The organism is Paenibacillus amylolyticus, assembly GCF_050990605.1.
Taxonomy (GTDB): Bacteria; Bacillota; Bacilli; order Paenibacillales; family Paenibacillaceae; genus Paenibacillus; species Paenibacillus amylolyticus_H.
This window is the reverse complement of record NZ_CP158832.1, coordinates 1268774-1326444: the sequence shown is the minus strand read 5'-3', so window position 1 is coordinate 1326444 and position 57671 is coordinate 1268774. Positions and strand designations below refer to the sequence as shown.

Below are 57671 nucleotides of genomic sequence, written 5' to 3'. Positions count from 1 at the left end.
ACCTGAACGAAATACGGAAGACACCATGAAGGCAATTGCAAGTGTAATGAACAGATCAACGTACAAATATCCCCATAATGTCAGAGCATTCGTAGCCGGACTACTGCTTCCTCCTGGAGCATCATGCGAGAAAAGGATATAAGACGTTAGCATGGCCATCGCAATGATTAGCAATGTACTGACAATGCTGAAGCCAACTACGGTCAGGTATTTGGAAGCGAGAACTTTGCTTCGTGACCATGGACGGATCAGCAATAGCTTAATGGTTCCCCAGGTAAATTCGCCCGCGACCGATTCCGCTGCAATCACGACACAGAAGATCGTGTTCAGGAAAAACGTAATCTGGATGGTCGTTACAGCCGCTTCCCAGTACAAAACTTCATTGGACCCCATTCCTTCTCGCAGTAACACTGGCATTAATAGTGAGATCAGCGCCAGAATCGATAACATGATCCAGGTACGGGGACGACGGAAAATTTTCATATTCTCATTCAATATCAGATTACCGAAACTACCCAATACCTCCACCCCCAGTGACTTGCAAGAATTGTTCTTCCAGGGTATGAGTCACGTTACGAATACCATATACCTGAACCCCTTCGCTAACCAGCTTGGCATTGATATCCGGAATCTGTTCACGAGACACCCGTGCCACCAGGACATTGCCCTGTAAGGTAGCACCCTGAATCAGATTCGCGGCGCGTTGTGCATCATTTACTTCAAAAGCAACTTCTATTAATGCATCCGCACCCGTTTCCGCTCGAAGATTCCTTACATCAATCAACTTGCCGTTCTGAATAATAGCGACGGTATCACACATCAATTCCATCTCCGACAGCAAATGGCTGGAGACGAAGACTGTAATGCCTTCCGCTTGAGTGAGCTCACGCAAATAATCCCTTAGTTCCCGTATGCCCTGTGGGTCCAAACCATTGGTCGGCTCATCCAGTACAAGCAGCTTCGGCTTATGTAATATCGCTTGCGCGACACCCAGACGCTGGCGCATGCCCAGTGAATAGGTTTTGACCTTATCATGAATACGAGCCGTAAGCCCCACACGCTCAATCGTTTCCGCTATACGTTCTTTCGTAACACCCGGCGACATGCGAGCAAAGTGAACGAGATTCTGGTACCCGGTCAGAAACTTGTACATTTCCGGATTTTCCACAATAGCTCCTACCTCGGCTATCGCCTTCTCAAATTCATTCTTCACACTGTATCCTGAGATGAAAATGTCACCTTTACTGATGGACATCAGTCCAACCATCATCCGAATTGTTGTTGTTTTCCCCGCGCCATTAGGTCCTAAAAAACCAAAAACCTGCCCCGGAGAAATATCCAGAGTCAGGTCGCTGACCAATGATCGGGAGGATATGATTTTGCTGACGCCCTGAATCCGGACGACCGGCTCCTGCTGCATTCAATCCCCTCCTTCATGGACGAGCACATCATTCATGCCCGTTTCTCATATGAACATAGTGTATCATAATCTTTAGTATATTGTCCCGCAAACTGGAATTTCCCTTGACGTTTTGCTTCAACTACACACGCTTCACAGCATCCAAGCGGCATTTCACTCCGGTAGAATCCGGTGCGAAATACGTGATTGCCTCCATTGCCCTCTTCCTTCATTTCGACAGAGCTTCTAGTGACCGACACAATCATCCCACAACTGACACAGTAAAAGCGGCCCGTTTCGATCAATGATATTCCTTCCCCTCACAAGGAGCTTAGAAGTCCTTGTTATTTGTCGTTAGACGCTGAAAATTGATACATTTTGTATCTACCTCGTAATTTACTTGACACCGCGACTATTGTCAAGGCTTTAGAGCCATAAAAACAAGCAAAACACAAAAAAAGCTCCATAAATGCGACAAAAGTCTCGCATTTACAGAGCTTCATGTTAGGTAAATGATACAATTCGGTGCAACGTATGGGTTAATATCATCATGACGGAGTCCCGATCTCTTTTTACAACGTTGCCAACGATTCCTGATCAGTCACTATTGTCGACCTGCGAGGTATTCTCATGCTTCGAGTCTGGATAATACCACAATAAGGTCCAGTCATCACCATCCTGTACCAGATAACAGGTCTGCACAATATCGAACTGTCCAAACGTGCCTGAGTACGTTTGAGTAACCCGAATTTTGTAGGCTTCAGAGAATGGCTTAACACCATCGATCACGGTTACATCAAACTCGCGCTCCGGCTTTTCCATCTCCAGCTCAAAGGTCTCCACGCCAAAGTGCTGCATAAATATATGTGCTCTGTTCTGTACGTAAGCACTCTTGGGAAACCGATCTTTCATCAGGGGATGAAAGAGTTCCCACGAACTGCCGAAGTCACCCGTCTGCTCATATTTGTAAAACTCTTCGGCAACAGCAGCAGCTTCATCCGATGTATCTGTCTGAAACAAATACGGAATGGTTCTGGCAATCAACCACAGCAATAATACAATGATCGTGATGAACCCGATCTTTTTGAGCAAAGCATTCCGGTTCCTTCTTCGCAGCATGTCCAATCCTCCTTGTCCTACTCCATACTTATGATGGATGACAGACAAGTAGAAGTTGAACGATACATCTAATTTCCTGGGAAATCACTCACTGTGAAGGGAAGTCCGCTTTCCCTTCCTGAACCTTCGGATAATGGACTGAAGTCCTGCATATATGGCAATCCCACAGCATCCGCCGAGCAAGTCTACTCCAACATCACGTATAGAGCTTGTCCGGTCCGGGCTGAACTGCTGAATATACTCATCAAGGGAGGCGATAACGAACACCACAGCCAGAGCAGAAACGATACTGGTCACAAGGGATGTTCTCCTGTATCGCAGCCCGCCGTACACAAGCACGGCGAGCACAGCGTATACAAATAAGTGCGCACTCTTGCGAAAGATGAACTCTGCAAAATCATATGGCCTCTGCTTCAGCGAATACTCATACTCCCCGTAAGTGAATTGCACATCAGGAAGTGTAAAACCGATGTGCAATTTTTGAGACCATTTATGAAGCCAAGGCTGAATGTCTTGCTGTTGAGAGGATTGCGTGGACATGGACCAGATGACCAGAATCCAGATCACAATCAACAGCAGAACAATGAGAAATCCGTACGTTCTTCGTACATGCTTTTGTCTCGTGCGCCTGGAGCCCTCCTCCATCATTTTGATCTTCACCACTTTCATATCTCTCTCGTTATTCTATTGATCCAACGTACATACCTCTGCCATTCGTACCTACATATACCTGACCATAGATTTGACGGTCTGCCGCCATAATTTGCGGTTCATTGCCCAGCCCAATTCCAGTACCTAAAGGACCTATATTGTTCCAAGTGGCCCCCATATCATCTGAACGGAAGAATCCATTCACGTTATTTACGGTGCCATATACATAGACAGCTGGAACCACTTTACCTGGCTTAGCTTTTCCAAAGGCAAATAATTTGGAAGTCTGCACACCCTGGACCTTGGAAAATGTATTTCCCGAATTCGTCGATGCATATAATCCATCGGTTCCCAGACTCACCCATACATGATTCGCCACGCCAGGTGCAGCCTCGACTTTAATGAAGCTTGTATTGATATCCGTATTAATAGGAAGGCGAACCGCATTCGCTTTGGACCAGTTGGCTCCTGCATCCGTAGACCGATACATATAACCGGCAGCATACATATAAAATTTATATCCATTGATGCGATCCGCAGCCAGTGGATGATTATAGGCGAAGACCATATTCCCCCCGATAGCCTGAAAAGGAGCACCATTCATATTTTGCCATGTTGCGCCACGATTCGTGCTTCTGACCGGATTACCGGTCTGGGGGTAATAAACAATTACATTGGGATTGATGGCCGAGTAGGCGACCCTGCCCAGTTTGGAGCCAGCCGGAACATTCATTGGAGTTACGGTAACTCCGTTATTGGTAGAGACAAATAAACGTGTGGTCGTACCATACCAGTCGCTGCTTCCCAGAAATATCATGTAATTCGGATTTGCTTCATGATAGTCAATACTTACAATTTCTCGCATACCCGCGAGCGGAATTTTATTGAGAGGAACATCAGATACATTCTCATGTCTAAATCCGACCTGATCCGTTAAACCACTAAAGAATGAAACACCCTGAGGCGGTGTGGATGCAGTGAGTGCGACGACTTCTTCATGACCATCGGTAATGGCTTCCCAGGTACTCGCAGTACTTCCAGTCAATCCATTGGTACCATTGATGTTGTCTGTCTTGTATACGCCAAACCAGTCTGTAGCATATACGGTGCCCGGCTTATGTGGATCGAAGTTGATACTGGATGTTGCTGAGAAAAACATGTTGGGTGTCCACCATGACGGTTTGGATACCAGCGTTTTGCTCACTGTTGTCCAACTCTGTCCGCCATTAACGGAACGATACAGCGGCAGATTATCTCCGCCTGTTCGAACGGCTGCCAGGATGTGATTATCATTATTGGGATCAATCGTGATTCCATAATAAGATGAGTAACTGGAGCTGGGTGTTATATTCGTCCACTGCACACCATTGAACTTGTAGACGCCTTGATTATCCGTGGTCACATACAACGTGCCGTTCTTCGCCACAGTCATACGGGCAGGATATTCGGGGCTTCTCCCGGTAAGTTGCCAAGTGGTCTGCCCATTGCTTCTTGGTGCTTTGCTATACACACCAATGCCGCGAACCCCCGCATACACAACTTGACCTTGCTTCGTCACGGGATTCAATCCATAAGCTACACTCCGAATTCCCTCACCGGACAGCCCGCTAGGTACATCCCATACCTTGCTCCACGTGGCTGCACCATCACTGGAAGTATACAATCCATCATATCGTGTTCCCACGTGCAGGTAATTGGAGTTCGTGGGATTAACTGCGATGCTCTCTCCCATGGCGCGATGGATATTTCCATTCGATTCATTCCGAAGATTGAGTCCGGTTCGAATCCATGTCTCTCCTCGATCAGTGGATTTCAGAATATCGCTCGGCCCCACATTCCCGTACTTACCTGCCGCGATATACACGATATTGGGGTTTTGCTTATCCAGTGCAATCCCATCCACACCGTACAGATTGCTGTCCTCATCTCCGAAATGATCAAGTAGCGGGACCCAGTCTCCTGAGGCTGCATCCAACCGATAGGCTCCTCCTACGTCAGTTCGAGCGTAAACCAGATCAGGCTCAGTCGGATGAATGACCACCCCCGTAACGTACCCCCCACCACCAATAGGTATATTCTTCCATTGATAGTTTTGAGCTGATTGAACATAACTTGTACTTGCCGGTATCATGAGCATATACATGAGTAGCACAATCAGGGATAATTTCAATAGCCTGGAGATACGCATCTGGTTCACCGCCCTATCCGATCATTTTGAATGTTCTTCAATCATCTGATGTATCCTGTCTCGTTCCGACTGTTCCACGATATAGTAATACACTCCATCTATTTTCTTGCCCGTGCCTTTAATCTCAACGGATTCAATATGGTCCAGTACCGAACGATAATTGGAGAACATCTGCTTCATCTCATCAAAGGTAACGTCGGTTCTGACGTGAGCACTGACTTCGTCCAGCAGCGTCTCCAGTTGCAACACGTTGGATACCTGGACCGTATTATTCAGCACTTGTTTGATGATCTCCCGCTGACGGTCATTCCGCCCGAGATCTCCCTTCGGATCATCATAACGCATCCGCGAAAATCCCAAAGCAGCTTCACCATCCAGATGAATATTCCCTTGCTCGAACCGATAACCCTCATAGTCAAATGCAAACGGGTTATTCACATCCACTCCACCCACCATGTCGATGACCTGTGCAAAGCCCTCCATATTCACTTTCATGTAGTAGTGTATGGGAACGCCGAGCAATTGTTCCACGGTCTGCACAGACATGTTAACGCCGCCAAAAGCGTAAGCATGATTGATCTTATCCTCCGTACCGTGACCAACAATATTCGTTCTGGTATCTCGGGGGATGTTAAACATAAGTGCGGATTGTTTCGCCGGATTAACACTTAATACAATCATGGTGTCGGAGCGCCCCCGATCATTGGAACGTTCATCCACACCCAGGATCAAAGCATTAAAAGGTTCTTCCTTCTCCATGTCCACAGGGAAATCTCCTCCGCCCCGCTGGTCTACGATAGATACCTGCTTGATGGGTTCCCGGGGTTCATACATTTGATCCGCCGCTGATTTAACATGCGAATACAGATACACAGAATATCCAATCATGACAACTGCAACAAGGGAAATGGCACCTAATGTTATTTTGATCCCGCGTCTCATGGTATGGCCTCCGTTAGATGACTGCTGTTTTTCTACCATCGATATTGGTTAGACCTGGACGACCAACGGAGTAGTATTGGAAGGATGTATCTTTAATCTGATCTTCTCCGTAGATGTTTCTTCCATCAATCAGAATGGGTTGATTCATATGCGCTGCCAAATCAGTCAGGTTAACCTCCATGAACTCTTTCCATTCCGTCAGAACACAGAGTGCATCAGCACCTTCCGCGGCTTTCATGGCACGCTCTTCCCACGTAATGGATGGGGAATCCACCTCTTTGCGGAAGTTCTCGGTAGCGATGGGGTCATACGCCCGAATCACTGCCCCCTGCTCAAGCAAACGCTGAATGATCTCAATCGCCGGAGCATCACGAACGTCATCGGTATCCGGTTTGAAAGCGAGCCCCCAGATGGCAATCTCCTTCCCTTCGAGTGAGCCTAGTGCGTCTTCCAGTTTACGAATGACGTTGAAGCGTTGATCTTTATTCACTTCCACCACGGACTTCAGCAGTTTGAAGTCATAATCCACATTACCTGCAATTTGAATCAGAGCCTGTGTATCCTTAGGGAAACAGGAACCTCCGTAACCAATGCCTGCCTTGAGAAAGGAGGCACCGATTCGTCTGTCATAGCCCATGCCTTCGGCAACGCGGCTGACATCGGCTCCTACTTTTTCACAGATGTTAGAGATTTCGTTGATAAATGAGATCTTGGTTGCCAGGAAAGCGTTGGATGCATATTTAATCATTTCGGCCGAGCGAATATCCGTAACAATAATCTGATCGGTTAATGGCTGATGCAGCTCCTTCAACGTGGCGACTGCCCGCTCACTATGTGTCCCAATGACTATCCGGTCAGGATAGAGCGTATCCTGTACAGCGGTACCTTCTCGAAGGAACTCCGGTACCGATGCCATGTCGAATGGATGATTGGTCAAACTGCTGATCCATTCCTGAATACGATCGTTGGTTCCGACAGGAACAGTGCTTTTAGTCATTATTATTTTATAATTATCCATATAAGAACCTATTTCTCGTGCGACAAGCTCAATGAAGCTCAGATTCGCTTCGCCATTGGGCAGGGATGGTGTACCCACCGCGATAATGATGATATCCGAACGGCTGATAGCATCCTGAATGTTGGTGGTGAAGGACAGCCTTCCTGCTTTCATATTGGCATTCATGATATCCTTTAGACCCGGTTCATAGATCGGAACATGACCGTCCAATAACATATTCACTTTTTCCACATTGTTGTCGACACAGATCACGTTATTTCCCAGTTCCGAAAAACATACGCCCGATACCAAACCCACATACCCTGTGCCAATCACCGTAATATTCATCCCATAATCTCCTCCATGTCCTAATGTGTTGGTTACGCGTGCTTCACATATGTCTGAACAATGTCCTGCCATTCGGTAGACACTCTAACGATATCTTCTTCAATCAGCTGACTGCCGATCTGTACTTCAATGATCTCCAGTTCCGTAACGGCCCTGACGGAATGAAGCATACTCCGGTCAATGATCACTGTATCTCCTTGCCCGATCATTCGGCTCTGTCCATTCAGAATCAATTCCCCTGTTCCCGATACAACCGTCCACACCTCATTGCGAAGCAAATGGTATTGATAACTCAGGTTTTTCCCGGCACTGATGCAGATTCGTTTGGTGAGAACCTCGCCGCCAGCTTCGTTTCTTGTGTAATCCAAAACCCGATAGCAACCCCACCTACGCTCCTCATACATGGGGCGTTGATCCTCATTCTTCAAGATTTCCTTGATCCGTGGACTGGCTTCTTTGTCACTGACCAGAATCCCATCCGGACTCACGGCGACCACCACATCCGACAATCCCAATATGGCAACCGGAATGTTCAATTCATTCACCAGGTGGGTATTCAGGGAATCTCCCGTAATCCACCCTTTTCCTACAACCGAGCTTCCCATCTCTTCCGTGAGTGTGTTCCACGTGCCTAGATCTTTCCAGAAACCGTTATACGGAATAGCGATAATCTGATTGGCTCTCTCGACCACCTGGTAATCAAAACTGATTTTGTGCAGTCTTCCGTACTGTTTCAGTATCTCGTCATACTGTATCGGCAGTTCCATCTTAATGAGCAGATTAATTAAATATCCCAGCTTAAAAGCAAAAACCCCGCAATTCCATAATGCGGCCTGCTCAATCATGAGCGCTGCATCGGATTCGCAGGGTTTCTCCTGGAACTTCGCTACATTAACATATTCGTTGCTACTTTCACTGGGAGATGAAGATTGCGGAATGATATATCCGTACTTCTCTGACGGATACGTCGGCACCACTCCCATTAAGGCCAGATCGGCACCTGATTTATCGAGCATCTCTGGCAAGGTTGACAGAACCTCAAAGAACTCTTTTTCAACAAAAGGATCTACTGGCAACACTGCAATCGTCTCATTCAGACTCACACTCTCTACGGAATACAGATAGGAGGCTGCCAGCGCAATCGCAGGAAACGTATCTCTACGCTCGGGCTCCACAACCAGTCTCACATCGTCTCCCAGCTGAGAAGTCAGAATCTCCACCTGTGGCAAACTGGTTGCGATAAGAGCCTCTGATGCAAGTCCGGCATGATTCAGCTGTCTCCACACCCGCTGTACCATGGATTCCGGACTTCCTTCTGGCCCATGAAGAACTTTAAGAAATTGCTTGGATCTGGAATCGTTGGATAACGGCCAGAGACGCTTGCCAGAACCGCCGGATAACAGAATACTTCTCATAGGGCTGCACCATCCGACAACACAACCGTACTCGCTCCCTTGCCGTTCTCCGTTTGCTTGTTATATGTGCTGGTCTGATTGGATTCGAGTCTGCCTGCTGGATTGCTCTTGGTCCAGGCTGCATAATAATTCGAGTTCTTGCCATATGAATTATCCAGCAGGATGTTCGGTTGATCCAGGAGACAGGCCAGGATATGTCCATGCAGACGGGATGTCGTGATGGTTTGGTATTGATTGAATTCCTTAATGGCCGTATGTACCATCCGATCAGAGTATTTGTACCACAACCAGCGGGCGAAAGAGCTGCCTTTCCCTGACTTCAACCGGGATGTAATCATGCGAATGATCTTCCGGTCTACCCGGTTGTACAATGTCTCCCAGTCCTTAAACGTAGCCTTGGGTCCACTGACGGATTCGTAATGCACCTGATTCTGAGTTTTCTCAATGTCTTTACGGAAGAAATATAACATCTCTGCAGTAGGCTTGCTTTTGGACTTCAGAGGCCACAATTGATGTGCCATATCCGGGGATAGATACACATTGGTTTGTTGAAACTCTTTACTGGCTATCTCATAAGATAATGTGTCTCTGACAAAAAAGTGCACATCCTTATGACGGTTAAACACCTGGGCTGTCTTTTTCAATTCAATATCACTTTTATAAAACATCGTCTGAGGCAGAATCACAATCCGGTGATTGGGATGCTGGGCAATCATACGTTCTCTCAGTTTCTGATGGGCAGGGTACAGATCACCAAAGTTACCTCCCCCGTGCAACACAATCGTGATGCCTTCCGGAACCTTGAGAGACAGAGGGCAATCCAGAATGCTGTATCTGGCACGTACATGAATATCATTGTCCCGGAAGAAAGCCTCAGTACCTTTCATAATCAACAAGTCGCCACCATTGCTATGCACCGGGTAATCCAGATAATAGATCTCGGTACGCGGTGGAATGACCTTCAAAATCTGACGTAAATGTCCCTTCAACTCTTCCATTGGATGAATATTGTTAGTGCCCAGCATCTCCATCTCCTCCTTGGGTGACTCTTCTTCTTTTTTTGTTTAACCGTTCATAGAGGAACGGCAGATCTTCCTTGTCATAGAACATGGCGGCGAACTTCACCTTGAATACAATCTTCATCGCGGCCACAGTGACTACCATGCGCACAATGGACCCGATCAATAAGGCAATCGCAATTCCGTTGAGTCCCCATAGCGGGGTGAACACAAAGAACAAGGCCACCGTCACCGAGAGTGCAATAAGCTGTCTGATCATCACCAGCCCTGGCCGACCAAGCGCATTGAATGCAGATGCCAGAATCCATGAACCCCCACCAATAATGCATTCCACAGCCAAAATATAAAATGCGACACTCGCTTCCAGGAATTCAGAGCCAAACAGAAGACCCATCAGGTAGTTCCCCACAAACATGGTTGGTATCACAATGATCATCATGGCCATGAGCGAGATACGAAAGGCTCTGCCGACCGTTCGAATAATCTGCTCTTGGGGCAATCCGGTCACCTTCGGAAAAACCACATTGCTAATCGCTGTTTGAACCGCATTGTAGATTCTTGATAACGCAAATACGACGGAATACAATCCAAAATCACGCGGGGTGAGCAAAGCCAAAATAATAATTTTATCAAACTGGGTATACAGCGTTCCTAACAATTCAACGCCATACACCTTGCTGCCATAACCAAAAAGCTTCTTGGCTGAGCTCCGGTCCACCCGATCCTTGAACCACCTCAGTCTCAATTCATTGCGGTTGGCATAGATAGCCCACGCCACCACGGAGAAGCTGGTTACAAAATAGATCGCAGCCGCGAGCTGAATGCTCAGCATGCCCAGGCCCCATAACACAAAAAGCCCACCTACATTAAACAGGGGGATCATTAATCGAATGCCATTATAGACAGCAAATTTCTCCCGACTCTGCGAGAGGGCTGATATGAGATTGATGACAATAAGTACCGGAACGGTAGCAATCGTATACCATCTGGAGATCTGCACGACCTCCGGCGGAAAGCTGGAGAGCCAGAAGGGTAATCCAAACCAGGCCACAACACCAATGATGATGCACACTGGAACTTGAAAAAGAAAGCTTAATCGAACATACTGCGCACTCTTCTCGGTTGCGCTCTGTTTGATGTTGTAAATGATAGAAGTTGGTAGTCCGAAACCGACCAATCCGGTTAATAGCGCAGGCCAGAATAGAATGGCCGAAAACGCACCCTTTCCCTCTACGCCGAACATGCGTGACGTCAAAATGGAAGACAGCATCGTCAGTGTCATGACCAGCAGATTGGTTCCACTTGTCTGAAATATGGCACTCATGAAGCCATTTCCTCTGAATACTTTGCGAAGTGCAACTTGCGCCATAGCGATCCTCATCCCTTACTGTTTTGACGAAGCGACCCAACGATCATGCCGTTTCGGTAACATACTTTGGCAAGCTGACGAGTGAACCGATCTGCATTATAGATGTAGATCAGTGCCGTCGTGATCCCTTGTGCCAACTTAATGCCATGTTTGGCAGTACGCACAACACCACGGTCCTGATCACGAATGGCATCACTCACACCTTGCCAATAGATTCGGCGCAGAAACCAGTTCTTCGTTGTTCGCTCTTTGGCTACTTTATGTTGTACCGCACCATACGGCGTGTAATATACCTTGAACTTTGTCCGTATTCTTGCAATTAACTCACTCTCTTCACTAGAGAGAAGATTGTTCCCCACTCTTCCAAGGTCTTCACGGAAGGGAGCCAGTTGATCAAAGACGGATAAACGAAAAGCCACATTTGCACCAAATGGAATATAAGGACTTTTCATCTCAGTGACTTCATCTGCAAAATCCAGAATGGTGAACAGCGACCTGTTCTCTGGTGGAATCCACATTGGCTCAGGCACTTCCCAGATCGGGTCAATCTTGCCACCGACACAACCGATATTTTCATTCATCTCAAACACGCTAACGATCTGGCGAATCCAATCCCTGCAAGCAAAGGCATCATCGTCAAGGAACAGGATATACTCGCCGCGCGCCTCATGAATGGCCCGGTTACGGGCTACAGACAAGCCTTGCTTTTCTTCCAACACATACCGGATCGAATGGTTCTCATGCTGCAAGATGGTTTGGAGCACGATTTCTCGTGTGTTGTCTTTTGAATTGTTATCAATGAGTATGATCTCATAGTCGCTGCTTGCGTAATTCTGTTGTACGGCACTTCGTATAGCCTCTACCGCATCCTGTGCACGGTTATACGTACAGATCGCGACGGTTACTTTCATCATTTCATCCCCATATTTTTCAATTAGGTCCACCCGTTCATCTGCACTAACTGGAGTACAGGGTAAGTGTCCTTTGGGCAATCACTGGCCAATCCAGCCGCTCCAACGCTTTGACAAAACCACTGCCTTCCTGAAACTCCGATTGTTTTAATCGGATCATATTCATCGCTTTAAGCAATCCATCCGGATCAGAAGGTTCGTAGAGGACCGCACAATCTTCGGGCAGGTATTCCTCCAACAAGCCAATCCGTGGTGCCACCACAGGTTTACAGAAGGTCAATGCCAGAATTGCACTGCCTGAAGTAGCAATTTGCTTGTATGGAAGAATGATCGAATCGACTGCATCAAAATAATCCGAGTATTCATCATCTTCAATAAAATGAAAATGGGTATGAATATGTCCGCTCTCGAGAAATTCTTCACCGAGATCGTAGTCCTTCACTTTTTTACCGGCAATCAACAGATGGGCCTGATCCGAATCCAGCTCCTTGAATGCCTCCAGCAAATCATCCACGCCCTTGTACGGCGATACCTGACCGAAAAACGCATACACATAACTATCCTCCGGAATGCCAAACCGGGAGCGGATATTCACGCCTTTTCCCTGATAAACTCCCTTGTAGTGTCCATGCGGAATAACTTCGATCCGGCTGGAATCAATCCCAAACGTCGAGCAGATCTCAGAGATCAAGGGTTTGCCCATGACAATCAGCTTGGAGCAATTTCGAACCAGTATTTTTCTCATCCAATAATCGAAACGCGTTTTACCGCTGTTGTGAGGCCAGATGTTGTGCACCGTCCAGAACAATTTGGCCCCGCGCAAGCGTGCAAAACAAATCATCAATACATATAGAATGGATTTGATTACTGTGGACAACACGGATGAACCTCTGTAATAAAAGCTGGGCCAATGGAAATGCAGCACATCATTTTTTCTCAGTTTGATTAGATCTTTTTTGGTAAACTGTTTTACTTCCCATCCCTTGTTCTCAATGGAATCGGATAACAGCTCATTGAATTTATTGTTCTCAATCATCTTGGGCAGCATATACACCGTCGGATTTTCCATCCAGGCACCTCTTACTTTAGTTTCATTCGCACAGGTTCCTCTGTATACGTTCCAACTGCGCGCCTTGCATGAAATCTCATCAGAAACCCTTGCATCATAATTTTGGTATTACGCTTGAGCAGCACCCAATCTTTCCACCAGGGATACAGCGACAGTGCTTTTTTCAAATAAACGTTATTGCGAAGTGTATTTCTCGACCATTCCAGCATTCGATAGTGGTGTAACTGACGGCGTTTCTGTTCCTTGGACATATCATTGTAGTATTTCAAAATAATCTTGCGTTGGCCTTTGTACTTGGCCGTTGTAGAGGTTGAAATGCGCGGCCCATTATGGATGTTGATATCCACCAGCGGTTCTTTCACATTCACAGCGATGTAGCCTCGTTTCAAAATCCGAAGATAAAAGTCATAATCCTGGGCGGATGTCAAATTCTCATCGAATCGAACTTCACGGGCCAACGAGGTAAGTACCATGATTTTGGAGGTTTCCCCGATCCAGTTGAATGTAAGAAGATCCTCATACCGTACAACATCACGAGGCTCCACCGACAATTTCCGTTTGACCACCTGATGCTGCTCATTCGTATATGCGAGATATTTGCTGCAAAAGGTAAAGGATTCCTTGGTCCGCTCCAGCACTTCCGCCTGGGTTTTAATTTTGTCAGCCATCCATTCATCGTCATCATCCAGGAATGCAATATACTTGCCATTGGCATGGGATATCCCCACATTCCGTGCATGGTTGGCTCCTTTGGGATACGGAACCCGGATGTACCGAATGCGTGAATCTTCCCGGGTCCAAGCCTGACAGATTTCCGGCGTCTGATCTTCTGAACCATCATCTACTATGAAAATCTCCAGGTAGGGATGTGTTTGATCCTGTACACTTCTCAACGCATTTTTCAACAACTCGGCCCGATTATGGGTCGTAATGATGCAAGATACCAAGGGGTTCATTTCATCACCTTTTCCTGTTCACTAGGATACCTTCACTTGAAGTGCATCATATATTCCTGACAATCTGCCTACGAGAAGATTCATATCGAACTTATCCGATATAATCGCTCTGTTATGTGAACCCATTCTTGCTCTAACCTCTTCATCCGTGATGAGATATTCCAGCGCTGAGGTTAGCCCGTGCACATCTCCCGGCTCGATTAACAGCCCATTATGACCGGATGTAATCACTTCGGGGATGCCTCCGACGGTGGTCGATATAATGGGCAAGCCACAATTCATTGCTTCAAGTATGGCCATAGGTAATCCCTCATGATAAGAAGGCAGGACCAATAGATCCGCTTCCCGCATCAGCTTTTCCTTTTGCTCTCCGTTAATCCAGCCGAGTACGTTGACACTGTCCTCAATTCCATACTGCTGTACAAGTGCTTTGACTTCTTCAACTTCGCCATCCCCTGCCAGATTGAAGTTAGCTGTAACGCCCAGTGCCTTCAATTGCTGAATGGACTGAAGCAGATCGTAGACTCCTTTTCGCTCACCCAGTCTGCCCATGAAGAGAGCATTAACGGCCGCCTGTTGTTCTCTGGCAAACGGTTCTTTGACAAAGACCCCGTTATAAAGAACCTCGATGGATGTCTCTGGCACAATCGTAGCAAAGTATTCTTTCCACGTTTGAGACAAGACAATCAACTTATCTGCCTGATTCAGAATATAGTGACAATACTTGCGCTGCAGAGCGAATTGATTGTAGAAATCATCAAAGCTGGCCGCATGAATATGCAGAATGACTGACTTTCGAAACAACTTTCGTGCGGTTAGCAAAAATAGAGACTTCCGATAAAAGCTCCCGTTGTTCGCCATATGAATATGCACGATATCCGGCTTGAACGTGTACAGCTTCATCCAGAATTGAATGAATCCACGTATAAAAATAAGCAGCCGTGAGAACACGCTGCCCGTGATATACGTTTCGACCCGCTGCATGGCGTACATTTCCGAGATGGAGGAATCCTCAATGTTTTTGATGACACTCACTATTCCGCCCATATCCTTCAAGGATGATCCAACAACCAATACTTTTGGTTTCATGATAGACTCCTTTTTTTCATCGTTAATCTTCAGACTACTTACAGACTATTCACGTAATTTTTAATGGATGAGATCAGATCAGACTGTTTTCTCACATAGGGCTGGAATGCCAGCTCCTCTATGCCAGGAACCAACTTTTGCAATTCAGCCTGACTCTCCGCGACGGCCACATAGCCGTTTTCCTGAAAAACCTTGGAGATTTCAAGCTGATGGTCATCCACATGCTCGCCCCATTCTTTCCGGCGTGGAATGACAATAACCGGCTTGCCGCGTTCAAGAGAATTTGTGATGGAGCCAACACCCGCATGAGAAATAATGCATCTGCTGCGCTGCACATATTCATTCATCTCTTCCTGCGTGAGGAAGGGAATTGCAGTGAAGTTTCGCGGCTGATACGCCGTATAACCTGATTGGGCGACAACCTCTTCTACAATAATGCCCGCCTCAATCGCCTCGTCAATAAGCTCAAACATCCGATTAAAGGGAAAGCGCTGGGTTCCAACGATAGCAAATATCAAAATAAAGCCCCCCTATACTTCGCATTGGGATAGCTATCCTGCAACGTTTCCCATTGGATAAAGAACTCATCCGAGATTTTGTACATCAACCTTCCGGTTGCGCTGGAGGAATAGATTTTGGCATAACTTTCGATATAGATCAGCTTGGCACCGAAGATTTTACCGATAAGGCAAAAAGGGTAGGTAGCTCCCGCCCCTGTTGTAATGATTACCTTTGGACGCTCACGCAGATATAGAAAGAACGACTTGATAATATTAGCCACAAAGATTAGCAAGAACATCGCATTCTTCCGCTCTTGCTGCATCAAGAAGTATACTTTGCCCTGTGCCGAATCTACTTTTCTGCTTTTGTTCTTCTCGGTAATCAGGAAATAATCATGTTCTTCAACCGCAGGAATAATTTTGGTTAATTCATCAAAATGACCGCCTGTAGAACTGATCAAACAGACCTTCATGTTCTAATCTCCTTTGAAAAGGATACGTCCAGCCCCTGACTTGGAATACACTCCATTGCCCGTAGCATACAACGCGTTTAGGAGGATACAGAATGGAGCAATCAGATGAACCGTGGACAGGGTATTGTCAAAAAAGGAATAGGTCAGGAAACCGATAATCATACCGGCAAAATACAACCGGATCATGCCGCCCAATCGGAAGTAAACAGCCCGGAACACCAGCAGCAGCGATAGAAACAACAGGATGGCTCCGACCAACCCGCCATCGTAATAAAAACGAATGTATTCATTATGCGGAACAACGAATCCAGAAAAGATACTTCCATCATTAGCTACGAGCGTTGAGCCAAGCCCACGTCCAAATATCGGATACTCATTCGCTTTGCCTATAAAATAATTCCAGGCTACATCCCTTCCCGACAAGCCTTTGCTCTCTGACCTCATCTCATAATTGTCCCACTGCGCAATCACCATATAGCCTACGGCCACAATGAACAAAATGAGAGGAATAATGGCACTGACTCTGCCTTTGATGAAGGCTTTCAGTTGATCAAAAAGATAGACCAGAATAATTGGAATAAGCGCAATAAGTGGCCCCCTTGTTCCTGTCTGGACCAGAATGACGAGATGTGTCAAGGTAAGCATGTAATACAGAACAACCTGATGGCCTTGCTTGATCTGAATCAGACAGACGCAGATCGAGATAAAACACAACATGGCCAGATGCGCGGCGATGTTGGCTCCCTGTAACCGGGTTACGCCCGACATCTCCAGGTTAGTAATGGACAATATGCCGGCAAGTTGCAGAATATAACCACCAGCAAGACTGAACAGTGGCAACCATGCGAGTACACGTATAATTCGTTGACTGATCTCTCTTGAAAAATGGGGCATCAGCAATAAAAAAGGAACAATGACTCCCAGAAAGGCCTTGAATGGATCGAGCGGACTAACCTTACTGGGCAGATCCGATAGAAAATAACTCTCCACAAATAAAAAAACAATCGCCAGTGCAGGGTATATCAGATCTTTTCGAATACCAAAGCGTAAAAAAAGAGAGACGACAAAACCAAGAATCGCCAGCTTGTAGAAGGACAGCGAATCCAGTCCTGCCAGATGAATGCTAAATATCTTATCAATGGACAATGAAAAACTTACAATGAGAATCATAAAGATCCAGCTGGGCTGTTTAATATAAACGCCCAGCAGAATCACAGCTAAGAGTGCAACAACCGAGACTAGCGGAAGATAGATTGCTGCGAAGACAATTACCAGCGAAAAAAGAATGATATTAAACGACTTCATATTCAATGCAGCAAGTATACCGGTCTTTTGCATATCTGCTATGCCACCTCAAAGCCAGAATCGTGTTTCAAAACGCATCCTTCGAACCTACCAGCACCTTGAACGTTCTGAAGATAATTTTGATATCCACCATCATGCTGCGCTCACGGGCATACGTCAGATCCAGCTCAACCATTTCTTCAAAACCAACACTATTTCGACCGCTGACTTGCCATAATCCCGTACATCCGGGGATCATCTGCAGACGTTGTCTGTCATAGGAAGTGTAGTTCTTCACTTCTCTTGGCAGAGCCGGTCTGGGTCCAACGAGACTCATCTCTCCTCTGAACACGTTCCACAACTGTGGCAGCTCATCCAGACTGGTTTTCCGAATGAACTTTCCAATCCGGGTAATGCGGGGGTCGTTTTTCATTTTGAACATGTTCCCATTCACTTCATTTTGATCAATCAATTGTTCCAGCAGATCTTCTGCGTTTGTAACCATGGACCTGAATTTGTACATATAAAACTCTTTTCCATTCTGTCCGACCCGTACCTGACGAAAAAAAACAGACCCCTGCGGGGCCTCGATTTTGATCAGTAATCCGATGACGGCAAACAAGGGGCACAAAATGATCAAACCTATGAAAGAACCCAGCAAATCGAGCATTCTTTTCATAAATAGATACACTTTATCCGCATTTTGTCCTGACATCGTTGATGCATTGTACCCCAGACTTGGGTCCATAACAATCTCCGCTTCCTTCGATTGGGGAGATGGACTCATTCAAACTCCCCCCCGGCTGCATGTTCTACTGACTCTTTATCCAGAATCTGTTGCAGAGCTTGCAGCATTGGAATTCTAAGTTCCTGTTTTTGCAGAGCGAAGTCGATGGTTGTCAAAATGAATCCCAGTTTCTCGCCCACGTCATAACGTACTCCCTCGAAATCGTAAGCATACACTCCTTGTGTCTCATTTAAACGCTGAATCGCATCTGTTAATTGAATCTCTCCCCCTTGACCAATCTCCTGTTGCTCCAGATGTTCGAAAATCTCTGGACTCAGTACGTATCTCCCCATAATCGCCAGGTTGGAAGGTGCTGTGCCTTGGGCAGGTTTCTCTACGAACCTGAGAACCTCTGTCAAACGGCCATCCGATTGAAGCGGGTCCACAATGCCGTATCTGTCTGTTTGTTCAGCAAGTACGGTTTGTACGCCAACAATGGAATGTTGAACCTGATCATATTGATCAATCAATTGCTTGGTGCATGGAACTTCCGATACGACGATGTCATCTCCGAGCAACACGGCAAAAGGTTCGTCACCGATAAAGTTACGTGCACACCAGACAGCATGACCAAGTCCTTTGGCCTCTTTTTGTCTTATGTAGTGGATATCCACGTTAGAGGATTTGCGAACCTCTTCAAGCAGGCCCAGCTTCCCTTTTTCCAGCAAGTTATGTTCCAGTTCAAAAGCGTTGTCGAAATGATCTTCAATCGCTCGCTTCCCTTTACCAGTTACGATAATGATGTCTTCAATTCCAGAGGCAATGGCTTCCTCAACGATATACTGTATAGTTGGTTTGTCCACAATAGGGAGCATTTCTTTGGGCATCGCTTTAGTGGCTGGCAAAAAACGTGTACCTAGTCCAGCTGCAGGAATGATTGCTTTTCTCACTTTTTTCATAAATACCACCCTATCCTCTTTTTTTAGTTTGATAAAAGTTGAACCAGGGCATCTAACCCGTCCTCACGTCATACCTTTGACGATTAACGTCTAAGGTTCACTGAACCCACAGCATGACCGAGTGCCTACAGTGATAAAGGTGCAGTAGACATTACCTGTTTAATGAACATATAGAGTTGAACTTTGATTACTCTCCGTAACTCACCGGAACTGTAGCGTTTTTGATATTGTTCAGAATTGCGCCAAGAATTCGTGCATTTACATGCTCGAGGGCAGCCTTGGTCTTCTTCACCAGTTCCTTCTTGACCTTGCCCGAGTTCACGACCAGCAGCACGCCATCACACAGCGAACTCACAATGAGTGCATCCGTTACTGCGAGTACCGGTGGTGTATCAAACATGATGACATCATATTGATCCTCTAACTTCTCAATCAGGTTTTTCATCCGGTTGGAACCGATCATCTCGGAAGGGTTCGGCGGAATTGGGCCAGACGTGAACAGCTGGAGATTATCGATATAGCTCTCTCTAAGCACCTCTTCCACACTGTACTGATTGGACAGCACACTGCTGAGACCGACATGATTGGGTACGGAAAACACTTGGTGCAACGAAGGGTTACGCAGATCCGCATCGATTAGCAGCACTTTCTTGCCTTCCTGGGCATAGGTCACTGCCAGATTGCTAATGGTTGTGGTCTTTCCTTCGCCGGATTCAGCGGAAGCCACCATGATTTTTTTGATATGACTGTCGATTGAGGAGAACTGAATATTGGTCCGTAATTTACGGTATCCCTCCGAGATTTGAGATTTGGAGTTAAAATAGGTCACCAGACTGTTATTTTCATTGGTTAGCCGCGACATATTTGCCATCCCCCACTTTCTGTTGAGATACGTAATTTTTCGTATTTTTCAGATCATCTTTTTTCATTTTGGATATCACCGTAAGCACAGGCAGGCCCAGTTCTTTTTCAAGTTCGGTTTCGGATTTGAATGTGTCATCCAGATAATCCATCAGGAATACGAGTGCAATCGCAAGCACAAGACCTGCGAACAGACTGACAATGATGCTTAATGTGGTTTTCATATTGATTGGAGATGCGTTACTATCCACTTTGGCTTCACTGAGAATAGCCACATTATCAATTTTCATGATTAGGGGGATTTGAGATTGAAATACGCTGGAGATGGCATTAACTGTTTTTGCGGCTTTTTCGTAGGAAGTCCCTTGTACAGTTATGCTCATCACTTGGGACTCGCTTGCTGTAGAGACGGAGGTGCTATTCATGAGCTGGGCTGAGGTTAAGCCCAAGTCTGGATACGTGGTAGCGACTTTATCCATAATGGCAGAAGATTTAATAATTTCTCTGTAAGAGTTAATAAGTTTGATATTGGTTTGAATCATGCTGAAGTCCATCATCGCCTGGCCTTGAACGTTAGAGGTCTGGTTCACGATCAGTTTGGAACTTGCCTCATAGATGGGCTGGGTGAAGAATATGCTTTTGACCCCTGCACCCACACCGGCTATCAAAGCAATTGCAACAATCAACCACAGTTTCTTTTGTAAGAGTCGAAAATATCCTTTCAGTTCCACTTTCATTCCTCCTATACGTTGTGATCTATCCTATGTAACTACCAGATGGACAGTAGCCATTTGCGAGGTTTCCAGCGTTCTGTGACCAGACACGAATTCGATAGAATGTGCGACGCATTTTCTGTTAGCCTCTTCACGGCTTCAGCTCCAAATCGACGCTCGATGGCCCGCTCTCCTTCACTTATGGCAAATGTCCTTTTGCACGTATCATGTGCATCTGATGAAATGAAATGAAACCCGTTTTCTTTGCAAAAATGAAAACACCACTGCCGAACTTTCCGTCCGAAAAGCCCAGTGAAAGATTGAGCTGTGAGCTGACATAGTCCGCCTTGACGCAAGTAATCAGCCAACAACCTTGGCTTCTTCAAAATGACACGATTGCGTTCCGGATGAGCAATAATAGGGGTAATTCCCGCTATTCGTAATTCATGCAGTATCCTGGGGAACTGTGAGGGAATATGACCAAAGGGTAGTTCCAGCAACATGTAACGACTTCCGGCGAGTGTGCAGCACTTTCCTGCATATAAGTCTCCAATCAGGTTGTCATGCACCCTGATTTCCTGTCCGGGACGGATCTCCAGGCGAATGTTGCGTTTGCGAAGTTCTGCATGAAGCAGGTTCACGGCCTGATTGACCACCATCGGTTCATTGTTGTATTGCCCGTTCAGGTGATGCGGAGTAGCAATAATGGAGGTAACTCCTGAGGCTGCCGCCTTCTCAGCCATCGCAACGGACTGCTCCATTCGAACAGGACCATCATCCAGGCCGGATAATATGTGGCAGTGCATTTCAACCATATCCAAACTTCCTGAAATAGTATGAGCCCCCTCGCCCCTTTATTCATTGCGCAAATGCTTTTGGTGTTAAAGAACTAATGCATAACGCTATGAAATATAGTAAAATGGCGTTAAGTACATGTTTTGTTCAGAAAATGTTAAGAATCGACTTGGAATTATATGGTGAAATCAATGTAATGATAGGGTTTCTGCAGAGCCTTCTGCTCTGTAGCCTTTTCATACTGAAAACGGGAAATCGTGGGAAACTGAACTTCAGTAAGCATTGTGTTTAACTGTCCAGTTATATATAGTTTCTGTTCGTGCTGAATATGCAAGTTTGAATGATACATTGTGAGCTCTCCGAAGGGCTGCTTCCATTGCAACCTTGCTTGAAGTCTTACACATACATGATGATCCTCAACATCTAAACCTATGAGCATTTCTGATGATACTGGCAAGTTCAGGTCGCTCAGGAAGGTGATTGCTCGAGTGTCCATTCCAAGTAACAGAACAGGGCGTCTTTTGCGGTCTACCATTTTCCCATGAAACTCCTGAATGTACATATGGACATTTAATTTCATATCAGCCCATTCCTGAATTATTGAATACATGGTTTCATTCCTTTAGAATGGATTAGCATACATGGACTGCCTCCACTTCCTTCTCACAGGTATATGGTTCAGGCAACAGGGAGATACTTAAAATATCCCAAATGATACATTTTGTAACTCCATACGTCCAATTTACGATACAATACGTATCATGTCAAGCGGTATTTGGACATGGTTCTTTTGATTTACGACAATTTGAGATGTCCTTAGACAGACCTATTTACAAATGGAAATGGGTTAAAGGAAACACATGAGGAGTTACTCTTTTGCAGGAAAGCTGCCCTGATCAAACACTTGGCTCAGGATTGTTTCAATATATATTTGATGTCGTTCAGGGGGAAATAGCTTATGAGCTACGGAAATCGCATTGCTGAATTACGGGAACAGCGGGGACTTACTCAAGAAGAACTTGCGAGCTCCATTCATATTACAAGAGCTGCTCTCTCCCACTACGAGAAGAACCGTCGTAAACCGGATTTCGAAGTGTTAACGAGACTTGCTGACATCTTTGAGGTGTCTATTGATTATCTCATAGGACGTACGAAGCAAAGCGATGTCGTGATGGATGAAGACGTACGTGAATTCGTTGATACCTTGGAGTTGTCGGATAAGGAAGTGTTGGAACGCTTCGATCTGATGATTGATGGGAAGTCCTTAACAGAAGAAGAGGCACGTCGTTTTATTGCGTTTGTCCGAATGGAACGCAGCATGGACTAAACCCGAAAAGAGGACCCAGTTCCCGAGAGATGATATCTCTGGCTTCTGGGCTTTTTTTTGTGTCCTGATTCCCTCCACTCCATGCTTGTCTATTGTGTTAAGGACGCTTGTTGTTGACGGAGGATACGAAATGGTTCCAACGCTCCGGGTCGATTCCGCATTGCAGTAAAACTTTCATGATGTCCATCTGGGTTGCTTCGACTTGTTTCCCTGTCGGCCTACGATCGTCCCTGTTTGGATGCTTCATATTCATTCCGCTAACCTCTCTTATCTATATACTTTCCCTGCCCTCCAAAACTAGCCTTATTATACTTGAGAACGTTCCTCGATGTTGTCGTCTCATGACGATAACGTTTTTTGAAGCGGTTCTAATTTTGTCGAAAGCCAAATAGGAGCTATATGGTGCCAGATTGGCAACCCTATAGCTCCTATTATTCTTCATACAACCTATTCATGCACTTCCAGCTTTGAACAAGGAGTTATTAGCCTCCAGCTCTTGCAAGTTCACGCATATTCGCTTCAAACGCTGCAAGCAATGCTGCTTCTCCAGTCAAGCCTGTCGCCTGAACCCGTTCAATCTGCTCAGTCATACGCTTGAAGTCCTTCGGAATAACCCGAACGAACTGGTTCACCGCATCTTGCCAGTTATCCAGAATGCGCTGACCGACAGCACTTCCTGTATTGGTAACATGATGTTGAATCATGCCTCGCAGATCTGCACTTTCGGCTACATCTTCGATCCGCTCCAGAAGAACCATTTCCAGATTACAACGTTTCAGGAATGTGCCTTCCGGATCATACACATAAGCAATACCTCCGGACATCCCTGCTGCAAAGTTACGACCTGTATCGCCCAGTACAACGACACGTCCACCTGTCATATACTCACAACCATGGTCGCCTACACCTTCAACGACGACTTTGGCGCCCGAGTTACGTACAGCAAATCGCTCACCCGCAATACCACGGATATACGCTTCACCGCTTGTTGCTCCGTAGAGAGCCGTGTTACCGATAATGATGTTATCTTCCGCCTCAAACGTTGCTTTCGGAGAAGGCATCACGATGAGTTTACCTCCGGACAGTCCTTTACCTACGTAGTCATTGGAATCCCCTTCAACGGTCAAGGTCATACCTTTAGGTACAAAGGCCCCAAAGCTTTGCCCGGCAGAGCCGACAAACTTGAATTTAACCGTATCTTCAGGCAATCCTGCGAGTCCATATTTGCGTGTGATCTCACTACCCAAAATGGTACCTACTGCACGGTTAACGTTCGTAATTGGAAGCACCGCTTCAACCGGTTGACCGGATTCAATAGCAGACTGTGCCAGTGGCAACAATTGTTGCATATCCAGCGTTTCTTCCAATTGGTGATTCTGATGCTGTGTACGGTAACGTGCAGAGCCTTCCGGCATTTCAGGCACGTGCAGCAACACAGACAGATCCACACCTTTTTTCTTCCAGTGATCTACGGCTTCTATCGTTTCGAGGCAATCTGTACGTCCGACCATCTCCTGAATTGTACGGAAACCAAGATCAGCCATGATCTCACGCACATCTTCAGCAACAAATCGCATGAAGTTAACCACATGAGCAGGATCACCCATATAATTTTTACGCAATTCCGGATTCTGTGTCGCTACACCAACCGGACAGGTATCCATTTGACAGACACGCATCATGATACAGCCAAGTGCAACGAGCGGTGCTGTAGAGAAACCATACTCTTCAGCTCCAAGCAAGGCTGCAATCACCAAGTCACGGCCGTTAAGCATTTTGCCGTCTGTTTCGAGGACGACACGGTCACGCAGATTGTTCAGCATCAACGTTTGATGTGTCTCTGCAAGACCTAGTTCCCAAGGCATACCTGCGTGGCGAATCGAACCTTGTGGTGATGCACCTGTACCACCGTCATAACCGCTGACGAGGATAATATCGGCACGGCCTTTGGCTACACCAGCTGCGATGGTACCCACGCCCACTTCTGATACAAGCTTCACGTTAATCTCAGCACGCGGGTTGGCATTTTTCAAGTCATAGATCAACTCTGCCAGATCCTCAATCGAGTAGATATCGTGATGCGGTGGTGGCGAGATCAGACCTACACCCGGTGTTGAACCACGGACTTCAGCAACCCAAGGGTACACTTTACGTCCTGGCAGCTGCCCGCCTTCACCCGGTTTAGCTCCCTGTGCCATTTTGATCTGAATCTCGTCGGCATTAACCAAATAGTTCGATGTCACACCGAAACGTCCGGATGCTACCTGTTTAATCGCACTGCGACGGGAATCCCCGTTGCTATCTTTAATGAAGCGAGCCGGATCTTCTCCACCTTCACCGGTATTGGATTTACCTCCAACACGGTTCATAGCGATGGCAAGATCTTCATGCGCCTCCTTACTGATCGAACCGAAGGACATTGCACCTGTTTTGAAACGACGCATGATATCTTCTACGGATTCAACTTCTTCGAGTGGAATGGAAGCTCCCACCGGTTTCAGTTTCAGCATGGAGCGAATGGTCAACAGTTGATCATTCTCACCTTGCACAAGTTTGGAATATTTTTTATACAGCTTGTAATCCCCAGTACGTACTGCGTGTTGCAGGGTATGAATGGTTTGCGGATTGAACAGATGCTCTTCTCCGTCGTTACGCCATTGATAATCGCCACCGGAATCCAATACTTTATCGTTACCGTCTTTTTCCGTAAAGGCACGGTTATGATGTGTCAGCGCTTCGGCTGCCACTTCTTCCAACCCAATTCCGCCGATACGGGAAGGTGTCCAGGTAAAGTAACGGTCAACGAAATCTGATTTCAGACCTACCGCTTCAAAGATTTGAGCTCCGCGATACGATTGAATCGTAGAAATCCCCATTTTGGACAACACTTTAGTAACACCTTTGGTAGCTGCCTTAATGTAATTTTTCACTGCTTTCTCATGCGAGATACCCCGCAGCAACCCTTGTTGAATCATGTCATCCAGCGTTTCAAAAGCCAGATAAGGGTTCACGGCACTTACACCGTATCCGAGCAACAACGCGTAGTGGTGAATATCACGCGGTTCTGCCGATTCGAGCATAATGCTGACTTTTGTTCTGGTTCCCTGACGAATCAGATGGTGATGCAGACCTGCTACAGCAAGCAATGCAGGAATGGCAGCATTCTCTGCGTCCACACCGCGGTCTGACAGAATCAGAATGTTATGACCTTTGTCGATGACACGATCCGCAGCTTCGAAGAGCAAATCCATCGCTTTGCGAAGTCCTTCTGCTCCTTCGGCAGCGGTGAAGAAGATTGGAATCGTCATGGAGCGGAAGCCTGGGCGACGCACATGGCGAATCTTCGCAAAGTCTTCATTGGACAATACCGGTGTATCGAGACGGATCTGGCGACAGCTCTCCGGTTCAGGGTTCAGCAAGTTGCGTTCAGGACCAATGGTTGTTGCCGTAGACGTTACAATCTCTTCACGGATTGCATCGATTGGCGGATTGGTTACCTGGGCGAACATCTGTTTAAAATAATTGTACAGGCGCTGCGGACGATCCGACAGCACAGCCAGTGGTGCATCATAACCCATCGAACCCGTAGCTTCCATACCTGTTGTTGCCATGGGCTCCAGGATTTTACGCAGTTCTTCAAATGTATAACCATATGCCAGCTGAAGCTGGGTCACGTTATCATGTTTTGGATCAGGAAGTTCCGGGGCTTCCGGCAGCTCACTCAGATCCATCAAATGCTCATCAAGCCAATCCTGATACGGATTCTCGGCTGCAATGATTGCTTTAACTTCCTCATCGGAGATAATGCGGCCTTCTTGCGTGTCCACAAGCAACATCCGACCTGGACGCAGACGATCCTTGTAGAGGATCTCTTCCGGCGCGATATCAAGTACCCCAACTTCAGAGGACAGGATAATGCGGTCATCCTTGGTTACATAATAACGAGCTGGACGCAAACCGTTACGGTCAAGTGTTGCACCAATTTGCAAACCATCTGTGAAGGCCATTGCTGCTGGTCCATCCCAAGGCTCCATCATCGTGCTGTGATATTCATAAAATGCTTTTTTGGCAGGGTCCATTCCCTCATCCGTGCTCCAAGGTTCAGGAACCATCATCATGGCCACGTGTGGCAGGGAACGTCCACTCAGATACAAGAACTCCAGTGTGTTATCAAACATGGCTGTATCCGAACCGTCCGGATTGATGACCGGTTTTACTTTGGCGATGTCGTTACCGAACAACTCACTCTCGAACAAGGACTGTCTAGCATGCATCCAGTTCACGTTACCACGCATCGTGTTGATCTCACCGTTGTGGATCATGAAGCGATACGGGTGGGCACGTTCCCAGCTTGGGAAGGTGTTTGTGCTGAAACGGGAATGCACAAGTGCAATAGCCGATTCAACGAGATCTTGCTGCAGATCCAGATAGAACTCTCCAACTTGCTCCGTTGTCAGCATGCCTTTATATACAATTTTGCGACAAGACAAGCTAGGAAGGTAGAATGAACCGCCTTCTGCTTCATCTGCCGAATAACGAATAGCCAGCTCAGCGCGTCTGCGAATAACATACAGCTTACGCTCGAATCCAAGCTCATCCTTCACATCTGCGGATCTTCCAATGAACACCTGACGTACATAAGGTTTCGCTGCAAGTGCAGAACGGCCAAGCATTTCATCAAAAGTAGGAACATCCCGGAAACCCAGGAACGTCTGTCCTTCTTCTTCAATAATCTTCTTGAGGCTCTCTTCATGCGCACCACGGATGGCAGGGTCTTGGGAAAGGAACAACATCCCTACGCCATAGAAGCCCTGTTCAGGCAATGCAAAACCAAGACGTTCTGCTTCCTGTGCAAAATAGCGATGTGGAATCTGAATCAGGATACCTGCTCCGTCACCGGAATTCGGTTCACTTCCCTGTCCTCCACGGTGTTCCATGTTACTGAGCATCGTCAGTGCCTGACTAACGATATCGTGTGAAGGTACTCCTTTGATGTTGGCAACAAAACCCATTCCGCATGCGTCTTTTTCGAACTGCGGGTCATACAGACCCTGTTTTGGAGGTAATCCGATGTGTCTCATGGAACGCAACCTTTCTATAATGAAGTATTTCGGAAAGATCAAGAACATAGGCAACAGGCAACAATGAAACGGGAGGAGCTGGCCTTTCGCTTGCGATAGAGCCTGCTAGATAGAAGAGGTGACAGCATGAGACTGTCAAAATTAATGCCTGCTATTGGGCAGAAGCCATTAAATGAGATGAGCTGATCCGGACGATCCGGCAAACATCATGTATAAATCAACACGCAGCCGCTGGCACGGCTACTGAAATGGAGCGACGTTTTTTTGATATAGTTCTATTATTTTAACACCGACCTAACATCAGCGCAATTTAAACTTTTTAATACCTCTGATAAGAAATGTTTTGCAGTACAGCTTTACAGTAATGACGTTTAAATTCATCTCTTTTTCGAATAATTATACACTTTTTATGCCAGAGTACAACTGAATTAAATTGCTGACAGAAGAAAATCGTACCATGTGCAGCCTGCGTTTATCCATAATTCCACCAAATTTTCACTGCTTAAGCCAGCGAAACTTTACTTCTCTATGCATTTGTATACAAAATAGCCTGCAACCCCTTTTTGGGGTCACAGGCTATTTGCACTATTTGACTACTATATTGCATAATTTCACTACAAGAAAATAAAGTTTTTTTCAAAAATCTGTCCCTGCTGAGGATCAGGTTCGACTTATGCCGTCACAACTTGACCAGAATCAGCCTGTTCGACTTCTTTTTTCGGACGTCTGCCATTCCAGAGGAAGTAGGCCAGCGTCAACACGATGGATACACCGGCATAGATACTTAGAATTTCCGCCTGATGCCACATCACATCCAGATTGCCACTCGAGACAACGGCTTTGAAGCCCATAATGCTGTGTGTCATTGGTAACCAAGGACTAAACGCCTGAAGCCACGATGGAATCAGTTCTACCGGGAAAGTACCTGCACTAGCCGCAAGTTGGAAGACCAGCAGCAGAATGACAACATAACGTCCAGGCAGATCCAGCCAAGTCACAAGTGCCTGAACGATCAACATGAAGGTCAGCCCCGTGACAATGGTAAACAGATAGAACAGCCCTACGCTGTGCGTCTCCAGTCCAAGACCATATAACATGAAGCTTGCCACGATAACCGATTGGAAAATACTTACGGAGCCAAATACCAGTGTCCGGCTGACAAAACGATTCCAGCCTGTTGCACCAGGTACAGACGTTTCCCGCATTTTCAATACAATCGTGGAAATTAACGATCCCACAAACAGACCGATCGACAGGAAGAACGGTGTCAATCCTGTACCATAATTGCTTACGTTCTCTGCTGTGTTCTCCGAGGAGTTTACCGGTTCAGCGAACATGTTCACTACGTCATCCGTTTTCTTAACTTCGGATGTTTTCTGCGCGGCATCATTCAGCTTGGTTGCCAGTTCACTTGAGCCATCTTTTAGCTCGGTAAGACCGTCAGCCAGTTTGCCCGCGCCTTCACCCAGTTGCTTGGAGCCATCGGTTAGTGAATGAACGCCACCACTTAGTTTACCTACCCCCGTTTGCAAAGCTGTTGTCCCTGAGCCCAGTTGCTTGGCACCATCCGCAAGCAATGTACCGCCACTTGCAGCATCACCCAGTTTGCCGCTGAATTGCTTCAGACCATCGGAGAGCTGTGCTCCTCCTTGACTAAGCTGTCCGGCACCAGCCAATAATTGCTGCTGACCATCCACCAGCTGGTTCGCACCAGCCAGAAGTTGCTGCTGACCTCCATGAAGCTCGGCTGCACCCGCAGCCAGCTGCTGGTTACCCTGATGCAGCTGATCTGCACCCTGTGCCAGCTTCTGCTCGCTCTCATGCAACTGTGCACTACCATCGGCAACAGCTTCACTCGCCGCAAGCAGTTTCTGTACATCCGCATTTTCGGCCAGTTCCGGGTTCGATTCAGCAAGCTGCTTCAATCCGGCAGCTACGCCTTGTGCGCCATCAGCAACCTTACTGCTGCCATCTACGGCCGCTTGCAAGCCTGTTGCCAAAGTACCGCTGCCTTGAACGGCACTTTGCAGACCATCCGCCAGCTTCGCACTGCCCTGTTCTGACGATTTCAGGCCAGCCTGCAACTTACTTGTGCCATCCAGTGAAGACTGGAGTCCGGTTTCCAACTTGGCGCTGCCATCCTTCAACTGATCTGCTCCGCTCTGAAGCTGGCTCGAAGCGGCTGCCTGAAGCTGTTGCAGACCGGATACAAGATTTGATGTTCCACTTTCAAGCTTGGTTGCTCCTGTGTGCAGCGCGTTAACACCATCACTTAATGGAGAAAGTCCTTCCTGAAGTTCAAGCGTTCCTGATGCAAGCTTCGCCAGGTTATCCTTAAGCTTAACAGCACCATCATCCAGTTTGCCTGCGCCGGTATTCAGTTCACCTGCCCCATCACCTGCCTCAGCCAAGCCATCCGATACTTCGGAGAACTTGTCGAGCAATGTTTCTGCATAAGATTCCGTTACTTTGGCTGAGACTTTTGCTTTCAGGTCCTTAATAGCGGTCTTACCAATCTGTGCACCAACAAAGCTGTAATTGCCATTCGGTTCATAGATCAGCTCAGCCGGCTCCGGCTTGTCATTGAGCAATGTTGTTGCTTGGGATGAGAAGTTCTCTGGAATCGTAATTTGCATATAATATTTGTCATTACTCATGCCTTCTTTAGCTTGACTGGCACTGACAAAATCCCATTTGAAATCGGCATTTTTCTTCAGCTCATCCACCAGATCACTACCCACATGGAGGGTTTTCCCCTCCAGCTCAGCGCCTTTGTCCAGATTGACAACGGCAACCGGCATCTCATCCACATGACCATACGGGTCCCAATAGGCTGCCAGATAAATGCCACTATACAGGATCGGTATAAACATAATTGCAATAACAGGGATCAACACCTTCGGGTTTCTCACGGCCGATCCCACATCCTTGAAAAACACGGATAAAGATTTCATGTCATTTTCTCCCCTTAATCTCTCTGCTCTATGAGCAGGAATAACCATAATGAAATACAATGTTTCATTCCAGAAAACATACTGAAACACGAACTGACCACTTTCCTCAAATGGTCACTTTAGGGCAAAAAAACAACCTGTCTTCCGACAAGCCTCCCTGCTTGATACGCGTAAAAATCCTTGTATTATAGTAGATTAAATTCGGATTACGTTACAGCAGCAATTCCTTCCATTAAGAAAAGGCGAAAGTAAGTCTTGATTTCCTCTTTGCTCAGCGGTTGATGTTGTTTGCTCCAGTCTGAGGTGAGTGCAATATACAGGCGAATCATCATAAATGCGACGACTTGCGGATCACAATCTCGAATCTCTCCATTGTCTTTCGCTTTCTCAAGCTCCTTAGCCAGAAAATCGGAGATTACTTTCTCCACCTTGTCCAATCCTTCCTTGGCCTGCAGCGTTCCAAAGTCCTTCAGCTCCTGAGATAACTTAACGAGCAGATCGTGATCACGACGAAACTCTAACAATGCATCCAGTACCCGAAACAGATTATCGAAAAATGCACTTTCCTGATGTACTTCACGATGTGCGATGTTCTTCATTTCCTGAATCACTTCTACCAAAATCTGATCAAACAATTGTTCCTTATTGGTGAAAAACGTATAGATCGTTCCTTTGCCAACGTTCGCAATCTTGGCGACCTGATCCATCGTCGTTGCTTTGTATCCAAACATGGCAAACGACTGGGCTGCTGCATGAATAACCTGCTGTCTCCTGTCAATCGGAGCCATCGTATCCCTCCTTTAATTACATTCATTGTTTCATCGGTCTACATAAATGACCAAAAATACAATTCGGTCATTCGGTCAAAATATACAATACCACCTTAGAAATAAGATTGCAACCTTAACATTTTAAAAATTGGGTTAATATTTTTTAACCTAAATGCAGTGGAAACTCCTTCTGTCGTCGTCTATAGTGTAAGATGACTCAAACAATACGTATATAAATGAAGTTAGGTTGTCTCATTGTAAGATATATGGTGTAAATATTCATAGAAGAAACATGATTTTGCGCTTCAATGTATATTCATGTAGTAACGCATTCCATAGCTAAATAAACAATGAATATCTTCATTTTGAATTAAAACTTATGAATAAAGGTGAACTCATGCGAAAACCAAGAGTGCTCTTATTATCGGAAGGTTTCGGTACCGGTCACACTCAGGCCGCTCATGCGCTGGCACATGGCATCAAAAAAGTCAGTCCACATGTTCACAGTCGTGTCATTGAACTAGGCAAATTTTTGAACCCAACGGTAGCTCCACTAATTTTCTCTGCATATCGAAAGACACTATCGGTTCAACCCAAACTGGTCAGCCTGTTGTACCGCACACAGTACAACAAATCATTAAATGGTTTTACCAAGCTGGCGTTGCACCGGATTTTCTATACACAGACGGCACAGGTCGTATCCCAACTGAAACCGGATGCGGTGATCTGTACCCATCCTTTTCCGAATGCAGTGATCTCCCGGCTCAAACGCCAGGGTCTGAATATCCCGCTCTATACCGTCGTGACCGATTATGACGTGCACGGAACATGGATTAATCCGGAAGTGAACAAATATCTGGTCTCTACCCCTCAGGTCAAAGCATTGCTTGAGATCCGGGGTGTTGATCCCTCCCATATTCAGATCACGGGAATCCCTGTTCATCCAGACTTCTGGGAAGCGGGCGACAAAGTAAAGCTGCGGCAAGAGATGGGGCTTCAGAACATGCCTACCGCGCTGCTTATGGGTGGAGGCTGGGGACTTTCTTTTGATGAGGATCATATGAAAGCTCTCACGTCCTGGGCAGATCGTGTTCAATTGGTGTTTTGTCTTGGTAGCAACGAGAAAATGATTACAAAAATGAAGGAGATGCCTTGCTTCCAGCACCCTAATATTCGTATTCTGGGATATACCCGTGAAGTTAGCAAACTGATGGATGTATCCGATGTGCTAATCACGAAGCCTGGTGGCATGACATGTACCGAAGCGTTGGCTAAGCGGTTACCCATGCTGTTCATTCCTCCGCTGGCGGGTCAAGAGGAAGAGAACTGTGAATACTTTGTACAAGCCGGATACGGCCAGGTCATCCACTCTGCCGATGTGATTACCAAACGTTTCAGCGAGCTTTGTGAACAGGCATCCACTCAAGCTGAAAGCCCGCTGAACGTAGCACATATTACCGGCAGCCGTTCAACCTATGATCCAACGTGTTGCGCCCAAGCTGTTCATGATTTATTATTCCCGACGACAGCCGAAGTTACGAAAACACCCGTAGAGCGATTCTCAGCCGGAATTGCTGCCACGTCCTTGTCAGGTACCAGAATCCCATTCTAACGTCTCTATGGACCTATAGAACAGCTCTCATGAGGTGTTATAGAGGACAAGGCAAGTGCTCACGATATACAAAGAAGGTTCCCTTCCGAATTATTGGAAGGGAACCTTCTTTTATTTTCATTGATTTCGACCGTATGATTTGGCAGAAAAAAGGGTAATTTAAAGTATAACCATATTTTAAATAACGAAATAAAACTACGATTCAGGCTTTTTGAAGGGTCGTGTGATGCACACATAGTTAACTACCCTGCCTGTTTGCAGAATTTACAGGTCGATTACTTGTAAAAAGTATGATGACCGATCGTTTTTACTTTTTTCTGCGAGCGGGCAACTGTCAGATCGTCAGCAAGCGTCAATGATAAGAAATAATACGTATCATCGGCAACTTCCTTCTTCCCGTTCAACGCAGCATTCACTGCTTTGATGCTGTCCTCGTTGGGAACCACACGTTTCATACGTCCGTTCGCTACAGGACTAAACTGGGATTTCTGATAGATGACCTTGTAAATGGTATCGGGAAAATTGGCTGACCGCAGCCGGTTTAAGACAACATTGGCAACTGCCACTTTGCCTTCGTACGGTTCACCTTCTGCTTCTGCCATGACGATTTTTTGCAGCAGATGCAGTTCTTTATCGGACACACTGTATGACCAGGTTGCGAGTTTCGAGTCTTCCTGGTTCAGAAGTTTGGTCCGTGTAAAGTATAGTTTTTGGGGGGGAGTTGTTACAGCAGCGACTTCTTTGGCACGTTTCACTTTGGCCAATTTCAGTGCAGCTTCTTTTTTGGCTTTGGCCGCAGCTACCGCTCTAGCTTTGTTCTTGGCCTTGGCTTCTTGCAGTTCCTGCTCTTCCTGAGCAGTGGTAAGCCAGTTCTTCGCTGGCAAAGATTCAGTCCACGCTACGGTTTGGGCAGACAGATTAGAAGACAGACTTGTCCCATCTTCCATCATGCGCCTCTCTTCTTGCGTAGATGGTTGGTTATTTTGCACAGAAGCCGCAAGTTCAGTCATCTGTTTACTATCACTAGCTTCATTCCACTTCCCCGTCGCCTGAACGACATTTACCCCCACTATACATACAAGCAGCACTGATAACATCGGTGCTACCCAACGATTCTTGCTTATAATGTTCATTCGAAGATTCCTCCTGTCGAAACAATTCCCTTATCTAAGTAACCCAAAAAAAAAGAATTTGAATAACGATGGCTAATATTACATAGGGATAAACGTAATGTCAATGTGATTTTATGGCATAAAAATGATTATCAGGAAAAAATGAACGTATCCACGACCTCATACATTGGCGCTTGCCCCAGCCTTGTCACATAAAGTACAATGTCCTCCACCATCCATGAATTAGCACCTGTGGAATGTTCCGGAAGCACTCCAGATATCCCTTTATTTTCATTACCTGGAAGCTGTCCCAGATATTTTCTGGCAATGGTAATGTGGGGAGCATAAGGTCTTAATTCAGCTTCATACCCAAGGGGTGAAGTCGCCTGCACGACTTGTTTTTGCAATGAAAACAAGTGCTCTATCTCTCCGCTAACACCTTTCCAGAGCACCTTGGGTGCTTCTTCAAGTCCAAATGTGCCCCAGTCGGAAAGCTGAAGCTCAAATGGCTGAAATCCGTTAGCTGCTGAGCGCAATGCTTTTCGCAGGTGCCCGATGTCACTAACTAACGTATCCCCCAGAAATTGCAAGGTTATATGATAATCTCTATGATCTGTCCATTTACGAAAATCCAGCTTGTTCTGTACAAGCCTTGCGTCCATCTGAAGAGACTGCTGAACAGCAACAGGAAGACGAATGGCTACAAACAATCTTTCCCGTCGGGATGAATGATCCTGATGTGATTGGTTATTCATTGCATACACCTCTCTAAAGTTCGCTCTATTATTTCATAACTATACATATCGTTTCAAGTTGGGTAAGTATAGAGTGACACAAAGTTAACCATTTGCAAATAAGGCTAGATTCCTGCATTTCCCACCTTAATGCACATCCAACACCAAATCTGATACACTTTAATTATCAAACTCATCAAACTATTTATCTCAGGAGGACCACACATTATGGGTAAAATTGTATGTTTTCCATCCCTATCCGAGGAACAGCAACAACGCATTCAGAATGCTGCACCAGGATACACCCTGAAATTCGGAAAAGCCAAGGAATTGGACCCCGCTGAGTTGAAAGAAGCTGAGATCATTCTCGGCTGGTCCCCACTCGTCACAGAACATGCCTTGAAAGAGGACACCCTGTTGAAGTGGGTTCAGGTCTGGTCTGCTGGTGTGGACAATCTGCCCTTCGCAGATTTGCAACAAAAGAACGTTCAGGTCACCAGTGCAAATGGAGTTCACGCGATTCCAATCACCGAGATTATTCTTGGTATGATGTTGTCCCACAGTCGCTGGCTGAGACAAGCCATGTTGTATCAACAGCAGTCCGAATGGAAGGCTCCCGCCAAACCACTGCCAGAACTGCACGGGAAAACAGCGGTCATCGTAGGAGTAGGTGAGATCGGAACCGAAACAGCCCGCATTCTCAAAGCACTCGGCATGCGCACGATCGGAGTTCGCCGCTCAGGTAAGGAAGTCCCCAATGTGGATCAAATGTACGACATGACCGGTTTACATGAAGCCTTGAGCCAGGGCGATTATGTAATCAACATTTTACCGCTAACCGATGAAACCAAACATATATATGATCAAACTGCATTTGAGCAGTTCCGATCCGGTGCCTGCTTCATCAATGTGGGCCGTGGCCCCAGTGTGAAAACGGAAGCCTTGCTGAATGCACTCCAAAACGGCCAAGTTGCCTTCGCCGCACTGGACGTGTTCGAAGAAGAACCTCTTCCTGCAGACCACCCGCTATGGGGCATGGATAACGTGTTAATTACGCCTCATATCGCAGGAAGTACAGAGCAATACGCGGATCGAGCAGTCGATATTTTCGTCAAAAATCTGGAAGCTTATGTTGCTGGTAAGACACTGCCGCTTAACCTGGTGGATTATAGTCATAAATATTAACACAAACACCCGTTCCCATGCAATATTGTGCAAATCAGATCAACGATATCAATTGAACTAAACAATATTTACACTTACAACTCCGATGACAGAACAACCTTCCGATCACTGTTATTCCCAGATTTTTTTGACTCACTTTTAGAAAAGTGAAAATCTGTGAATAAAGGCGAAGAGTATGCTTACGATGCAGCTTTCTTGCAGAAAGCTTTTAGCTCCGCTTCTTCTGGTTATTTCTATCCTCTACGTTTCTCGTGTAAATCGTTAGTTCAAGTAAAATGTACACAGTAAAAAAACTCTACCTCTGGAAATTTCCTTAGAGGTAGAGTTTTGTTTTTTTTATACTTACACACACAACCAAATATGACGTATAAACGTGCCTTTTTGTACTGTTCGGTACTCTTTTACCGTCCATCCCGCTTCCAGCAAGTGCTCTTCTACCCACTCTGTGGAAACAATCACTGCCCGTTTTGCCAATCTGCGCAAACTCTCCAGCATGGCTCGTTGCTCAGCATCCGGAAGTACAGAGCAGAGATTATAGGGCATGTCCAGAATTGCTGCATCATACAAATCTTGCAGTTCATTCATATCCCCTAGTGTAATTCGATCCGAATCATATCCATAATGCGGCAGATTGATACGTGCACCTCGGACAGCCAGAGGATTGAGATCGTTACCTTTTGCATCCATTCCCATGGATAAAGCCTCAATGACAACGGTTCCCATACCGCAGCATGGATCAAGCAACCGATGGTTTTCCACTCTCGGAACAGCAATATTAACCAGCGCTCTCGCAAGCGTGATGCCAAATCCAGTGGAGTAATTTTGCGGCTTCTGCCGATGAATCTGCCATGATCGATCCGCTTCTGTCCACTGGCCCAAGATCCATTTTTCTCCTGTTCGGATTAGGCCGAAAGTCACCTTAGGTTGTTTCATCTGTGCCTTACCTTTAATGCACATGCCAACTTCTTTTTCCAGTTGGCGAGACTGAGCATAATCAGGGGCATAATCCCCTTCTTTCAGACAAACTACCTTAAATGTCTCTTCTGGCAACAGATGAATATCTCTGGCAAGCGGAAGCAGATCAGTCACGCTGCCCCCTTCGCCGATCACGTCAAGTCTGCCGTGGATAAAAGGACTGCGTCCAGGTGGAATACATCGTTCAGACCACACATACGACCCCTTATCCATACGGATCTCCGAACTCGGTTCAAGCAGCGTATTCAGCTCCAGCATGCATAATTCTTGCTCGTTCTCGTGGCAAGCAAAGGTATAGAGGTGTTTCCCAGAAGTAGCGTAAATACCGAGTGTTTCATCAGGCAAAATCCCCCTCTCCTTCCTTCATTAATCATGTTTCTTCTATATAAATAGTAAGCTCATTGAAGACATATCAAATACGACTCATACGTTTGCTTCAGGTAGTCATTGTATACAATGTTAGGCCCCTACACAACAATCCATTTCCTTGCACGTATCTATTTGGAAAGAAAAAAATAAGGTGTTCCCATTGTTGAGGAACGCCTTACTTTATTTAAAGATTCTCACCAATCTCCGCCTGCGTGATTCCAGCTTCTTCTATTATAAGAAGAAGGTTATATTTTTAATTTTTCAATGGATGCAAGCAAATCTTCCGATAATTCTTTCAGACTTTGAATGTTGCCGCTAATCGTTTCCATGGAACTGACCTGCTCTTCCGCCGATGCAGAAACTTCTTCCACACTCGCTGCCGATTGTTCCGAAACAGCGGAAATCTGCTGACTGAAATCATTCATTCGTCCGCTTGCTTCCTGCATGCCTGCGAGACCATCTGTCATCGTGCTGATGACACCAACCATGCCTTCCACCGATTCATTAATTGTGCGGAATAGTTGACCTGAAGCAAGAACATGTTCCTGACCCAGTTCGGTCTCCTGAACACCCGTACGTAATTCCGCAACCACACCTTGTGACTCCTGCTGAATATCCTCAGTTATCACCGTGATCTCTTCGACCGAAGCCTGCACAGCCTCAGATAACTTCCTCACTTCTGATGCCACTACAGCAAATCCGCGTCCACTCTCTCCCGCACGCGCTGCCTCAATGGAGGCATTCAATGCCAGCAGATTGGTTTGGCGTGCAATGTCATGAATGACCTGAACCAGTTTGGAAATATCTTCATTTTTACGATTCAATCGTTCCATCTTGTTCATGGAAGCAGAGACCGAACCGGAAATCTGTTGCATCTGCTGTACTGATTGTTCCATCGCCTTGCGGCCATTCAACCCTTGCTCCAGTACAAGGTCGGACATGACGCGCAGCTGGCTGCCTTGTTCCGTATGATTCTGAATGTGATCATTCAAAGCTTCGACCGCACGAGCTGATTCCACAGCTGTCTCTGTCTGGCTCTCTGCGGCCTTGGCTGACTCTTCCATGGTCACCGCAATTTGGCGACTACCAATCTTCACCTCTTCGGAGGATATTGCCAGTTCCCCACTTTGCAGATTAACAGCTTCCGCAATTCGTCTGACACTCAGCACCATGGAGGTCAGGTTACCTTTCATGTCATTCACCGCTTTGGCCAGAACACCAACTTCGTCCTCATGTTTGGTATGTATGTCCTGAACATTTAATTGGCCTTCTGCAATCAGTTTCACCGCACTAATGACACGTAACAGTGGTTTTACGACCTGTGAACGAATAATCGGAATGCTGATCGCTGTAATGACAATCATGATAAGAACACCAATAATGATGATTAATCTACCATCCTGCACCGATCTGATTGTTTGAGCCGCCGCAAGATTGGACTGTTCCTGATTGTATTCCACGAGATAATTGAGGTCAACTTGCATGTTGTCAAAGGAATCAGCACCTTTATCAGATACTTCCTTCGCCAGCTGTGTCTGACCCTCATCACTCAGCTTGATCGATTGCGTATTAATCTTGAGATACGTTTCCCATTTGTTCTTGAACGCAGTCCAGTGTTCGAGCTCATCCGCAGACTTCTCCTGCTGATCATAGATTGTAATCGCCTGCGATGTTTCACGAATATACTTGGTTCGCTCTTCTGACAAGAATGGCTTGTCTGTTTCATCCGCATCAAAGTGTCGATAACTTAGTGACAGGACATGCTCTGTGGTATAGTTTAACCGGTTAATTTGCTGGATTGATGGCATCCAATTGTTCGTGATTTCATTGGTGTTGGATTCAATTGAATTCATCCGGGTGACAATCGTGACACTCAAAACAATTAAACAGAGGATTAACAAGTAGAACGCGATGCTGATACGCAGACCGATACTCTTGATCTTGAATCTGCTGAACATATGATTTCCCCCTTGACCTCTTCGGTCATCCCGAATTCAGGTGCTTTTGTCATGGTTTTCCCCTTCTTTTGACCTCTTGTCAAAGAACTTATCTATATTATATCGATAGGAAAATAGACGTAAAGTATTATAACATTATTTTGTTATTAAGAAGCTTAATTTAGTAAAATCTTGTTGGATTTTGGCACATTCTAAAATAAAAAGCTGCAGCATACGGTCAAATCCCGATCTGCAGCTCTCCGCTTTATTCTAATTTTAACGGGTGTGCATCATAAAGTGCTTCGCCTACTTTAAGATTGCTCTGTCTCTAGCTCAGCCAGCAATCGATATGAATTCAGCCTGCGCTCATAATCCGGTCCTGGCGTAACCAGAAGCAACCGCTCCGTATCCAGCCTGCGACTCACCTGTTGCAATCGAGCCCATACCTGCTCAGCTGTACCTGCGTAGTGCCGCACCGATTCATTATGATCAATAACGGCTGCATCATTCGTGTTAGAGACAGCAATACCACTTGAATTCAGCTCGGTTGAACGTTCTTTCCCCTCCAGCTTGCGTCTCTCCGCCATGTCACGACTCCAGTCCAAAGCATCACTCTCTGACTCGGCACACAATACGCTGACTGCCACCATAACCTCAGGCTTCTTCATCGTTGCACTGGGAATAAATCCTTCTCGGTATCGCCTTACAGCCTCTGTACCATCGGCATCACTCATGAATTGACCAAAGACATATCCCATGCCAAACCGTGCCGCAAATTCTGCACTCTTCACGTTAGTTCCCAACATCCAGAGCGATAACGGAAGCTTGGGAATCGGACGAGCCGTGACGGGATGATCCTCGTACATGTAGCGGTCTTCGAGCAGTTCTGTAAGTGCTGCGAGCGATTCGGGCAGCTTGAACACATGCTGCAAGTAATTGCCACTGAGTGCCATCGTGGCATGAGGCCCACCACCAGGAGCACGTCCAAGCCCAAGCTCAATGCGCCCCGGATAGAGCGCAGCCAGCAGACGGAACGACTCTGCAACCTTGAGCGGACTGTAATGGGGCAACAAAACCGCACCAGAGCCAAGTTTTATCGTTGTTGTCCTTGCTCCGATGTGCGATAACAGTACTTCGGGAGAGGCCGATGCCAGTTCAGCCATATCATGATGCTCTGACGTCCAGTAACGGACGTATCCCCAAGCCTCGGCATGTTGCGCAAGTGTCACCGATTGTTGAAGTGCCTGTTCCGCTGTGGCATCGTTTAACCTGGGCACAAGGTCAAGTACGCCCAGACTGAACGTCTCACTCATTCGCTTAGCCACGCGTCTCATCTCCCTTTATATCGGTTAACTTTAATCCAGATCGTAGATGGAACCCACCTTCAGCCCGTAGAGTTCATTGTATATTTTCTCGGCAAATGCATCCGTCATTCCTGCAATATAATCAATCACCATGTGTTCCCAAGTCCAGATCGGCTGGGCTTTGGCCTGATCCTTCTCATACCGCTGCAGCCAGTCGGATGGAATAATAGATTTGGATGTTTCCGGATCGAGGAATGCATCCCATAATCGCTTAATCATCCACTCACTGCGCTTCTGTAGCCGTTGTACGCGTAGATCACGAATCATGGTCACCCAGGCAAAACTCTTGAGCACACTCACCGTACGCAGCATATCAAGGTCTTCAGCCCCATCACGGACAAAAGTTACCTTCTTCCAGTCTCCGTCGTCAATCACGCCCAGGCTGCCTACAAAAAAGCTCACCCAGTAGGCTTTCACTTCACGACGGGTACGTGAGTAATCATGCTCACAGAACGGCATCTTTTCATTCCAGATGCGCAGGAACGAATCGAGAACCTCTTCTACCTTTTGCCCAATCGCTTCTCGGGTCCATCCGTTCCAGAACAGATCCTCCAGCGTTGTAATCTTATCCACAATCAGTCGATTCACATGCGGATCTTGCAGGAAATGCTCATGTACTTCAATTTTGCCTGCTTTGATGCCATCCTCCAGGTCATGGGAGGAGTACGCAATATCGTCACAAAGGTCCATCAACTGTGCTTCCAGCGTCTTCTTGCCTGCCGGCACGTTCCAGCGATCACGGATCTCCCGAATATATTGCCACTCATGATGATACATGCCTTTCTTGCTCTCTGTCCCGGGGTACGGATACTTGTTGATTCCTAGTAATACCGCATCGGACAGGTTCAGTCCGTCAATATCTTCACGCTTCTCCAAGTGCATAATGAGACGGAAGTTGTGCGCATTGCCTTCAAAATGCTCGTATTTCCGTTTTAGCTCGGCACGGACTTCAGACTCCACCTTGGGAACTTTGGCACTGCGGCTTTTTTTCATGATTTTCTTAGCCTCGGTGTTAATGAGGTCATCCAGAATGCCATCCAATACTTCTTCACCTTTATGTCCAAACGGCGGGTGACCGAAGTCATGTGCGATTGCAGCGCACTCCACCACTTCTGAATCAATAATAAGGCCGGGGTTGTCCGCACGGTCCCAGTCCACCTCAGGAAAACGGCGGATTAGGCTTCGGGCAGCCTCTCGTGCAATCTGTGCCACCTCCAGGGAATGGGTCAACCGAGTACGATAATAATCACCCGTTCCTGCGCCAAACACCTGCGATTTGCCCTGTAACCGACGGAAGGTCGGTGAATGAATAAGTCTGGAATAGTCCCGTTCGTATGCTGCACGAGATCCATCCAATTTGGTTAATTCTGGATATTGTCTATGTTCTCTCAGATCGTTCCATTGCATGGGGATCACTCCTAGCCGACTGTCTCTATTTTGAGTGATTATACACAACATCTGTGGTTTCGAAAAGTAAAACCTGTCTGTGATTGTCATCTCTTCTTACATCAGCTTGTGATGAACAGTCATCTTCTCTTATTATACCCTGCCAGACTATCATCCGTGCATCTAAATGACGATGATTCATATTGAACTCATTATTCTCATATGCTCGCTCCCATAGCAGAACAACCATAAGTACTAACTGTGCCACCAGATGGCCGTTCTGGTTACGGATCGTTCTTCTGATCGCTGTTATTCCCAAATTTCTTTGATTTCCTTTAAAAAGGGAGAAATTTGGTAATAAAGGCGAACGCTTCGCTTCTTCAGAATCGATTCCGTCCCCTTCACTACTTTTTCTGTCCTTAAAATACATAATGCTATTCACCATTCAGCTCGCTAAAATCGAGTGGAAATCAAGTTCAATTTAGAATAATATCATCCATCGCTGCAATGATAGTCTGCCTCACCCGCGCCATCCCCGTTGGTGGGTAAAAAAACAAAAACCGACAGGACGGAAATGCCCTGTCGGATCAATATGGTGGGTGCAACGATGTTACACCATAACCTTGCAGATATCGTTGGTGAACTCTACTGGGTCCTGAATTGGCAATCCCTCGATCAGCAATGCTTGATGGTACAGCAGGCTAGTGTAGAGGTTCAGCTTTTCCTGATCTTGTGCGAAAGCGTCTTTCAACGATTTGAAAACATCGTGATTTACGTTGATTTCCAGCACTTTGTCGGCTTGTACGTTTTCGCTATTCGGCATAGCTTTCAGGATTTTCTCCATTTCAATCGTCAGCTCACCTTCGGTGGACAAACATACCGGGTGACTTCTGAGACGTTTGGAAGCTTTGACCGCTTTGACTTTACCCGCCAATTGAGCTTGCATCGCTTCAAACAGCTCTTTGTTGTCGTTGTCCTGAGCGTCCGTTTCTTCTTTGTCCGCGCTATCTTCGATACCCAGGTCACCACTGGAGATGGATTTGAATTCTTTCTCCTTGTAGTTCATGATCATCTTGATTGCGAACTCGTCGATGTCATCGGTAAAGTACAATACTTCGTACCCTTTCTCAAGAACACCCTCGATCTGTGGCAGCTTCTCAATACGGCTAATCGATTCACCGGATGCATAGTAGATGTACTTCTGATCTTCCGGCATTCTGGAGACGTATTCGTCCAGGCTCACGAGTTTGCTCTCTTTGGAAGACGTGAACAACAGCAGATCCTGCAATGTATCCTTATTCACACCATAGTCGCTGTATACACCATATTTCAACTGACGGCCAAACGCTTGGTAGAACTTCTCGTAGTTCTCACGCTCGTCCTTCAACAGGCTTTGCAGTTGGCTCTTGATTTTGTTCTTAATGTTCTTCGCGATCAGGCTAAGCTGACGGTCATGTTGCAACATCTCACGGGAAATGTTCAGGGACAGGTCTTCAGAATCCACCATACCTTTGACAAATCCGAAGTAATCTGGCAACAGATCCCCGCATTTATCCATGATCAGTACACCGTTGGAGTAGAGTTCAAGGCCTTTTTCATACTCTTTCGTATAGTAGTCAAACGGCGTATTCTCCGGAATAAACAGGATTGCATTGTATACCACTGCGCCATCTGCGCTGATGTGCAAGTGTTTGAGCGGTTTGTCAAAACCGTAGCGTTTTTCCATATAGAAGTTATTGTAATCTTCTTCGGTCAGTTCGCTTTTATTTTTACGCCAGATCGGTACCATGCTGTTTACGGTTTGTTCTTCTTGGTATTCCTCGAACTCGTTCTCCGTGCCCTCTTTTGGACGTTGACCCGTTACATCCATCTTGATCGGGTAGCGAATGAAGTCAGAGTATTTCTTGATGATGGATCTCAGGCGGTACTCTTCCAAAAATTCGTCATACGTATCTTCTTCGGTATTTTCTTTGATCGTCAGGACGATCTCTGTTCCCACGGAATCTTTCTCAGCTGGAGTGATTGTGTAACCATCCGCGCCTTCGGACTCCCATTTCCAAGCCTCGTCGCTGCCCAGCGTTTTACTTGTTACGGTCAGCTTGTCCGCCACCATAAATGCCGAGTAGAAACCAACCCCGAATTGTCCGATGATGTTGTGGCCGTCTTTGGCTTCATTTTCCTTCTTGAACGCCAGGGAACCACTCTTCGCGATAACCCCCAGATTGTTCTCCAGCTCTTCCTGCGTCATCCCGATTCCGGTATCTGTCAGTGTGAGCGTGCGGTTTTCTTTGTCAATCGTGAGCTTGATGAAGTAGTCCTCTTTGTTGAAAACGAGCGAATCGTCGGTTAGTGCTCTGTAATATATTTTGTCAATGGCGTCACTGGAGTTGGAGATCAATTCTCTCAAAAAGATTTCTCTTTGGGTGTAGATGGAGTTGATCATCATATCCAGCAAACGTTTGGATTCTGCCTGGAATTCTTTTTTAGCCATGAGTGGTTGGACTCCTTTCAAATTGGGATATCGAATGATTGGATTGAAAATAGAAAGTAACTGAGATAATCCTGCGGCCATTAGTAGACTTAAAAACCTCGATCGCTCTAGTCCACAGATATTGTGCTTCACTTCTAACTGGCTCATTGTTAAAAATAAGTGCACGACGTTCTGCAATGTAGCCGTTCCGGTTACGAATCGTTTTTCGGATCGCTGTTATCCCCAGATTTCTTTGATTCCCTTTTTAAAAGGGAGAAATCCGGTGATAAAGGCGAACGCTTCACTTCCTCCAAATCGATTTCGTCCCCTGCACTACTTTTGCATCTGATCAGCGACTGATTTTTTAGGATAAAGGACATCAATGAAGTGATATCTCTTAAACGCGGAATCTTGCTTCAAGTCTGTTGCATACCTTGGCTTCGCATGTCCTACTCAGGTTCAATATCTATTTTCAAAAACAGAATCATTCCATATGTAGGCGTGTACTAAAAAGATCATTGTTAGCACTCTAATGATCGGAGTGCTAAACCCTTCCTTTTATATAACATATGGGAAAATTGGGTGTCAATACGCAGGCGGTTATTTTAACAAAAAGATCGAATAATCCTTCAACTTTTGCACATCACCAATCATTTTAACGTAATCCCGCAGGCAATACAAAAGCCGCCTCGAACCAAAGTTCGAACCGGCATAGGTAGAGACACTCATAGTTAGAGTTAGAAACTTTTACTTTTTCGCCATTTTCGGATCAAGGGTATCGCGCAGTCCATCGCCCATGAGGTTGAAGCCGAGCACGGTCAACATGATGGAAACGCCGGGGAAGATTAATGTCCACGGTGCTTTTTGTATAAACTGACGGGAATCGGACAGCATTTTCCCCCATTCAGGGTCGGGGGGTTGCGCGCCCATGCCCAGAAATCCGAGTGCAGCAGCTTCGATGATCGCCGTCCCAATTCCGAGTGTACCCTGCACGATCAGCGGAGTAAGGCTGTTGGGCAAGATGTGGCGAAACAAGATTCGACCGTTGCCCGCTCCAAGTGTCCGCGCCGACGTAATGAATTCCTCCTGTCTCAAGCTGAGTACCCGTGAACGTACCAATCTTCCGTAGGTCGGGATGTTCACGATGGCGATGGCGAGCAGTGCATTTTGCAAAGACGGCCCCAGTATCGCCACAATGGCGATAGCCAGCAAAATTCCCGGAAAGGCAAGCAAGATATCAAATAAACGCGAGATAAGCATGTCTGCCCATTTTCCATAAAATCCGGCAATCAGACCCAGCAGCGTGCCCGCAATAATGGAACCAATGACGGAGAAAAAGCCCACCCACAAGGAAATACGCGCTCCATGTAGCACTCTGGAAAACACGTCACGCCCCAGATCGTCCGTACCAAACCAATGCTCTGCCGAAGGGGCCTGAAGTCGATCCACCAGCACCTGTTCCTTGTAATCGTAAGGTGCAATGTAAGGCGCGAGGAAGGCCAACAGGATAAAAAATACAATGATAATCAAGCCTGCAAGCGCAAGTCGATTTTTCCGAAACGTTCTCCACGCTTCCCGCCATGGACCGGATGTGCTCGCCGACGCAGCGTCAATGGATGGTCCGGTATTGGTCGATAATTTGGCCATGCGGCGTCTCCTTTCTTGGGTATGAATGAATGATGAATTCGCTATTTATAACTGATACGAGGGTCGAACACCGCGTAGAGCAAGTCCACAATCAGGTTGATGACCACGAAAAAGAATGCCACGATCAGAATGCCACTCTGGATCACCGGATAGTCCCGTGAACTAATCGCTTCATATATATAACGTCCCACGCCAGGCCAGGCAAAGATCGTTTCGGTCAACACCGCACCCCCGAGCAATGACCCGGTCTGGATGCCGATAACCGTAAGCACGGGAATAAACGCATTTTTGAGGGCATGTCCATATACAACAAAAAACGGCCCCAGTCCCTTCGCCTTCGCAGTACGAATGTAATCGGAACTCATCACTTCCAGCATGCTGGAACGGGTCATCCGGGCAATAACAGCCATCGGGATCGTACCAAGCGCAATACTCGGGAGCAACAAATGTTTCGTTACGGTCCACAACTGATTCCATTGTCCAGCAATCATCGTATCCAGCACATACAAGCCCGTAATGGCTTCCACCGGATCACGTGCATTCATCCGTCCAATGGACGGCAGCCACTGCAACTTGTTCGCAAACAGCCATTGTTCCATCAGGCCGAGCCAGAAGATCGGCATGGATACACCTACTAGAGCAATGACCATACAGCAATAATCAAACCAGGAGTTGTGCTTCCATGCACTGACAATCCCGGCATTCACCCCAATAATGACAGCAAACAACATACTTGCCATCGTTAATTCAAGGGTTGCTGTCAGATATGGCACAATTTCCTGGGCAATAGGCACCTTGGTGCGGATGGACGTTCCCAGGTCGCCTTTGAGCAAATCGCCCAAGTAGGCAAAATATTGCTGGAACCAGGGTTTATCCAGACCGAGCTGGTCACGAAGGGCCTGCTTGGATTGTTCGGTTGCCTTTTGCCCAAGTATGGTCTCGGCCGGGTCACCCGGAATGGCGTGGATGATGGAAAAGACAATCAGGGTCATGCCCAGCAGTACGGGCAGCAACACAAGCACACGTTTGACAATATAGCTGTTCAATCCTGTTCACCTGCCTTCGACATATCGTGCAAAATAAAAAGCGCTGGCAGACACGCATGCTTTGGATGGTTACGTCCGGATGTGGGTTCTGCCAAGCATTGCGTCTCACCAGCGCCTTTGAAAGAAAGAAGTTACACTTAATCGCTAGACTGCAGTTCCATCCTCAGATTGATGCTTCACTCTCTGTTATTCTCAGATATAAAAATTCACTTACAGCTTACTCAAAATAAGCACCGGCATAGGATTCGGTGCCCAGTGGAGAAGGAACGAAACCTTTCAGGTTGGCTTTACCTGCCAGAATTGGCGTCGTGTGTACCAGAGGAATCCATGGTGCGTCTTCCTTGATAATGACTTGTGCCTGTTTGTAAAGTTCCGCGCGTTTGTCTTGATCGGTTTCTGTCTGTGCCCTCGTCAGCAATGTGTGCAACTCTTCGTTGACATAGAAGCTGCGGTTATTACCCGGAATGGCGTCTTTGTCCAGCAAGGTGTACAGGAAGTTATCCGGGTCCCCGTTGTCCCCCGTCCAGCCGAGCATGTAGATATCGTCTTTCTCACCGGCTTTGGCATCATCCAGATACGTAGCCCATTCTGGAGATTCAATGTTGGTGGTCACGCCAATTTTCTCAAAATCAGCCTGGATCGCTTCCGCTACTTTCTTGCCATCAGGCATATACGGGCGGGATACCGGCATGGCATAGAAGGTTACCGGATCAGGCAAACCGTCAGGGAAGCCAGCTTCGGCGAGTAGAGCTTTTGCTTTTTCCAGATCATATGGGTAATCCTCAATGGTATCGTTGTACCCCCACAGCGTTGGCGGCATCGGGTTAACAGCAGGCTGAGCCTGTCCAGCAAAGAATGCATCAATAAGGGCCTGCTTGTTCACTGCATGGTTGAGAGCTTGTCTGACTTTGACATTATCAAATGGTTTCTTCTTGAAGTTAAAGCCGATATAAGCCACGTTGAACGGTGGACGCTCAATCTTCTGCAACTCGCTATTGCCTTCAAGGATGGACAGATCGTCCGGGTTCAGGTCTTCCATGACATCAATCTCACCGTTTTGCAGGGCATTGAAGCGAGCCGTATTATCCGGAATCGAACGCACGATCACTTTGTTCAGTTTCGGTAGTCCTTCTTTCCAGTAATCCGCGTTTTTCTCCAGGGTGATGGAGTCGTTACGCTTCCACTCTTTGAATACAAATGGGCCGGTGCCCACAGGCTCGCTCTTGAAGTTTTCTTTTTTCTCCTGAATCGCGGTTGGACTGGCAATGCCAAATGGCGTCATTGCAATATTTTGCAGGAAAGGCGCTTGTGGCTGGTTCAATGTGAACTCCACCGTAGTTTCATCCGTCGCCTTCACTTCCTTGATCACACGTCCGTCCTCTGGTCCAAACATGGAATCATAATAATCGAAGGAATCCCCCTCGAATTTATATTCACTCGCCGAATCGCCCCAGCGGTTGAAGTTGAACACAACAGCCTCAGCGTTGAAGTCCGTACCATCATGGAATTTCACACCGGACTTCAGCTTAAACACATACTTGAGTCCATCCGCCGAAATCTCCCAGCTCTCTGCCAGTCCGGGAACGACTTCTGTTCCGCCTTCCTTGTAATCCAGCAATGAATCAAACACCTGATGTCCAATCTTCAGCGACTCCCCATCAGTTACAATCGCCGGGTCGAGTGCTACGGAATCCCCGCCGCGGCCCATGATCATCGTATCCTGCGCTTCCGTCACTTCGGCTGGTGGCTCGCTGCCTTCCGCCGGAGCAGGCGAATTCCCAGCCCCCTCATTGCTCGAGCAACCTGACAACACCAAGACGGTACTCAAAGCCAGAGTCAAAAAACCGGACATCCATTTCTTTCTCATTCGCATACGTACAACACCCTTCCCTGTCTCATAATGTGTGTGATGCTGGCATGAAAAAACTTCAATGATAGCCATTGGTTCGGTGCTTGCTTGTATCAATGAAAGGCTTTAGGTGCCTGTGATACCTGAATTAAAGTTCCGGGAGAAGTAAGGCATGTATATGAAACTTAAAAAAAGTATGGGAGAAAGATGAATAATAGATATAAGTAAACGCCAGATCATCCTGCGCATGGATTACGGATATGGACGATTATTTTTATAGAGAAAGAAGACATACAACAAAACAAAGTGCCTTGTGAGATGACTCTATGCAATTGATTGAGATTGTTACAATTTATTTGAACTAAGGTCAATAAGTGATAGCAAACGGTTACGGACCGGTAAGACCAAGTTCAAGTCAGTGGATTTAGAAATACAGATGGGCATATGGATACTACGCTGCTGGCTCTGCAATCAAACCTATCCCTTGAGCGGGTGCGGGTCGTTTTGAGTATGCATTGTGGGAGCTGGACTAGGTATCGTTTGCAATACGGACGAAAGAAAGTCAACATAGGCTAGGTTGTTTAAATGTGTGAGTTGTTTATTAGGGTGGTTATCTCTTGCAGATTGGATGTGTATAACGTATGAGCGAGTCATCTTGAGATGTTGGATTGTTACAACAGGGAGACATTACAATAACTTCATATGTTATGGTTTTGTCATGATGCGGAGGATTGTGTAAATACACTGTGGTGAAAAACAATTTCGTGTAACTTACTTTACATCACATTAATCAATTAGACAAGAGATTTACAGACATAAGTCTTCAACTTTATTATATGCGTTAATATTACTTACACAAAGCACAAAAAAGGAACACAGTTCGACAAAAAGCGTCTTGTGTTCCTTCTCCACTCCATCCACATTCAGATAAGATCAACATTTTAATTTGCTAAGAATCAGCTCACTTTTTAAACAAACCTCTGCGATGCATCACGGTAATAAAACGGTAAAAATCATAACTCGCCCCATTATCGATGCTGAACAATGGATTTTTGGTGTCATATGCCAGCGCTGCATCCACAGCTGCTTTTGCCCATACTGGAACTTCCATTTGCTGACGCGCCTGCAGTTTGTCGACTTGGGATTTGAGCGCATCAAACGCTGCTTTCTCTTCGGCTGTCATCGGTTCGCCCCCTTTCGGTGGTTCGGTTGGTGGATTCGGGTTGGTTGGTTCCGGCGGTTTCGGGGTAGCTGCTGCGTATCTGGCTCTGAGCTGTGCCGCTGTTCCCTCGAATTCATTCATATCCACGTTGCCACTAATGCCATTCACCTTGCCCGAATCCGTGTACTGCCAGAACGTCCACCGCTTCCATGCCGGCTGGTCTTCCGGTACACGGGTGTTGCTGTAACGTGCGATCCACAGATCGTATGAGCTGAGTGATGTATCAAAATTCCCGGCAAATGAATTGCCCGTGTATATGATCGGTTTTACACCTGTCAGACGTTGTAATTCGGTTAAAAAGGCTTTCGCTACCGTATTCATCTGCGCTTTGCTCAGGTTGCCGGGGTTGTTCTCGTAGTCCATGACGGGTGGCAGTTGTAACGCCTTGGCACCTCCAACTTTGTTAAGTGCATTGGCATAATGTGCCGCTTCGGCCTTGGCACCATCGGTAGATGTAGCGCGGAAGAAGTGATACGTTCCAACCAGCATACCCGCCGCCAGTGCACCCGTTACATTTTTCTGGTAATTGGGATCGGTATATGTCTGTCCCTCAGTCGCCTTGATGAATACAAATGTCATGCCACTTGCCTTCACCTTTGCCCAGTCAATATTGCCCTGGTATCGAGAGACGTCAATGCCCTGTGTGTTGCCCGAACTTCTTGTTTGCATGTTTCTCACACCCTTTATGCGGCAAATGCCGTTTGTATATAGTTAATGCGGTTGAGTTGGGGGTTGCTTGTGTGCGTGTCCTTGATGTGTTGGAAATGAACTGAGCCTTGTTCACACGGACACTCCGATGACAGAATAACCTTCCAATCGCTGTTATCCCCAGATTTTTTTATTTCCTTTTCTAAAGGGAAAATCCGGGGATAAAGGCGAGGTTATGCTTTCGAAGTAGCTTTCTTTCAGAAAGCTTTTAGCTTCGCTTTTCCACGTTTTTTCTGTCCTCTCCGTTATTGTGTGAAAATGTTAAGTTCAACCTGTATAGATGTATAATATCTCATTAATTATTCAGATTAGTTTTGTTTAATTTGCATTCTTACTAATCAACAAACGATTAATATATCTATACACTCGCAATATTAATCGCTACTTAACGTTATCTTTGGTTGTCGGTGATTCTGTGTCGTCCGGATCAGCCTGTGAAAAAGAATCTTTGGCACTTGGGGAGATGTTGCCGGGCAGTTCCCCGGTTCCCCCTTTGCCCTTGAGCACTTCAATGGCTTGCCGAATCACTGGCGGAATGGGTGCGCCCAACTTACCCCCGTTTTCGATAATGGACAACAACTCATTTGCGATATAAAAAAAGGCGACCGCATCCCTGAACAAATGTCCGTCTCCCAGAACACCGTCCACCAGATGAGCCACCGATACCATTGCAAATATAAATACCTTTCGTGCGATGCCGAACATGCCAACATTACTCTCTAACTTACCACTCATACCCGCCGCGGCGATGCCGGTTAGGTAGTCGAGGATGACGAACACGAGTAGCACGCCCAGCACGCCTGACCAACCTCCGAAGAAGTAGGTTACTGAACTGGTTATTAGGGCAAGGAGCCATCTCCATAGTGTGTCCCATCGTTCCATATTTTCACCTCCCACTATAAATTAATAAAATCTCTTTTTTTCTCAAATCTTTCTTAGATCTTCAGCCCATGACTGATTACGAGGGAGGAATCATGTAATGGTGAAAACATTATTTCTAGAAGAGCCATTAGCGGGAATAGAGCTTGGGAATTGCCGGTAGCCCATAGATCGTTCCTGTAATTGCACTTTGGATATCAACACCTGTCTATTGACGACTCCCCTCCCATCTCACGTAGGGGGTTGCCCTTATGGTGAAAAAACTACAGCTAATCCGTGTTTCTATATGTCTTTGACCATTTTAGTTTGGTGAGAAACGTCTTATTTTAGCTACCACCTGTAACTCTCTTCGTCCAACCTCTGTTCTCATTTCTGAACTCTGGACTCTGTTGGCCGTTGGTTTAAGAGGTTAGCTTCGTCCAATAAGTCTGGTGTAGGTTAATCTTACTCTCAATTAATTTCAAACAGCAAAAAATTGGAGATTCCGCGGAATGGAACACCTCTGTGTGATCGTCTTACCATAACTCTTTCCTTGTTTTGACGATTCGATTTGTTTTACTTCAAACGTATCACCAAATAATTTTATTTTCCTCATGACCTGATCATTCCCCCTATAGTCGTTTGCTCTGGTGTATTAGCAGATGGCTGCGTCCCTACTTTTATAAGGCTTGATCCCTCAGTTGCAAGCAACCCGAGAGAGTTTCCGCTACCGTTATTGTTCTGAGAAACAACTAAAGAAAGCATTCCTGAACGAATGGCTATGTTTTTGTTGGAAATTGTACAACCAGATATAAAGGCATTAGATGAAGATAAATACACCCCCGAAGAATACACCCCCGAAGACGAGGATGAAGTCATCACGCAGGAATATATCATTAATGACATTACATGATCTACCATTATTGAGACTGAGGAGGAAGAAGCATTGGCATTGTTTATTGTGAAACGATTTATCACTACATTGGATAACTTTGATTTCGATACTGTAACTGTTCCTGAGATTATAGAAATTGATCCATCGGCGGGACCTACCAAGGCTATAGACCCATTCCCTAATTTATAATTAATGGAGATATCCTCAATGTAAGTGCCTGCACCTACTTGTATAGTAATGTTGTTATCTAGGATGGCTGGAATTACAGACAACGCCTTATTGATTGTTTTAAACGCTTTTGCATTAGAAAGACCGTCATTACTATCATTACCTGTTGACACATTAACATAGTAAGTAATAGAGTTTTTTTTCAAATCAATACCCGCTGAAACAGTCGTCCAGACAGATTCGTCATAATACTCCAACTTTCCGGATCTAATTCGCATCCCATGAGGTTCGCTATTAACTGCAATTGAATTTGCATGGTTGTTGATAGCAATTTGACCCGTCTCCTGCGCTAAATCAGCCTTTATTTTGGCATCTGTCGCCGCTGTTGAAATAGCCGCCACCCTCGCATCCCTAACCGCCTTCTCCGTCGCCGCCAACGTCTCAGACGTCCCATCCGTCTTACTCGACAACTGTACCTTCCCCTTCTGCGTCAAAGACGCATCGGGAATATCCATTTGACTCACCGCTTCACGAAGCGTATCCAAATCCGCTTGCGTCGCCACACCTGCATCAATCTTCTCAAAAATCCCGTTAATACTCTCCCGGGTTACATTCTCGTTCCCCAAGGGAAGAGGCAATTTTAGTCGATCTGTTTCTTTTGGCATTACGCCCACACCTCCAGTTCATTCCACGTCAAGGACGCGGCGTCGAGTTCATCCCATGTTTTCTGCTTCTTGTCCAGATCATCCCAGACCAGATAGCGATACTCATATTCCACGGCCATATGGGCCGGTTTCAATTCTTCAATCGCCCGTTTCAGATCATCGATATTTGGCGGAATGCCCATCGTATCCACAAAGCTCACCGTAAAACTCCACGCACTCGGCTGAAACGTCACATCCACCTTGCCCCCGGCATAAGCCTCGGCAACATTTGCAACCAGTCTTCCCGAAAACTTCCCGGAACCGCGCAGCTTCGACTGCACCACCGCACGCCGCTGCTCCAGAGGTTTGAGACGATCTGTCTCAATACCCAGCTCCTGCTCCCAGAAGTCCAGCCCCCACGTCGCTGTAAGGACAAAAAATTGCTCCAACGTCTCATCCAGCGCCTGGTACAGCAGATCCATCTCGATGTCTTTGGCCTGCATATCCGCCTGCATAACGCGCGAAGTCTCATAATACCTGGGCAAATACGAGAACAGCTCCCGCCCTTTCTCACTCGTCAGTCCAGCATCTACAGTAGAAGGAGCACTCATGACCAGCATCCTCCTTTCCTTTCACATCAACGTATACAGCTTCGCTCAAATGCTGCGCTCCCGAGCGGCGCACCGCACGACCCAAGCACTCTTCCTGCCCGCTACTCTCTTCATTTCCAGCTGAACCGAATGCCGCATAGTCCGAACATTCCCGATGTCCCCTACTACCTTCATCGCCGCACTCCCCAATTACATCCTGATCAACCATCTGCCCAACACTACTCATGAACTTCCACCGTCCCCAGCACGGCCACCTGACTCGCGGTCATCTCGATATTCTGGTCGCTCACACCGTTCACGGTCAGCTCCGAATAATCGATAATGGGCGGAATATCCAGCAAGATCGCGGCAATACGGGTGTAGCGTACGAGCGGATCGGCAAAAGCGAGCTGCTTCAAATACGTGGTCACCCCGCGTTCGATCAATGCCCGTACATCGGCCAGTGTCGCATCACTTGCTAGCGTCAGCTTCACCTGAATGTTCATCGGCACTTCCTCGGCTGGCATTACGGACACCACTGGCCCAGCCGGTGCAACGCCTTCACCCTGTCCATCCTGCGTGGGGTCAACGTACTTCTGCACGGCCGCTACCAGATCGGTACCCGCAGCACGTTTGTCCGTATCCAGCAGATACAATCCCACCGTGCCTGGTCCCTGCCATAACGAAATCACACGCGTTGCACCAACACCTGGCACTTCACTTGCCCATTGCACATATTGCGACTTGTTGCCACTGGTTCCTTGATTGCGGACTTTGGCATAAAAACGTTCCAGTAGCGCTGTATCTGCCTCAATATCTGCACCGCCTTTGATCACATCAACGTTCGTGACAGAAGTCACGCCACTTACAGGTGTAGACAGCACAGTTACCGTGCCCGCAGGCACATTGCTCTCTTTTCCAGAGACAAGCGCTCGCACGCCTACCACACCGGAGCCCTCTGCATCCAGCTCCACACGGCCCACCGTCTCATATTCGAGCGAAGCTTCAGCAGATACTTCATCCGCGAGCGTAGCCACGACCGTTCCTGCAGGCACCACTTTCCCAGGCGTACCCGTGAACCTCACAGCACCCTGAGCCGACACAGCAGCTCGCCGTGTGATGCCGTGCTCTCCCGCCCGCAGATCCAGCTCTTCCGAACGAAAATTCGGATCACTGCTCGCAGCCGTACTTGCAAACCCCCGCCGCAGTAATTCCTGCGCCCACAAAGCCGCCTCAGACAGCATAAATGCTACCGGAGCTTCCGCATCCCACAGGAACGAACCCTCCGATTTATCCAGATCCGCGGGCAGACGATCCAGCATGCGCTGCATAATCTGTTCCTCCGTCTGGTCCTCCAAATAACGCGGAATCTCAGCCATCCCGTCAGATCACCTCACTTTCCAGAATAAACATCTCTTCCTGCACACTCGCCACCCGGCACGAGAACATGCACTGCTCCCGATTCCAATCGAACGTAAACTGGTCTACCGAATCCGTGCGTGGATCAGCCAGCAACGTCTCCGTCACCATCCGGGTAATCTCACTTTCCATAACACCACGACTGTCACCCTGCCCCACCAGATCCTCCAGCTCCGAACCATAGTTCCGAGAATAGATCACATGTCTGTACCGCGGCGTTTTGACTGCCTTGATGCACCATTGCACCCAGGCTTCATGCCCACCAGCCGCAGCAACTTTACCACTTGGGGTCAGCACAAAATCTCCTGCATCGTAATCGAATCGCCAGCTCCGCCCAAAGCGCACCTCTTCCGAAGCCGCCCCCGACAGATCCTCCTCATCTCCCCAGACCACACCCGTTTCCGGGAACAAACTAGGCATGCGCACTCACCACCTTACACAGCACCACAATGTCGTTGCCGCCATTCACCCGCATCGCCAGCACGCGATCTCCCGCTTTTAATCCTTTACCAAGAGACCACACCGCTTCTTCCACTTCCTCTTCTTGCAAAAGAAACCGTCCCGTGCCCGTCGTTCCGCCGTTTGCCACGTCAGATATACCGGAGATCGCGCCAGCAGCCTCGCGCTCCGGCAGTCCTAGCGTGCCCGGCAACTCGGCCACGAGATAATCCTGCACTTCGTGCTTGAAATCATCCAGCTTCACGCCGGATGAGGTCATCGTACCCAATACCGCGCCCATGCCGCTCACAGCCTGACGGGAATGAGTACTCATCGCACCCCGCATGACGTCGGCAAAATGCCCATACGGATCATCTTTATTCAAGGTAAACCCTCCTTTTCACCAGCTCAGCCGTCCCCAGTTCCAACGTCATCGTTCCAGGTCCGGCAGACAGATCACGGCTGACCGACATGACGATTAGCTTCAGCCCTTTTAACAACACCGCGTCCCCAGCACGAATTGTATTGATATCAGGTGCGGAGATCGTAAAGGTCTCCTGAATACCCGTCAGATGACTTTTCGCCAGTTTTTTCGCGGCGGTTGCCGTTTTTACCTGATCGTCCTCGATCAGCTTTTGTAATGTGCCCAGTTCTTCCACACCATTTTGCTCTATCGCGAGCACTTTGGAAGGGACCTCTTTACCACTCGTAGACTCCGAAGCTGCCATAACTTTAACTTTGGTGACCGCTCCTTCAAGCGTACGCATCTGGGTCAGATCAATTAGTCGATCCAGTTCATGTACCTTCGCATTACTGCCGACCTGGAAAAGTTGCAACCCGCCGGGTGTCATCCGTGGATGGTACATTTCCCCGCCGGACTTCGCCGTTTCTTTCAAATCGGCAAACATCATCGAAAAGATCGTCTGTGACCGATACACGGCTTTGCCCAGCTTTGTCTTGGTTTCCGGCAATGTAGCGTATGGAATCTTCCACTCTTTGGCGTAGGTTTTAAGTCGTTGCGTAGCCGTCTGATCCTTCGGAAGCAGGAACTCGTCCTCCGATTTTTCCAGATAAATCATCCGGTCGTACACCGTGAGAGACAGCCGCTTGGTGCCGCTGTTCGAGCT

Annotated in this window: 51 protein-coding genes (2 of these 51 running past the window's edge); 3 read left to right on the top strand and 48 right to left on the bottom strand. The window is 46.8% G+C overall.

Annotated features, from left to right (window positions below; translation table 11 throughout):
• From ABTV53_RS05895 to ABTV53_RS05780, 24 genes are all read right to left on the bottom strand, one after another.
• Window positions 1-519 carry the 5' portion of an ABC transporter permease gene (locus ABTV53_RS05895; protein ID WP_036668933.1) on the bottom strand. Its footprint begins 273 nt before the window's first position, so the window shows 519 of its 792 coding nt (coding positions 1-519); the start codon lies at window positions 517-519; its stop codon lies off the left edge, out of view.
• Entirely contained in the window at window positions 512-1420 is a 909-nt protein-coding gene (locus ABTV53_RS05890; protein ID WP_433751590.1) for an ABC transporter ATP-binding protein, read from the bottom strand. The genes ABTV53_RS05895 and ABTV53_RS05890 overlap by 8 nt, the downstream gene beginning before the upstream one ends.
• Before the next feature lie 32 nt (window positions 1421-1452).
• Entirely contained in the window at window positions 1453-1704 is a 252-nt protein-coding gene (locus ABTV53_RS05885; RefSeq protein WP_433751589.1) for a hypothetical protein, read from the bottom strand.
• 292 nt (window positions 1705-1996) lie between these two features.
• Window positions 1997-2518 carry a hypothetical protein gene (locus tag ABTV53_RS05880; protein ID WP_433751587.1) on the bottom strand — a complete coding sequence of 174 codons (522 nt, stop codon included), beginning with the start codon at window positions 2516-2518 and terminating at the stop codon, window positions 1997-1999.
• Between the two features lie 84 nt (window positions 2519-2602).
• Complete coding sequence (locus tag ABTV53_RS05875; protein WP_433751585.1) at window positions 2603-3187, bottom strand: VanZ family protein; 585 nt, start codon at window positions 3185-3187, stop codon at window positions 2603-2605.
• Window positions 3188-3197: 10 nt separating this feature from the next.
• Complete coding sequence (locus ABTV53_RS05870) at window positions 3198-5357, bottom strand: hypothetical protein (RefSeq protein WP_433751583.1); 2160 nt, start codon at window positions 5355-5357, stop codon at window positions 3198-3200.
• A 21-nt stretch (window positions 5358-5378) separates the two neighbouring features.
• The gene (locus ABTV53_RS05865) at window positions 5379-6299 is read right to left on the bottom strand and encodes an LCP family protein (RefSeq protein ID WP_433751582.1); all 921 of its coding nucleotides are present in this window, start codon (window positions 6297-6299) and stop codon (window positions 5379-5381) included.
• Between the two features lie 13 nt (window positions 6300-6312).
• A complete protein-coding gene (locus tag ABTV53_RS05860; RefSeq protein WP_339299763.1) occupies window positions 6313-7644 on the bottom strand; it encodes a UDP-glucose dehydrogenase family protein in 1332 nt (443 codons plus the stop codon).
• A gap of 32 nt (window positions 7645-7676) precedes the next feature.
• Window positions 7677-9059, bottom strand: coding sequence for a sugar phosphate nucleotidyltransferase (locus ABTV53_RS05855; RefSeq protein ID WP_433751580.1), 1383 nt, complete (start codon window positions 9057-9059; stop codon window positions 7677-7679).
• On the bottom strand, window positions 9056-10084 hold the full coding sequence (locus tag ABTV53_RS05850; RefSeq protein ID WP_433751578.1) for a polysaccharide pyruvyl transferase family protein: 1029 nt from the start codon (window positions 10082-10084) through the stop codon (window positions 9056-9058). Before ABTV53_RS05850 ends, ABTV53_RS05855 begins: the two co-directional genes overlap by 4 nt.
• Entirely contained in the window at window positions 10071-11447 is a 1377-nt protein-coding gene (locus tag ABTV53_RS05845; RefSeq protein WP_433751576.1) for a lipopolysaccharide biosynthesis protein, read from the bottom strand. Before ABTV53_RS05845 ends, ABTV53_RS05850 begins: the two co-directional genes overlap by 14 nt.
• An 8-nt stretch (window positions 11448-11455) precedes the next feature.
• Window positions 11456-12361: a glycosyltransferase gene (locus ABTV53_RS05840; RefSeq protein ID WP_433751574.1), complete on the bottom strand. Its 906-nt coding sequence runs from the start codon at window positions 12359-12361 to the stop codon at window positions 11456-11458.
• Window positions 12362-12404: 43 nt separating this feature from the next.
• Complete coding sequence (locus ABTV53_RS05835) at window positions 12405-13427, bottom strand: glycosyltransferase (RefSeq protein WP_433751573.1); 1023 nt, start codon at window positions 13425-13427, stop codon at window positions 12405-12407.
• Between the two features lie 11 nt (window positions 13428-13438).
• Complete coding sequence (locus tag ABTV53_RS05830; RefSeq protein WP_433751571.1) at window positions 13439-14383, bottom strand: glycosyltransferase family 2 protein; 945 nt, start codon at window positions 14381-14383, stop codon at window positions 13439-13441.
• Window positions 14384-14404: 21 nt separating this feature from the next.
• Window positions 14405-15472: a glycosyltransferase family 4 protein gene (locus ABTV53_RS05825; RefSeq protein ID WP_433751569.1), complete on the bottom strand. Its 1068-nt coding sequence runs from the start codon at window positions 15470-15472 to the stop codon at window positions 14405-14407.
• A 38-nt stretch (window positions 15473-15510) separates the two neighbouring features.
• Window positions 15511-15990, bottom strand: a complete 480-nt coding sequence (gene pssE / locus ABTV53_RS05820) for a PssE/Cps14G family polysaccharide biosynthesis glycosyltransferase (protein ID WP_433751567.1) — start codon at window positions 15988-15990, stop codon at window positions 15511-15513.
• Complete coding sequence (gene pssD, locus ABTV53_RS05815; protein ID WP_036611329.1) at window positions 15987-16445, bottom strand: PssD/Cps14F family polysaccharide biosynthesis glycosyltransferase; 459 nt, start codon at window positions 16443-16445, stop codon at window positions 15987-15989. Before pssD ends, pssE begins: the two co-directional genes overlap by 4 nt.
• A 3-nt stretch (window positions 16446-16448) precedes the next feature.
• Window positions 16449-17783, bottom strand: coding sequence for an O-antigen ligase family protein (locus ABTV53_RS05810; RefSeq protein WP_433751566.1), 1335 nt, complete (start codon window positions 17781-17783; stop codon window positions 16449-16451).
• Window positions 17784-17817: 34 nt separating this feature from the next.
• On the bottom strand, window positions 17818-18516 hold the full coding sequence (locus tag ABTV53_RS05805) for a sugar transferase (protein ID WP_433751564.1): 699 nt from the start codon (window positions 18514-18516) through the stop codon (window positions 17818-17820).
• On the bottom strand, window positions 18513-19415 hold the full coding sequence (galU, locus tag ABTV53_RS05800; RefSeq protein ID WP_433751562.1) for a UTP--glucose-1-phosphate uridylyltransferase GalU: 903 nt from the start codon (window positions 19413-19415) through the stop codon (window positions 18513-18515). The genes ABTV53_RS05805 and galU overlap by 4 nt, the downstream gene beginning before the upstream one ends.
• A 187-nt stretch (window positions 19416-19602) precedes the next feature.
• Complete coding sequence (locus ABTV53_RS05795) at window positions 19603-20277, bottom strand: CpsD/CapB family tyrosine-protein kinase (RefSeq protein ID WP_433751560.1); 675 nt, start codon at window positions 20275-20277, stop codon at window positions 19603-19605.
• Window positions 20258-21013, bottom strand: coding sequence for a YveK family protein (locus ABTV53_RS05790; protein WP_433751558.1), 756 nt, complete (start codon window positions 21011-21013; stop codon window positions 20258-20260). The genes ABTV53_RS05795 and ABTV53_RS05790 overlap by 20 nt, the downstream gene beginning before the upstream one ends.
• 32 nt (window positions 21014-21045) lie before the next feature.
• The gene (locus ABTV53_RS05785; RefSeq protein WP_433751556.1) at window positions 21046-21804 is read right to left on the bottom strand and encodes a tyrosine-protein phosphatase; all 759 of its coding nucleotides are present in this window, start codon (window positions 21802-21804) and stop codon (window positions 21046-21048) included.
• A gap of 155 nt (window positions 21805-21959) precedes the next feature.
• Window positions 21960-22319 (bottom strand): hypothetical protein, encoded by a 360-nt coding sequence (locus tag ABTV53_RS05780; RefSeq protein ID WP_433751554.1) that lies wholly within the window; start codon window positions 22317-22319, stop codon window positions 21960-21962.
• Between the two features lie 423 nt (window positions 22320-22742).
• Here ABTV53_RS05780 and ABTV53_RS05775 point away from each other — a divergent pair, with 423 nt between their 5' ends.
• Entirely contained in the window at window positions 22743-23111 is a 369-nt protein-coding gene (locus ABTV53_RS05775; RefSeq protein ID WP_017690127.1) for a helix-turn-helix domain-containing protein, read from the top strand.
• Between the two features lie 97 nt (window positions 23112-23208).
• Here ABTV53_RS05775 and ABTV53_RS05770 read toward each other — a convergent pair whose 3' ends face one another.
• From ABTV53_RS05770 to ABTV53_RS05755, 4 genes are all read right to left on the bottom strand, one after another.
• Window positions 23209-23364, bottom strand: coding sequence for a hypothetical protein (locus tag ABTV53_RS05770; protein WP_017690128.1), 156 nt, complete (start codon window positions 23362-23364; stop codon window positions 23209-23211).
• Between the two features lie 229 nt (window positions 23365-23593).
• A complete protein-coding gene (gltB, locus tag ABTV53_RS05765) occupies window positions 23594-28192 on the bottom strand; it encodes a glutamate synthase large subunit (RefSeq protein WP_433751552.1) in 4599 nt (1532 codons plus the stop codon).
• Window positions 28193-28863: 671 nt separating this feature from the next.
• Window positions 28864-31146: a YhgE/Pip family protein gene (locus ABTV53_RS05760; RefSeq protein ID WP_433751550.1), complete on the bottom strand. Its 2283-nt coding sequence runs from the start codon at window positions 31144-31146 to the stop codon at window positions 28864-28866.
• 206 nt (window positions 31147-31352) lie between these two features.
• The gene (locus ABTV53_RS05755; protein WP_036611349.1) at window positions 31353-31934 is read right to left on the bottom strand and encodes a TetR/AcrR family transcriptional regulator; all 582 of its coding nucleotides are present in this window, start codon (window positions 31932-31934) and stop codon (window positions 31353-31355) included.
• 379 nt (window positions 31935-32313) lie between these two features.
• Between ABTV53_RS05755 and ABTV53_RS05750 the strand changes: the two genes are divergently transcribed.
• Window positions 32314-33528, top strand: coding sequence for an MGDG synthase family glycosyltransferase (locus tag ABTV53_RS05750; protein ID WP_433751548.1), 1215 nt, complete (start codon window positions 32314-32316; stop codon window positions 33526-33528).
• A 275-nt stretch (window positions 33529-33803) separates the two neighbouring features.
• Here ABTV53_RS05750 and ABTV53_RS05745 read toward each other — a convergent pair whose 3' ends face one another.
• Window positions 33804-34661 carry a cell wall hydrolase gene (locus tag ABTV53_RS05745; RefSeq protein ID WP_433751546.1) on the bottom strand — a complete coding sequence of 286 codons (858 nt, stop codon included), beginning with the start codon at window positions 34659-34661 and terminating at the stop codon, window positions 33804-33806.
• Between the two features lie 131 nt (window positions 34662-34792).
• Window positions 34793-35395, bottom strand: coding sequence for an RNA 2',3'-cyclic phosphodiesterase (gene thpR, locus ABTV53_RS05740; RefSeq protein ID WP_433751544.1), 603 nt, complete (start codon window positions 35393-35395; stop codon window positions 34793-34795).
• A 207-nt stretch (window positions 35396-35602) separates the two neighbouring features.
• Between thpR and ABTV53_RS05735 the strand changes: the two genes are divergently transcribed.
• The gene (locus ABTV53_RS05735) at window positions 35603-36559 is read left to right on the top strand and encodes a D-2-hydroxyacid dehydrogenase (protein WP_433751542.1); all 957 of its coding nucleotides are present in this window, start codon (window positions 35603-35605) and stop codon (window positions 36557-36559) included.
• A gap of 342 nt (window positions 36560-36901) precedes the next feature.
• On the opposite strand, the gene ABTV53_RS05730 is transcribed toward ABTV53_RS05735, so the two are convergent.
• The 18 genes from ABTV53_RS05730 to ABTV53_RS05645 all read right to left on the bottom strand — a co-directional run.
• Window positions 36902-37879 (bottom strand): TRM11 family SAM-dependent methyltransferase, encoded by a 978-nt coding sequence (locus ABTV53_RS05730; protein ID WP_433751541.1) that lies wholly within the window; start codon window positions 37877-37879, stop codon window positions 36902-36904.
• Between the two features lie 269 nt (window positions 37880-38148).
• Complete coding sequence (locus ABTV53_RS05725; RefSeq protein ID WP_433751539.1) at window positions 38149-39861, bottom strand: HAMP domain-containing methyl-accepting chemotaxis protein; 1713 nt, start codon at window positions 39859-39861, stop codon at window positions 38149-38151.
• Window positions 39862-40151: 290 nt separating this feature from the next.
• Window positions 40152-41174 carry an MsnO8 family LLM class oxidoreductase gene (locus tag ABTV53_RS05720; RefSeq protein ID WP_433751538.1) on the bottom strand — a complete coding sequence of 341 codons (1023 nt, stop codon included), beginning with the start codon at window positions 41172-41174 and terminating at the stop codon, window positions 40152-40154.
• 21 nt (window positions 41175-41195) lie between these two features.
• Window positions 41196-42611: a deoxyguanosinetriphosphate triphosphohydrolase family protein gene (locus tag ABTV53_RS05715; RefSeq protein WP_433751537.1), complete on the bottom strand. Its 1416-nt coding sequence runs from the start codon at window positions 42609-42611 to the stop codon at window positions 41196-41198.
• 25 nt (window positions 42612-42636) lie between these two features.
• A complete protein-coding gene (locus tag ABTV53_RS05710; RefSeq protein ID WP_433751535.1) occupies window positions 42637-43020 on the bottom strand; it encodes a hypothetical protein in 384 nt (127 codons plus the stop codon).
• Window positions 43021-43200: 180 nt separating this feature from the next.
• Window positions 43201-45081 carry a molecular chaperone HtpG gene (htpG, locus tag ABTV53_RS05705; protein ID WP_433751533.1) on the bottom strand — a complete coding sequence of 627 codons (1881 nt, stop codon included), beginning with the start codon at window positions 45079-45081 and terminating at the stop codon, window positions 43201-43203.
• Between the two features lie 726 nt (window positions 45082-45807).
• Window positions 45808-46707: a nickel transporter permease gene (nikC, locus tag ABTV53_RS05700; RefSeq protein ID WP_124117053.1), complete on the bottom strand. Its 900-nt coding sequence runs from the start codon at window positions 46705-46707 to the stop codon at window positions 45808-45810.
• 41 nt (window positions 46708-46748) lie between these two features.
• Window positions 46749-47753, bottom strand: a complete 1005-nt coding sequence (locus ABTV53_RS05695; protein WP_076209595.1) for an ABC transporter permease — start codon at window positions 47751-47753, stop codon at window positions 46749-46751.
• 217 nt (window positions 47754-47970) lie between these two features.
• Window positions 47971-49620 carry an ABC transporter substrate-binding protein gene (locus ABTV53_RS05690; protein WP_433754082.1) on the bottom strand — a complete coding sequence of 550 codons (1650 nt, stop codon included), beginning with the start codon at window positions 49618-49620 and terminating at the stop codon, window positions 47971-47973.
• Window positions 49621-50563: 943 nt separating this feature from the next.
• Complete coding sequence (locus ABTV53_RS05685) at window positions 50564-51493, bottom strand: glycoside hydrolase family 25 protein (RefSeq protein WP_433751532.1); 930 nt, start codon at window positions 51491-51493, stop codon at window positions 50564-50566.
• 420 nt (window positions 51494-51913) lie between these two features.
• Window positions 51914-52414, bottom strand: a complete 501-nt coding sequence (locus tag ABTV53_RS05680; RefSeq protein WP_433751530.1) for a phage holin family protein — start codon at window positions 52412-52414, stop codon at window positions 51914-51916.
• A 588-nt stretch (window positions 52415-53002) separates the two neighbouring features.
• On the bottom strand, window positions 53003-54118 hold the full coding sequence (locus ABTV53_RS05675) for a tail fiber protein (protein ID WP_433751528.1): 1116 nt from the start codon (window positions 54116-54118) through the stop codon (window positions 53003-53005).
• On the bottom strand, window positions 54118-54708 hold the full coding sequence (locus tag ABTV53_RS05670; RefSeq protein ID WP_433751527.1) for a YmfQ family protein: 591 nt from the start codon (window positions 54706-54708) through the stop codon (window positions 54118-54120). The genes ABTV53_RS05675 and ABTV53_RS05670 overlap by 1 nt, the downstream gene beginning before the upstream one ends.
• The gene (locus ABTV53_RS05665) at window positions 54668-54934 is read right to left on the bottom strand and encodes a hypothetical protein (RefSeq protein ID WP_433751525.1); all 267 of its coding nucleotides are present in this window, start codon (window positions 54932-54934) and stop codon (window positions 54668-54670) included. Before ABTV53_RS05665 ends, ABTV53_RS05670 begins: the two co-directional genes overlap by 41 nt.
• A complete protein-coding gene (locus tag ABTV53_RS05660; protein ID WP_433751524.1) occupies window positions 54927-56066 on the bottom strand; it encodes a baseplate J/gp47 family protein in 1140 nt (379 codons plus the stop codon). Before ABTV53_RS05660 ends, ABTV53_RS05665 begins: the two co-directional genes overlap by 8 nt.
• A gap of 4 nt (window positions 56067-56070) precedes the next feature.
• On the bottom strand, window positions 56071-56526 hold the full coding sequence (locus tag ABTV53_RS05655) for a DUF2634 domain-containing protein (protein ID WP_249911564.1): 456 nt from the start codon (window positions 56524-56526) through the stop codon (window positions 56071-56073).
• Window positions 56519-56929: a hypothetical protein gene (locus tag ABTV53_RS05650; RefSeq protein ID WP_421887400.1), complete on the bottom strand. Its 411-nt coding sequence runs from the start codon at window positions 56927-56929 to the stop codon at window positions 56519-56521. Before ABTV53_RS05650 ends, ABTV53_RS05655 begins: the two co-directional genes overlap by 8 nt.
• Window positions 56922-57671, bottom strand: partial view of an XkdQ/YqbQ family protein gene (locus ABTV53_RS05645; RefSeq protein WP_433751522.1) — the 3' portion only. The gene runs 237 nt beyond the window's last position; 750 of the gene's 987 nt are visible here — the last part of the coding sequence; the start codon falls outside the window, past its right edge — the gene reads right to left on this strand; the stop codon is at window positions 56922-56924. The genes ABTV53_RS05650 and ABTV53_RS05645 overlap by 8 nt, the downstream gene beginning before the upstream one ends.

What these genes read in the sequence shown, in the direction of transcription:
- ABTV53_RS05755 (WP_036611349.1), bottom strand. Translation starts at nt 31,934, where the DNA reads ATGGCTCCGATTGACAGGAGACAGCAGGTTATTCATGCAGCAGCCCAG.
- ABTV53_RS05790 (WP_433751558.1), bottom strand. Translation starts at nt 21,013, where the DNA reads ATGAAAGTGGAACTGAAAGGATATTTTCGACTCTTACAAAAGAAACTG.
- ABTV53_RS05850 (WP_433751578.1), bottom strand. Translation starts at nt 10,084, where the DNA reads ATGCTGGGCACTAACAATATTCATCCAATGGAAGAGTTGAAGGGACAT.
- ABTV53_RS05710 (WP_433751535.1), bottom strand. Translation starts at nt 43,020, where the DNA reads ATGTATTTTAAGGACAGAAAAAGTAGTGAAGGGGACGGAATCGATTCT.
- ABTV53_RS05680 (WP_433751530.1), bottom strand. Translation starts at nt 52,414, where the DNA reads ATGGAACGATGGGACACACTATGGAGATGGCTCCTTGCCCTAATAACC.
- ABTV53_RS05675 (WP_433751528.1), bottom strand. Translation starts at nt 54,118, where the DNA reads ATGCCAAAAGAAACAGATCGACTAAAATTGCCTCTTCCCTTGGGGAAC.
- ABTV53_RS05715 (WP_433751537.1), bottom strand. Translation starts at nt 42,611, where the DNA reads ATGCAATGGAACGATCTGAGAGAACATAGACAATATCCAGAATTAACC.
- ABTV53_RS05835 (WP_433751573.1), bottom strand. Translation starts at nt 13,427, where the DNA reads ATGGAAAATCCGACGGTGTATATGCTGCCCAAGATGATTGAGAACAAT.
- ABTV53_RS05655 (WP_249911564.1), bottom strand. Translation starts at nt 56,526, where the DNA reads ATGCCTAGTTTGTTCCCGGAAACGGGTGTGGTCTGGGGAGATGAGGAG.
- nikC (WP_124117053.1), bottom strand. Translation starts at nt 46,707, where the DNA reads ATGGCCAAATTATCGACCAATACCGGACCATCCATTGACGCTGCGTCG.
- ABTV53_RS05690 (WP_433754082.1), bottom strand. Translation starts at nt 49,620, where the DNA reads ATGAGAAAGAAATGGATGTCCGGTTTTTTGACTCTGGCTTTGAGTACC.
- ABTV53_RS05725 (WP_433751539.1), bottom strand. Translation starts at nt 39,861, where the DNA reads ATGTTCAGCAGATTCAAGATCAAGAGTATCGGTCTGCGTATCAGCATC.
- htpG (WP_433751533.1), bottom strand. Translation starts at nt 45,081, where the DNA reads ATGGCTAAAAAAGAATTCCAGGCAGAATCCAAACGTTTGCTGGATATG.
- ABTV53_RS05880 (WP_433751587.1), bottom strand. Translation starts at nt 2,518, where the DNA reads ATGCTGCGAAGAAGGAACCGGAATGCTTTGCTCAAAAAGATCGGGTTC.
- ABTV53_RS05660 (WP_433751524.1), bottom strand. Translation starts at nt 56,066, where the DNA reads ATGGCTGAGATTCCGCGTTATTTGGAGGACCAGACGGAGGAACAGATT.
- ABTV53_RS05785 (WP_433751556.1), bottom strand. Translation starts at nt 21,804, where the DNA reads ATGGTTGAAATGCACTGCCACATATTATCCGGCCTGGATGATGGTCCT.
- ABTV53_RS05735 (WP_433751542.1), top strand. Translation starts at nt 35,603, where the DNA reads ATGGGTAAAATTGTATGTTTTCCATCCCTATCCGAGGAACAGCAACAA.
- ABTV53_RS05770 (WP_017690128.1), bottom strand. Translation starts at nt 23,364, where the DNA reads ATGAATATGAAGCATCCAAACAGGGACGATCGTAGGCCGACAGGGAAA.
- ABTV53_RS05875 (WP_433751585.1), bottom strand. Translation starts at nt 3,187, where the DNA reads ATGAAAGTGGTGAAGATCAAAATGATGGAGGAGGGCTCCAGGCGCACG.
- ABTV53_RS05810 (WP_433751566.1), bottom strand. Translation starts at nt 17,783, where the DNA reads ATGCAAAAGACCGGTATACTTGCTGCATTGAATATGAAGTCGTTTAAT.
- ABTV53_RS05685 (WP_433751532.1), bottom strand. Translation starts at nt 51,493, where the DNA reads ATGCAAACAAGAAGTTCGGGCAACACACAGGGCATTGACGTCTCTCGA.
- ABTV53_RS05865 (WP_433751582.1), bottom strand. Translation starts at nt 6,299, where the DNA reads ATGAGACGCGGGATCAAAATAACATTAGGTGCCATTTCCCTTGTTGCA.
- ABTV53_RS05780 (WP_433751554.1), bottom strand. Translation starts at nt 22,319, where the DNA reads ATGGTAGACCGCAAAAGACGCCCTGTTCTGTTACTTGGAATGGACACT.
- gltB (WP_433751552.1), bottom strand. Translation starts at nt 28,192, where the DNA reads ATGAGACACATCGGATTACCTCCAAAACAGGGTCTGTATGACCCGCAG.
- ABTV53_RS05825 (WP_433751569.1), bottom strand. Translation starts at nt 15,472, where the DNA reads ATGAAACCAAAAGTATTGGTTGTTGGATCATCCTTGAAGGATATGGGC.
- ABTV53_RS05795 (WP_433751560.1), bottom strand. Translation starts at nt 20,277, where the DNA reads ATGTCGCGGCTAACCAATGAAAATAACAGTCTGGTGACCTATTTTAAC.
- ABTV53_RS05720 (WP_433751538.1), bottom strand. Translation starts at nt 41,174, where the DNA reads ATGAGACGCGTGGCTAAGCGAATGAGTGAGACGTTCAGTCTGGGCGTA.
- ABTV53_RS05775 (WP_017690127.1), top strand. Translation starts at nt 22,743, where the DNA reads ATGAGCTACGGAAATCGCATTGCTGAATTACGGGAACAGCGGGGACTT.
- ABTV53_RS05670 (WP_433751527.1), bottom strand. Translation starts at nt 54,708, where the DNA reads ATGAGTGCTCCTTCTACTGTAGATGCTGGACTGACGAGTGAGAAAGGG.
- ABTV53_RS05890 (WP_433751590.1), bottom strand. Translation starts at nt 1,420, where the DNA reads ATGCAGCAGGAGCCGGTCGTCCGGATTCAGGGCGTCAGCAAAATCATA.
- galU (WP_433751562.1), bottom strand. Translation starts at nt 19,415, where the DNA reads ATGAAAAAAGTGAGAAAAGCAATCATTCCTGCAGCTGGACTAGGTACA.
- ABTV53_RS05845 (WP_433751576.1), bottom strand. Translation starts at nt 11,447, where the DNA reads ATGGCGCAAGTTGCACTTCGCAAAGTATTCAGAGGAAATGGCTTCATG.
- ABTV53_RS05750 (WP_433751548.1), top strand. Translation starts at nt 32,314, where the DNA reads ATGCGAAAACCAAGAGTGCTCTTATTATCGGAAGGTTTCGGTACCGGT.
- ABTV53_RS05870 (WP_433751583.1), bottom strand. Translation starts at nt 5,357, where the DNA reads ATGCGTATCTCCAGGCTATTGAAATTATCCCTGATTGTGCTACTCATG.
- ABTV53_RS05805 (WP_433751564.1), bottom strand. Translation starts at nt 18,516, where the DNA reads ATGAGTCCATCTCCCCAATCGAAGGAAGCGGAGATTGTTATGGACCCA.
- ABTV53_RS05745 (WP_433751546.1), bottom strand. Translation starts at nt 34,661, where the DNA reads ATGAACATTATAAGCAAGAATCGTTGGGTAGCACCGATGTTATCAGTG.
- ABTV53_RS05760 (WP_433751550.1), bottom strand. Translation starts at nt 31,146, where the DNA reads ATGAAATCTTTATCCGTGTTTTTCAAGGATGTGGGATCGGCCGTGAGA.
- ABTV53_RS05840 (WP_433751574.1), bottom strand. Translation starts at nt 12,361, where the DNA reads ATGATGAAAGTAACCGTCGCGATCTGTACGTATAACCGTGCACAGGAT.
- ABTV53_RS05830 (WP_433751571.1), bottom strand. Translation starts at nt 14,383, where the DNA reads ATGAACCCCTTGGTATCTTGCATCATTACGACCCATAATCGGGCCGAG.
- ABTV53_RS05860 (WP_339299763.1), bottom strand. Translation starts at nt 7,644, where the DNA reads ATGAATATTACGGTGATTGGCACAGGGTATGTGGGTTTGGTATCGGGC.
- ABTV53_RS05665 (WP_433751525.1), bottom strand. Translation starts at nt 54,934, where the DNA reads ATGAGTAGTGTTGGGCAGATGGTTGATCAGGATGTAATTGGGGAGTGC.
- thpR (WP_433751544.1), bottom strand. Translation starts at nt 35,395, where the DNA reads ATGAATAACCAATCACATCAGGATCATTCATCCCGACGGGAAAGATTG.
- ABTV53_RS05855 (WP_433751580.1), bottom strand. Translation starts at nt 9,059, where the DNA reads ATGAGAAGTATTCTGTTATCCGGCGGTTCTGGCAAGCGTCTCTGGCCG.
- pssD (WP_036611329.1), bottom strand. Translation starts at nt 16,445, where the DNA reads ATGAAGGTCTGTTTGATCAGTTCTACAGGCGGTCATTTTGATGAATTA.